This window comes from Streptomyces sp. NPDC029014, assembly GCF_055564695.1.
This window is the reverse complement of sequence record NZ_JBVHVT010000071.1, coordinates 1-47,342: the sequence shown is the minus strand read 5'-3', so window position 1 is coordinate 47,342 and position 47,342 is coordinate 1. Positions and strand designations below refer to the sequence as shown.

At 73.7% G+C, this 47,342-nt stretch carries 32 protein-coding genes and 1 pseudogene; 16 read left to right on the top strand and 17 right to left on the bottom strand.

Translation table 11 applies throughout. The features are described from left to right. Positions 1–5,860: pseudogene (locus ACZ4VL_RS30690) on the bottom strand (type I polyketide synthase); the annotation flags it as partial. 291 nt (positions 5,861–6,151) lie between these two features. Between ACZ4VL_RS30690 and ACZ4VL_RS30685 the strand changes: the two are divergent. Beyond that, complete coding sequence (locus tag ACZ4VL_RS30685; RefSeq protein ID WP_468206368.1) at positions 6,152–7,276, top strand: nucleotide disphospho-sugar-binding domain-containing protein; 1,125 nt, start codon at positions 6,152–6,154, stop codon at positions 7,274–7,276. Positions 7,277–7,368: 92 nt separating this feature from the next. Here the strand turns inward: ACZ4VL_RS30685 and asnB are convergent, their stop codons facing one another. The 5 genes from asnB to ACZ4VL_RS30660 form a co-directional block, all read right to left on the bottom strand. Beyond that, entirely contained in the window at positions 7,369–9,213 is a 1,845-nt protein-coding gene (gene asnB, locus ACZ4VL_RS30680) for an asparagine synthase (glutamine-hydrolyzing) (protein ID WP_468206365.1), read from the bottom strand. Between the two features lie 247 nt (positions 9,214–9,460). Further along, complete coding sequence (locus ACZ4VL_RS30675; protein WP_468206363.1) at positions 9,461–12,349, bottom strand: helix-turn-helix transcriptional regulator; 2,889 nt, start codon at positions 12,347–12,349, stop codon at positions 9,461–9,463. Between the two features lie 221 nt (positions 12,350–12,570). Then, positions 12,571–13,326 (bottom strand): thioesterase II family protein, encoded by a 756-nt coding sequence (locus ACZ4VL_RS30670; RefSeq protein WP_468206373.1) that lies wholly within the window; start codon positions 13,324–13,326, stop codon positions 12,571–12,573. A gap of 273 nt (positions 13,327–13,599) precedes the next feature. Next, positions 13,600–14,958: a M1 family metallopeptidase gene (locus tag ACZ4VL_RS30665; protein WP_468206361.1), complete on the bottom strand. Its 1,359-nt coding sequence runs from the start codon at positions 14,956–14,958 to the stop codon at positions 13,600–13,602. A 42-nt stretch (positions 14,959–15,000) separates the two neighbouring features. Continuing rightward, entirely contained in the window at positions 15,001–19,023 is a 4,023-nt protein-coding gene (locus ACZ4VL_RS30660; RefSeq protein WP_468206358.1) for a Pls/PosA family non-ribosomal peptide synthetase, read from the bottom strand. Positions 19,024–19,344: 321 nt separating this feature from the next. On the opposite strand from ACZ4VL_RS30660, the gene ACZ4VL_RS30655 reads away from it, so the two are divergent. Then, entirely contained in the window at positions 19,345–19,617 is a 273-nt protein-coding gene (locus tag ACZ4VL_RS30655; protein WP_468206356.1) for a hypothetical protein, read from the top strand. A gap of 419 nt (positions 19,618–20,036) precedes the next feature. Here the strand turns inward: ACZ4VL_RS30655 and ACZ4VL_RS30650 are convergent, their stop codons facing one another. Beyond that, positions 20,037–21,272, bottom strand: a complete 1,236-nt coding sequence (locus ACZ4VL_RS30650; RefSeq protein ID WP_468206354.1) for a molybdopterin molybdotransferase MoeA — start codon at positions 21,270–21,272, stop codon at positions 20,037–20,039. Positions 21,273–21,492: 220 nt separating this feature from the next. Here ACZ4VL_RS30650 and ACZ4VL_RS30645 point away from each other — a divergent pair, with 220 nt between their 5' ends. The 3 genes from ACZ4VL_RS30645 (at position 21,493) to katG (ACZ4VL_RS30635) (ending at position 26,256) form a co-directional block, all read left to right on the top strand. Beyond that, positions 21,493–22,656, top strand: coding sequence for a methyltransferase domain-containing protein (locus tag ACZ4VL_RS30645; protein WP_468206351.1), 1,164 nt, complete (start codon positions 21,493–21,495; stop codon positions 22,654–22,656). 72 nt (positions 22,657–22,728) lie between these two features. Next, the gene (locus ACZ4VL_RS30640; RefSeq protein WP_468206348.1) at positions 22,729–23,976 is read left to right on the top strand and encodes a serine hydrolase domain-containing protein; all 1,248 of its coding nucleotides are present in this window, start codon (positions 22,729–22,731) and stop codon (positions 23,974–23,976) included. A gap of 90 nt (positions 23,977–24,066) precedes the next feature. Further along, positions 24,067–26,256, top strand: a complete 2,190-nt coding sequence (gene katG, locus ACZ4VL_RS30635) for a catalase/peroxidase HPI (RefSeq protein ID WP_468206347.1) — start codon at positions 24,067–24,069, stop codon at positions 26,254–26,256. Between the two features lie 92 nt (positions 26,257–26,348). On the opposite strand, the gene ACZ4VL_RS30630 is transcribed toward katG (ACZ4VL_RS30635), so the two are convergent. Together ACZ4VL_RS30630 and ACZ4VL_RS30625 are read right to left on the bottom strand one after the other, a co-directional pair. Further along, positions 26,349–27,434 (bottom strand): DUF5954 family protein, encoded by a 1,086-nt coding sequence (locus tag ACZ4VL_RS30630; protein ID WP_468206343.1) that lies wholly within the window; start codon positions 27,432–27,434, stop codon positions 26,349–26,351. Between the two features lie 85 nt (positions 27,435–27,519). Continuing rightward, positions 27,520–27,966, bottom strand: a complete 447-nt coding sequence (locus tag ACZ4VL_RS30625) for a Fur family transcriptional regulator (protein WP_468206341.1) — start codon at positions 27,964–27,966, stop codon at positions 27,520–27,522. A gap of 249 nt (positions 27,967–28,215) precedes the next feature. On the opposite strand from ACZ4VL_RS30625, the gene katG (ACZ4VL_RS30620) reads away from it, so the two are divergent. The 3 genes from katG (ACZ4VL_RS30620) (at position 28,216) to ACZ4VL_RS30610 (ending at position 33,132) form a co-directional block, all read left to right on the top strand. Continuing rightward, on the top strand, positions 28,216–30,447 hold the full coding sequence (gene katG / locus ACZ4VL_RS30620; protein WP_468206338.1) for a catalase/peroxidase HPI: 2,232 nt from the start codon (positions 28,216–28,218) through the stop codon (positions 30,445–30,447). Between the two features lie 126 nt (positions 30,448–30,573). Further along, positions 30,574–32,280, top strand: a complete 1,707-nt coding sequence (locus tag ACZ4VL_RS30615) for a phospholipase D family protein (RefSeq protein WP_468206335.1) — start codon at positions 30,574–30,576, stop codon at positions 32,278–32,280. Positions 32,281–32,409: 129 nt separating this feature from the next. Further along, positions 32,410–33,132, top strand: coding sequence for a sortase domain-containing protein (locus tag ACZ4VL_RS30610; protein ID WP_468206332.1), 723 nt, complete (start codon positions 32,410–32,412; stop codon positions 33,130–33,132). A gap of 131 nt (positions 33,133–33,263) precedes the next feature. On the opposite strand, the gene ACZ4VL_RS30605 is transcribed toward ACZ4VL_RS30610, so the two are convergent. Both ACZ4VL_RS30605 and ACZ4VL_RS30600 read right to left on the bottom strand, forming a co-directional pair. After that, positions 33,264–34,070: a M4 family metallopeptidase gene (locus ACZ4VL_RS30605; protein WP_468206329.1), complete on the bottom strand. Its 807-nt coding sequence runs from the start codon at positions 34,068–34,070 to the stop codon at positions 33,264–33,266. Positions 34,071–34,201: 131 nt separating this feature from the next. Further along, the gene (locus ACZ4VL_RS30600; protein WP_468206326.1) at positions 34,202–34,633 is read right to left on the bottom strand and encodes a hypothetical protein; all 432 of its coding nucleotides are present in this window, start codon (positions 34,631–34,633) and stop codon (positions 34,202–34,204) included. A gap of 197 nt (positions 34,634–34,830) precedes the next feature. Here ACZ4VL_RS30600 and ACZ4VL_RS30595 point away from each other — a divergent pair, with 197 nt between their 5' ends. Both ACZ4VL_RS30595 and ACZ4VL_RS30590 read left to right on the top strand, forming a co-directional pair. Beyond that, entirely contained in the window at positions 34,831–35,499 is a 669-nt protein-coding gene (locus tag ACZ4VL_RS30595) for a hypothetical protein (protein WP_468206323.1), read from the top strand. 39 nt (positions 35,500–35,538) lie between these two features. Beyond that, positions 35,539–36,495 carry an aldo/keto reductase gene (locus tag ACZ4VL_RS30590; protein ID WP_468206321.1) on the top strand — a complete coding sequence of 319 codons (957 nt, stop codon included), beginning with the start codon at positions 35,539–35,541 and terminating at the stop codon, positions 36,493–36,495. Between the two features lie 57 nt (positions 36,496–36,552). Here ACZ4VL_RS30590 and ACZ4VL_RS30585 read toward each other — a convergent pair whose 3' ends face one another. The 3 genes from ACZ4VL_RS30585 to ACZ4VL_RS30575 form a co-directional block, all read right to left on the bottom strand. Next, a complete protein-coding gene (locus ACZ4VL_RS30585; protein ID WP_468206318.1) occupies positions 36,553–37,071 on the bottom strand; it encodes a hypothetical protein in 519 nt (172 codons plus the stop codon). A 126-nt stretch (positions 37,072–37,197) separates the two neighbouring features. Continuing rightward, positions 37,198–37,605: a TipAS antibiotic-recognition domain-containing protein gene (locus tag ACZ4VL_RS30580; protein WP_468206315.1), complete on the bottom strand. Its 408-nt coding sequence runs from the start codon at positions 37,603–37,605 to the stop codon at positions 37,198–37,200. Positions 37,606–37,773: 168 nt separating this feature from the next. Continuing rightward, positions 37,774–37,935, bottom strand: a complete 162-nt coding sequence (locus ACZ4VL_RS30575) for a hypothetical protein (protein WP_468206312.1) — start codon at positions 37,933–37,935, stop codon at positions 37,774–37,776. A 135-nt stretch (positions 37,936–38,070) separates the two neighbouring features. Here ACZ4VL_RS30575 and ACZ4VL_RS30570 point away from each other — a divergent pair, with 135 nt between their 5' ends. From ACZ4VL_RS30570 to ACZ4VL_RS30555, 4 genes are all read left to right on the top strand, one after another. Further along, positions 38,071–39,141 (top strand): DNA polymerase III subunit beta family protein, encoded by a 1,071-nt coding sequence (locus tag ACZ4VL_RS30570; protein ID WP_468206371.1) that lies wholly within the window; start codon positions 38,071–38,073, stop codon positions 39,139–39,141. Between the two features lie 22 nt (positions 39,142–39,163). Beyond that, positions 39,164–39,673, top strand: a complete 510-nt coding sequence (locus tag ACZ4VL_RS30565; RefSeq protein ID WP_468206309.1) for a hypothetical protein — start codon at positions 39,164–39,166, stop codon at positions 39,671–39,673. Positions 39,674–39,924: 251 nt separating this feature from the next. Next, positions 39,925–41,004, top strand: coding sequence for a PI-PLC domain-containing protein (locus ACZ4VL_RS30560; RefSeq protein WP_468206306.1), 1,080 nt, complete (start codon positions 39,925–39,927; stop codon positions 41,002–41,004). Between the two features lie 221 nt (positions 41,005–41,225). Then, the gene (locus ACZ4VL_RS30555; RefSeq protein ID WP_468206303.1) at positions 41,226–41,810 is read left to right on the top strand and encodes a 2'-5' RNA ligase family protein; all 585 of its coding nucleotides are present in this window, start codon (positions 41,226–41,228) and stop codon (positions 41,808–41,810) included. Positions 41,811–41,875: 65 nt separating this feature from the next. On the opposite strand, the gene ACZ4VL_RS30550 is transcribed toward ACZ4VL_RS30555, so the two are convergent. Together ACZ4VL_RS30550 and ACZ4VL_RS30545 are read right to left on the bottom strand one after the other, a co-directional pair. Next, a complete protein-coding gene (locus ACZ4VL_RS30550; RefSeq protein WP_468206300.1) occupies positions 41,876–42,646 on the bottom strand; it encodes a lytic polysaccharide monooxygenase auxiliary activity family 9 protein in 771 nt (256 codons plus the stop codon). A 60-nt stretch (positions 42,647–42,706) separates the two neighbouring features. After that, on the bottom strand, positions 42,707–44,056 hold the full coding sequence (locus ACZ4VL_RS30545) for a fibronectin type III domain-containing protein (RefSeq protein ID WP_468206297.1): 1,350 nt from the start codon (positions 44,054–44,056) through the stop codon (positions 42,707–42,709). Positions 44,057–44,758: 702 nt separating this feature from the next. On the opposite strand from ACZ4VL_RS30545, the gene ACZ4VL_RS30540 reads away from it, so the two are divergent. Beyond that, entirely contained in the window at positions 44,759–45,628 is an 870-nt protein-coding gene (locus ACZ4VL_RS30540) for a papain-like cysteine protease family protein (RefSeq protein WP_468206294.1), read from the top strand. Positions 45,629–45,643: 15 nt separating this feature from the next. Next, positions 45,644–46,609 carry a hypothetical protein gene (locus ACZ4VL_RS30535; RefSeq protein ID WP_468206291.1) on the top strand — a complete coding sequence of 322 codons (966 nt, stop codon included), beginning with the start codon at positions 45,644–45,646 and terminating at the stop codon, positions 46,607–46,609. Positions 46,610–46,685: 76 nt separating this feature from the next. Here the strand turns inward: ACZ4VL_RS30535 and ACZ4VL_RS30530 are convergent, their stop codons facing one another. Continuing rightward, complete coding sequence (locus tag ACZ4VL_RS30530; protein ID WP_468206289.1) at positions 46,686–47,189, bottom strand: RICIN domain-containing protein; 504 nt, start codon at positions 47,187–47,189, stop codon at positions 46,686–46,688. Positions 47,190–47,342: the final 153 nt, after the last annotated feature.

Below are 47,342 nucleotides of genomic sequence, written 5' to 3'. Positions count from 1 at the left end.
CACCCTCACCCCACCCGGTACCGTCCGCGGCAGCCGCGAACGCCTTGATCCGACCGTCCTCCGCCAACCCCCGCTGACGGCTGAAGTCGATGAAGGCGTCCGGGGTGGACATCACGGTGACACCGCCGGCGAGGGCCATGGTGCACTCGCCCTGGCGCAGTGCCTGGACGGCCAGGTGCAGGGCGACCAGGGACGACGAGCAGGCCGTGTCGACGGTGATCGCGGGGCCTTCGAGGCCGAACACGTAGGAGAGGCGGCCGGAGACGACGCTCGCCGCGTTGCCCGTGCCGACGTGGCCCTCCAGGCCGTCCTGCTCGCGGGTGATGAGGGAGAGGTAGTCCTGGCCGTTGGTGCCGACGAACACGCCGGCCCGGCTGCCCTTCAGCACGGCCGGGTCGATGCCGGCGCGTTCGAAGGCCTCCCAGGAGGTCTCCAGCAGGAGCCGCTGCTGCGGGTCCATGGCGAGGGCCTCGCGCGGCGAGATGCCGAAGAAGTCGGCGTCGAAGTCGGCGACGTCGTAGAGGAAGCCGCCCTCGCGGGTGTACGAGGTTCCGGGCCGGTCCGGGTCGGCGCTGTAGAGGCGGTCGAGGTCCCAGCCGCGGTCGGCCGGGAACCCGGCGACCGCGTCCGCGCCCTGCGCGAGCAGACGCCAGAGGTCCTCGGGGGTGCGGACGCCGCCGGGGAAGCGGCAGCTCATCCCGACGATGGCGATCGGGTCCTCGTCGGCGGCGACGGGCGCGGCCGGGCGGGCGGCGTCCGCGGACTGCTCGCTGCCGACCAGTTCCCCGCGCAGGTACTCGGCGAGGGCGGCCGAGGTCGGGTGGTCGTAGACGAGGGTGGTGGGCAGCTTCAGCGCGGTGGCCGCGCCGAGGCGGTTGCGCAGGTCGACGGCGGCCAGGGAGTCGAAACCGAGGTCCTTGAAGGCGCGCTCCGCGCCGACCGCGTCGGCTCCGTCGTGCCCGAGGACGGCGGCGACGTGCGTGCGGACGAGAGCGAGCAGCTCCCGCTCCTGCTCGGCCCGGGGCAGCCCGGCGAGCCTCGCGAAGGCGGCGCCGGCGACGTCGGCGCCCGTCACGACGGTCCCGTGGCCGGTGGCCGTGGCGTCGCCCGCCGGCGTACGGGTGACGAAGTCGGCGACCGACGGGTTGGGGCGGACGGCTGACACGACGGACGCGTAACGGTCCCAGGCGATGTCCGCGACGGTCAGGGCGGCCTCGCCGGCGCCGACGGCCTGCGCCAGCGCCGCGATGGCCGCGTCGGGGGCCATGGGGGGGACGCCTTCGCGGCGCATGCGGGCGTCCATCGCCTCGTCGGCGGCCATGCCGCCCTCGGCCCACGGACCCCAGGCGATCGAGGTCGCGGCCAGGCCGGCGGCCCGGCGCTGCTCGGCCAGCGCGTCCAGGTAGGCGTTGGCGGCGGCGTAGTTGCCCTGGCCGGCCGCACCGATGGTGCCGCTCATGGAGGAGAACAGCACGAAGGCGGACAGCTCGATGCCGAGCTCGCCGGTCAGCTCGTGCAGGTTGCGGGCCGAGTCGACCTTGGCCCGCAGCACGCTCTCGAAGCGGTCCGGCGTCAGCGCGTCCAGGACACCGTCGTCCAGCACGCCGGCGGTGTGGACGACCGCGGTGAGGGTCTCGGCCTCGGCGGCCAGCAGCGTACGGAGTGCGTCGCGGTCGGCGGCGTCGCACGCCACGACCGACACCTCCACCCCGAGTTCGGAGAGCTCCGCCGCCAGCTCGGCGGCGCCCGGAGCGTCAGCGCCCCGGCGGCTGGTCAGCACCAGCCGCTCCGCACCCGCACCGGCCAGCCAGCGGGCCACGCGCCCACCGAGGGCACCCGTACCACCGGTCACCAGCACCGTCCCGGACGGCGACCACGGCTGGTCGCCCTTCCCGGCGGCTGCGCGGACGAGGCGGCGTCCGAAGACCCCGGAGGAACGAACCGCGACCTGGTCCTCACCGGCCGCACCGCCGGCGAGCACGCCGACCAGCCGGCCCATCGCCCGCTCGTCCCAGACCTCGGGCAGGTCGACCAGACCGCCCCAGCGTCCGGGCAGTTCCAGCGCGGCCACGCGGCCCAGGCCCCACGTCTGAGCCTGCACCGCCGACACCAGCCGGTCCGAGCGACCCACGCTCACCGCACCACGGGTCAGGCACCACAGGGGCACCTCCACCCCGGCATCACCCAACGCCTGCACCAACACGGCCGTCGCGACGACACCGGCGGCCTCGTCCAGCGCCAGCAGCGACACCACACCGGCCACCGAACCGGCCCCGGCCAGCAGACCGGCCAGCGCAGCCCGGTCCGTGCCCGCCTCGACCACGACCCGGCGCACCTCGGCGCCACGCCCGGCCAGCGCACCCACCAGGGCCGTGTCGTCCACGTCCGCGGCGGGGGTCACGACGAGCCACGGGCCCGACAGTCGGGCACCGCCGGCCGCGGCCTCCGCCAGCGGCTTCCACGACGCCCGGTAGCGCCAGCCGTCCACCTCGGACTGCGTCCGTACGCGGCGGCGCCACGCCGACAGGGCGGGCACGACCTCGCTCAGCGGCTGTTCGCCGTCGGCGTCGAGTTCGAGGGCGGCGGCGAGGGCGGCCACGTCCTGGTGTTCGACCGCGTCCCAGAAGTCGCTGTCGGCAGGGTCGGTCCGGTGGTCCGCGGCCGTGGCCGGATCGGCGGAGGCCGGGGTGCGCGCGTCCATCCAGAAGCGCTGCCGCTGGAAGGCGTACGTCGGCAGTTCCACGCGCTCGGCGCCCGTGCCGGCGTAGCAGGCGGCCCAGTCCACGTCCGTGCCGCGGACGAACATGCGGGCGACGGCATCGAGGAGGGTGGCGGTCTCGGGGCGGCCGGCGCGCAGTGCGGCGAAGACGGGGGGCGGGGTGGCGGTGTCCTGCTGGTCGGCGGCGAGGCAGTCCTGGGCCATGGCCGTGAGGACGGGGTCGGGGCCGAGTTCCAGGAAGGAGTCGGCACCGCGGGCGTGGAGGGTGCGGATGCCGTCGAGGAACCGGACGGCGTCGCGGACGTGCCGGACCCAGTGTTCGGGGGAGGCGAGCTCGGCGGCGGTGGCGGTGGTGCCGGTGAGGAGGGAGACGACGGGGAGGGTGGGGGTGCGGTAGGTGAGGACCTGGGCCAGGCGGCGGAAGTCGTCCAGCATGCCGTCCATGTGCGGCGAGTGGAACGCGTGGCTGACCGTGAGCCGCTTGGTCTTGCGGCCCTGCGCCTCGAAGTGCGCGGCGACGGCTGCGGCCGCGTCCTCGTCGCCGGCGACGACGACCGACTGCGGGCCGTTGATCGCGGCGATGGACACTCGGTCGGCGTCGGTCAGCAGCGGGAGGACCTCGTCCTCCGACGCCTGTACGGCGATCATGGCGCCGCCGGTGGGGAGTGCCTGCATCAGGCGGCCGCGGGCGGCGACGAGCGCGCACGCGTCCTCGAGGGAGAGGACGCCCGCCACGTGGGCGGCGGTGATCTCGCCCACGGAGTGGCCGGCGACGAAGGCGGGCCGCAGTCCCCAGGACTCGACGAGCCGGTACAGGGCCACCTCGACCGCGAACAGTGCGGGCTGGGTGTAGGCCGTCTGGTGCAGGAGGGCGGCCGCGGGGGTGTCCGCGTCGGCGAACAGGACGTCGAGCAGGGGGTGTTCGAGCTGCTCGTCGAGGTACCAGCAGGCGTCGTCGAGGGCGTCGGCGAACACCGGGTGGGTTTCGTACAGTTCGCGGCCCATGGCCAGGCGCTGGCTGCCCTGGCCGGTGAACAGGACGGCGGTGCGTCCTGCGGCGGGGGCACCGTGGACGACGGCGGGGGTGTCGGTGCCGTCGGCGAGGGCGTGCAGGGCCTGGTGGAGGGCGGTGCGGTCGTCGCCGAGGACGACGGCTCGGTGGTCGAAGCGGCTGCGGGTGGTGGCGAGGGAGTGGCCGATGTCGTGCGCGGTGGCGTCCGGGCGGGCGTCGAGCCAGTCGGCGAGGCGTCGGGCGGTGGCGCGCAGGGCTTCGGGGGTCTTCGCGGACAGGGTCCAGGGCAGCGGTGCGCCGGCGGGGGTCTGCGCGGTCGGCTGGTCCGTGGCCCCGTCATCGACGCCGTCCTCGGCGCGGTCGGCGGCGCGGTCCTCGGCCGGCGGCTCCTCGATGATGGCGTGGGCGTTGGTGCCGCTCATGCCGAAGGAGGAGACGCCCGCCCGGCGCGGGGCGTCGGACGCCGGCCAGTCGACGGACTCGGTGAGCAGGGAGACGGCGCCGGCCTCCCAGTCGACGTGCGGGGTCGGCGCGTCGACGTGGAGGGTCTGCGGCAGGACGCCGTGCCGCATGGCCATGACCATCTTGATGACGCCGGCGACACCGGCGGCGGCCTGGGTGTGGCCGATGTTGGACTTCAGGGAGCCCAGCCACAACGGCTGGCCCTCGGGCCGGTCCTGGCCGTAGGTGGCGAGCAGTGCCTGGGCCTCGATGGGGTCGCCGAGCCGGGTGCCGGTGCCGTGCGCCTCCACGGCGTCCACGTCGGCGGCCGACAGGCCGGCGTTGGCCAGGGCCTGGCGGATGACGCGCTGCTGCGCGGGGCCGCTGGGGGCGGTGAGGCCGTTGCTGGCGCCGTCCTGGTTGATGGCGGTGCCGCGGACGACGGCCAGGACGCGGTGGCCGTTGGCGCGGGCGTCGGAGAGGCGCTCGACGAGGAGCATGCCGGCGCCCTCGCCCCACGCGGTGCCGTCGGCGGCGGCCGCGAAGGGCTTGCAGCGGCCGTCGGCGGCGAGGCCGCGCTGGCGGCTGAAGGAGAGGAACGAGCCGGGGCTCGCCATGACGGCGGCGCCGCCGGCGAGTGCCAGGGAGCATTCGCCGTTGCGCAGGGCCTGGACGGCGAGGTGGAGGGCGGCGAGCGAGGAGGAGCAGGCCGTGTCGACGGTGACGGTGGGGCCTTCGAAGCCGAAGGTGTAGGCGATGCGGCCGGAGGCGACGCTCGCGGCGTTGCCGGTGACGAGGTAGCCCTCGAACCCGTCGGCGGCGTCTTCGAGGCGGGGGCCGTACTCCTGGGTCTCGGCGCCCACGAACACGCCGATCTGGCCGCCGCGGAGTCCGGCGGGGTCGAGGCCGGCGCGGTCGAACGCCTCCCAGGAGGTTTCCAGCAGGACGCGCTGCTGGGGGTCCATCGCGAGGGCCTCGCGCGGGGAAATCCCGAAGAATGCGGCGTCGAATTGGTCGGCGTCGTGGAGGAATCCGCCTTCGCGGGTGTACGTGGTGCCGGCCCGGTCGGGGTCGGGGTCGTACAGCGCGTCCAGGTTCCAGCCCCGCCCGGTGGGGAATTCCGAAATGGCGTCGGTGCCGGTGGCGACGAGGTTCCAGAGTTCGTCGGGGGAATGCACGTCGCCGGGGAATCGGCAGCCGATTCCGACGATGGCGATCGGTTCGTCGCTGTTGACGGCGCGGGTGACGGGCGCCTCGGCGGGGGCGGTCCGGCCCAGCAGGAGGGCGTGGACGCGGTCGGCGAGGTGGGCGGGGGTGGGGTGGTCGAAGGCGAGGGTGACCGGGAGGCGCAGACCGGTTCCGGCGACGAGTCGGGCGTGCAGGTCGACGGCGGCGAGCGAGTCGAAGCCGAGGTCGAGGAACGAACGGTCGGCGTCGAGGACGGCGGGGGCCGCGTCCCGCAAGGTGGCTTTGACCAGGGAGGACACCCAGTCGAGGAGGGTCGCGCGCTGTTCGCCCTCGGTCAGGCCGGCCAGGCGCTCGCGCCACTGGGGCTGGCCCGCCGCCGGGTTGTCTCCGCTGCCGGTTCCGCCCTGGGCGCCCCGGGGGCCCTGGGGTTCGGGCGGAGTCCCGTCGGCCTCGGAGGAGCCGCCGATCTCGGGTGCGAAATCCTGGGACTCGTTAGACATCGCGCGCTCCACCACTCCGTACAGAGAACTCCAATACTGGTGAGACCCTGACACGGGAGAGGGGCGGCAGAAACCCCTAACAATCCCCCTAGGGGCCCCTAGGTGAAGGCCGCGGTAAGAAGCCTTGACTCTACGGGCGAGACTGACTCATGATGCCCCCGCAGTAAGGGCAATTGCAAGAATTCAGAAGGTTCTTGTCAAGGGTCCACGGCCCGGTCTTCCACCGCATCCTGATCTCGGGTGGGATACCGGGCTTCACTCTGTCCACACCACCCGAGAGGAAGTCTTGCCATGCGCGTTCTGTTAGTGACTTATCCGGCCATCGGGCACCTGTTCCCGACGGTTCCGCTGGCCTGGGCGCTGCGCTCGGCCGGTCACGACGTCCTGGTCGCCAGCTCGGGCGACGCACTGGAGGCGGCGAACGCCGGTCTGCACGTGGCCGACGTTTCCCCCGGTTTCCGTCTGGAGGAGTTCCTCCAGACGGAGTGCGGGGAGCTGATAGCGCGGCTGCGGCAGCCGGGCGAGATCGATCCGATGGACGGACTCAGACTGTTCGCCCAGCTCAACGACGCCCTCGCCGACGGCATCATGAAGACCGCCGACGCGTTCCGCCCCGACCTGATCGTGTACGAGCAGATCTTCGTGGCCGGCCTGATCGCGGCGGAGCGTCTCGGCATCCCGGCGGTCCAGCACGACTTCGGTTGTGTGCGGGCGACTCCGCTGCGCCAGCTGACGGTGGCGATGATGTCGGAGACGATGGCCCGGCACGGTGTGGCGGGCGTGCCGGACCGGGTACCGACGATCGACATCGCTCCGCAGAGCATGGTGGAGCCGGAGGTCGACGGCTGGGTGATGCGGCCGGTCCCGTACAACAGCGGTGCCGTACTGCCCGGTTGGGTACTGGAGCAGCGGTCGGGCCGCCCGCGGATCGGTGTCACCCTGGGTACGGCGACGGTCCACGTGAACGGTCTGGGTCCGGTCCAGCGGCTCGTGGCCGCCGCCCCGCAGGTGGACGCCGAGTTCGTGCTCGCGCTGGGCGAGGTCGAGACGGCCGAGCTCGGCGAACTGCCCGAGAACGTGCGGGTCGTGGGCTGGGTGCCGCTGGCGAAGCTGCTGGAGAACTGCGATGCGGCCGTTCACCACGGCGGTGCCGGGACGACGCTGGCCGCGCTCAACGCGGGAGTGCCGCAGCTGGTGCTGCCGGACGGCGCGGACCGCGGGATCAACGCCCAGTGCGTGCAGGACCGGGGCCTGGGCCTCAGCCGTTCGGCGGAGGACCTGGACGCGGAGCTGCTCACGCGGCTGATCACGGACGAGAAGATGGCCGTGGTGGCGCAGGAGGTCAGGGCCGAGATCGAGTCGATGCCGACGCCGGCGTCGCTGGTACCGCGGCTGGAGGAGCTGGCCCGCCGCTGAGCGGCACGGGGCCGGAGCTGATGCGGCAGGGGGCGGCGGGGGTTTCCCCGCCGGCCCTCGCCGTCGTCCGGAGCCGCGCGGCGGCTCGCCCGCTACATGCGGATCTCGGGCCGGTAGGCGTCGAGCCAGATCGCGGTGTCCAGGGCCCGCTCGAGGCCGTTGCGGGCGGCACCGCTCAGGGTCTCAGGGGCCGCCTTCACGGACTCGGCGAGCCAGTCCCGGCTGACGATCTGGAAGACCGGGCCGTCCTCACCGACGAGCTGCTTGGCGTGCTGCTGGAGCGCTTCGGCGTAGCGCCAGTCCTGGACGACCGGGTAGGGGCTCTTGACCCGTTCGACGACGGACTGCGGCAGCAGGTTCTTGGTCGCGCCGCGCAGCAGGCTCTTCTCCCGGCCGTCGTACGTCTTCATCGACCACGGCGTGTTGTAGACGTACTCCACGAGGCGGTGGTCGCAGAACGGCACGCGGACCTCCAGGCCGACGGCCATGCTCATGCGGTCCTTGCGGTCCAGCATCATCCGCAGGAAGCGGGTGAGGTGCAGGTACGACAGCACGCGCATGCGGTGCTCGTGGGGGGTCTCGGAGTCCACGCGGCCGACCTCGGCGACGGCGGTCGCGTAGTGGTCGGCGAGGGCCTCCAGCGGGTTGAGGGCGATCAGCGTGTCGAGGTTGTACATCTCGGCGGGCTGGGTGTTGGGGGTGGCGCCGATCATGCCGGCGGTGATCCAGGGGAAGGTGTCGCCCTCCTGGACCGCCGGGTTGTGCAGCCATCCGTAGCCGCCGAAGACCTCGTCGGCGGCCTCGCCGGACAGGGCGACGGTGGACCGCTCGCGGATGGCCCGGAAGAGCAGGTAGAGGGAGACGTCCATGTCGCCGAGGCCGGCCGGGCTGTCCCGGGCGATGACGACCTGGCGGCGCACCTCGGGGTCGGCGAGGGAGGTCGGGTCGAGCACGATGTCGGTGTGCTCGGAGCCAGCGTGGCGGGCCATCGCGGAGGCGAAGTCGGCGTCACGGCTGCCGTGCACGCCGGTCGGCACGAAGTGGGTGGACTCGCCGGTGAAGTCGACGGCGAAGGTGTGCAGCGGCCGGCCCTCGGTGGCCCGGTGGGCGGCGGCCAGGCCGGTGATGGCGCTGGAGTCGAGGCCGCCGGAGAGCAGGACGCAGGTGGGCACGTCGGCGACGAGCTGCCGGGCGACGGTGTCCTCCAGGAGCTCCCGTACCCGCTCGACCGTGGTGTCGAGGTCGTCGGTGTGCTCGCGGCTCTCCAACCGCCAGTAGGTGTGGCTGCGGATGCCGGCGCGGTCGACGGTGACGACGGTGCCGGGCACCACCTCGACGACGTCGTCCCAGATGGTCTCGCCGGGCGGCCGGTTGAAGGCGATGAACTCGCGCAGGCCTCGGGCGCCGACCACGGGCTTGGCCAGCGGGTTGGCGAAGATCGCCTTGGGTTCGGAGGCGAACAGCACCCCGTCGGCGGTGCGGTGGTAGAAGAGCGGCTTGACGCCCATCCGGTCTCGGACCATGACCAGCTTCTGGGCGCGGCCGTCCCAGACGGCGAAGGCGTACATGCCGTTGAGGCGGGAGGCCATAGCCTCGCCCCACTCCAGGTAGGCGTGGAGGACGACCTCGGTGTCGCTGGAGGTCCGGAAGCGGTGGCCGCGGCCGCGCAGTTCCTCGCGGAGCTCGCGGAAGTTGTAGACCTCGCCGCTGTAGGTCAGCGCGACGCGGCCGTCGGGGGTGGCGGCCTCCATCGGCTGGACGCCGCCCTCCAGGTCGATGATGGCGAGCCGGCGGTGACCGAGGGCGGCGGGGCCGTCGATCCAGCTGCCTCCGGCGTCGGGACCCCGTCCCGTCAGCGTCCGGACCATGTCGTCCAGGGTGGTGGTCTCCTGGGCCAGATCCCGTTCGTAGGCGATCCAGCCGGCGATGCCGCACATGCGATGCTCCTCGGTCTTCGCGGCGCTTCCCGGCGGCTCGGTGCAAACGGCTCCTCGCCCCGGTCCGGGGCCTGGGTGTTCGGACACCTGCGGGGCCTCGACGCCCGACGGGCGCGCCTGTCCTCCCCGACCGTATTTTCCGGCGGTGTCGGGCCACATCCCCTACCGGCCCCTCAAGGTCCTGGTGGGGGCGGGGCCTGCGGAGGGCGCGGGCCCCGGCGGGGCGGGGCGGGTGTCCGGCCGCGGCTCAGGCGATCCCGGGCAGGCTGAGGTCCCACAGCCGGGCGGGCAGGTCCCGCCGCCGTTTGACCTGCAACTTGCGGTAGATCCGGGTCAGGTGCTGCTCGACCGTGGAGACGGTGACGTACAGCTTGCCGGCGATCTCCCGGTTGGTGTGGCCGCGGGCCGCGAGGAGCGCCACCCGGGCCTCCGCCTCGGAGAGCACCTCCGCCTCCCGGGGCGGGTCCGCGGCCTCCCGCCCCGCTGTGACGGGTTCGCCGTCGCCCTGGCCGGGCGTGAACTCCTGGCACAGCGGCTGCGCCCCGCAGGACTTCGCGACGTGCCAGGCCTTGCGGACGAGCATCCGGGCCCGGTTGAAGTCCCCGGCCGCGCGGTAGCCGCTGCCCAGCTCGCCCAGTGCCCTGGCCAGCTGGATGCGGTCCTCGCCCTGCTCCAGGGTCTCCACGGCCTCGGTGAGGCGCTTCAGCCGGTACGTGAGGTCACCGCTGGTGCGGGCGAGGGCGAACAGCAGGGCTCCGCGGGTGCGGCTGCCGGCGGCGCCCGCCTCCCGCTGCTTCTGCTGCTCGACGTACTCCCGGGCGCGCGGCACGTTGCCGAGGGCCAGCCAGGCCTCGGCGGCGTCCAGCCGCCACGGTACGAGTTCGACGGAGTCCATGCCCCAGCCCTGCATGCGCTCGCCGCAGGTGAGGAAGTCGCGCAGGGCGGCGTGGTAGCGGCCGGTCGCGAGGTGGCAGCGGCCCCGGGCGCGCAGGTAGTGCAGCCCGATCTGGGTCTCCAGCATCGTTTCGGGCACGGGCTGTTCGAGGAGGGATATGGCCTCTTCCAGGTTGCCCATCTGGGTCTCGGCCTCGATGAGGACGGCGAGCGGCAGGGCGATGCCCACGCCCCAGCACTGCACGGATATCAGCGACATGGCCTGGCGGGCCTGGGCGGCCGCGCCCGGCAGGTCGCCCTGCCTGAGGACGGCCTCGGCACGGACCACGCCGAGGGCCGCCTGCCAGGTCGGCGCGTTGCGGGCGGAACACTCGCCGAGGAGCCGGTCGGTCCAGGTGAGCGCGAGGTCGAGGCGGCCGGCGTAGACGAGGGCCAGCACGGCGAGGACGAGGGGGATGAGGGTGCGGTCGCTGAGGTGGTAGCGCTGGAGCACCCGGGTGGCCTCGGCGACGGCCGCTTCGCCCTGTCCGCCGCGCAGGGCGGTCCGCATGGCCTCGACGGCCGGGAGATGGGCGTCGTCGGGCATGGTGTACGGGGCGGGGGTGCGGGCGGCGGCGGTCCCGGCCGGGGTGCGCGGCGCTCCGGGCCGGTGGGTGCCCGGGAGGCCGGCGGCGGTGAACGCCTCCCGGACCGGGGGGCTGACCACGGAGAGCCAGCTCTGGGCTGCGGCGAGGGTGCCGGGGTCGTACGTGAAGGGCAGGCCGGCGTCCCGGGCTTCCTCCTCGGCGGCCTGGAGGCGGCGCACTTCCTCGCCCGCCTGCCGGGCCTCGCCCATCCAGGCCAGGCAGCTGACGGCGTGGAGGAGGTCGCGGTCGGTGAGCCGGCCCGCGCAGAACTCGCGGGACAGCTGCCGCAGGTGGCCCTCGGCGGCGACCGGGCTGCTGCGCCAGACGATGCTCACCAGGCGGGACTTCAGGGCGGTGCGCCGGGGGCCCTCGGGGCAGGAGTCGACGGCGAGTTCCCCGCAGCGCAGGGCCAGTTCGGGGTCGTCCTCGACGAGGGCGTACTCGGCGGCCTCCTGCAGGACGGGGATGGCCCACTCGTCCGCCGGCCTGCGGGTGGCGAGGAGGTGGCGGGCGACGTCGAGGGCGGGTGCGCCGTCCTGGTGCAGCAGGCGCGCGGCGCGTCCGTGGAGGGCGGCGAGCTCCCCGGGCTGGGTGGCCACCAGGACGGCGGCGCGGGTCGCGGGCGTACGGAAGGCGCCGTCGCCGAGGATCCCGCACCGGTTCAGGTCCTGTACGGCCAGTTCGACGGCCTTGATGTGGACGCCGGTGATACGGCTGAGCAGGGCGGGCGGGGCTGCGTCGCCGAGGACGGCGATGCCGCGGGCGACGGCGGGGATCTCGGGGTCGCCGCGGTGGAGGCAGTCCAGTACGGCGCGTTCGAAGTGCTCGGCGGGGGCGAGCGGCTGGAAGGGCTCGCTGCCGCCGAGGGCGGCCAGGCCGTCCTCCAGCAGGGCGTTGACCAGGACCGGGTTGCCGCCGGTGGCCTCCTGGCAGTCGGCGGACAGGCGCTGGGCGGCGGCGGTGGCGAAGTGGTCGGCGAGGATGCGGGCGGTGCCGTCCGCCGTGAGCAGGGGCAGCCGGACGCTGGTGCAGTTGGGCTGGCGCCGCAGTTCGGCGTGGAAGGCGAGCTGGGCGGGCAGCAGCCGCACGGCCTCGGAGAGGACGATCAGTACGCCGGCCTGCCGGACCCGGCGGGCCAGGCAGAGCAGGAAGGCGCGGGAGAGTTCGTCGCCGTGGTGGACGTCGTCCACGGCGATGACGAGGGTGCGGTCCCGGGCGATCCGCAGGAGCAGGGCGCACACGTGCGGCAGGACGCGCATGCCGGCCTCGGTGCCGCCGGTGGTGTCGGCGGCGCCGGATGTGCCGGTGGCGGGTGCGGCCACCGCGTCGAGCAGGGCGGTGGCCTCGGCGTGGACGGCGGGGTCCAGGGGTGCGGCGCTGTCGAGGATGCGGCGCAGGATGCCGAAGGGGAGGTGGCGCTCGGGCCGGGAGCCGGCGGCTTCCAGGACGAGCGTCCCTTCGGCGATGGCCTGTTCGGTGAAGTGTTCCAGCAGGGCCGTCTTCCCGGCGGCGGTGGGCCCGCTGATCACCGCGACGCGTCCGCGGCCCCGCCGCGCGCTGCCGAGCAGGTCGGTCAGCGTCTCCCACTGCTTCTCGCGCTCGGCCAGCCTTGCCACCTGTGCGTCCCTTTCCCCCGGGCTCTGTGAACCTGTCCTGCACTGCACTGCGTCACGCCTCCTCGTGGCCCGCCGGTCCGGCGGGGCGGGTACGGGGCGGGTGCGGTCGGGGCTCGGATGCCTCCCGGTGCGGAGGACTGTCCGGCACGGCCGTGGAACCCGCCTCGTCCGTTCGCCTTCCGGGCCGGCCGTTGGTCATGCGGCCCGGCCCGGATCGCGGCTCACCCCTTGCGGGTGGCCTCCGCGAGCTCCTCTGAAATGATCTTCAGGATCTGCGCCTGTTGTGGGGCGAGGAAGAAGTGGCCACCGGGGAAACGATGGATGTCGAATCCGCCCAGGGTGTGGCCTTCCCAGGCGTCCGCTTCCTCACTGCTGGTCCGGGGGTCGGACTCGCCGGTGAGTACGGTCACGGGTGCCTTCACCGTGTCCTCGGCGGCGGCGCGGTAGTTCTCGATGGCGGTGTAGTCGCTCCGAATGGCGGGCAGCACCATGCGGAGGATCTCCTCGTTGCCGAGAATCGCGGCGTCGGTTCCGCTGAGTTCCCGCATTTCGGCCACGATGCCGTCGTCATCGCGCAGGTGCACGGTTTCGTGGCGGAAACTCGACGGCGAGCGCCGCCCCGAGGCGAAGATGCGCACCGGGTCGATGCCGTGGTCGCGCTCCAGCCTGCGCGTGACCTCGAAGGCGAGGACGGCGCCCATGCTGTGGCCGAACAGGGCCAGCGGCCTGTCCACCCAGGGCAGGAGTGCGCTGGTCAGGGCGTCGGCGTAGGCACCGATGTCGGTGAACCCGGGCTCATGGCGGCGGTCCTGCCGTCCGGGGTACTGCACGGACAGGACGTCCACCGCCGGGGAGAGGGCCTGAGAGACGGGGAAGTAGAAGGAGGCCGATCCGCCGGCGTGCGGCAGGCAGACCAATCGGATCGGACTGTTGTCCGCGGCGTGATAGCGGCGGATCCAGCCGTCGGCATTCTGCATGTCGATCAAGGGGATGAAAACTCCGTTTTCCGGTCCGGACGCAGCACGCACGATCGATCTTCAGATCCGGCGCATTTCCTGCTTCCGCACACGCGTTCCGTTGATCTCATGTCTAGCAGAGCAACAATCCCTCGAGTACCCCTAGATCCGACCCCTACCAGGACTCGAGAATCCCCCTTCCCCGCCGACCGGACGGCCGGTTTTCCGCACGGATCCCGCAGGCCAGGAAGGGAACTCGGGGCCATGCAGACGAATTTCGGCCATCGGTCGGAATCAGCGCTTCCCCTTCCGCGGGGCCACGGGTTCCGGCGGCGCGGGGAACGGCGGGAGGGCCGGTTCGAACAGCCAGGCGGCGAGCAGTTCGTCCACCGGGCGGGGCGCGTGCCGCGCCACGTGGCCGGTGAACGCGGCGGTGGTGACCACTCCGTGGCGGTGCACGGCCGCCCAGTCGCGCAGCATGGGGAAGAACGCCGCGTCGCCCAGGGCGCAGCGGACCGCGTGGACGGCGAGCCCCCCGCGCTGGTACAGCCGGTCGTCGAACATCAGTTTCCGGCCCGGGTCGGCCAGCCGCAGGTCCTGCGGCTGCGCGGCCAGCAGCCGGTGTGCCGCGGCCGCCAGCTGGTGGGCCGTGCGGCCGCCGGAGTGCTCGGACCAGAGCCATTCGGCGTACTTCGCGAGGCCCTCGTTCAGCCAGATGTGCCGCCAGTCGGCGATGGTCACGCTGTTGCCGAACCACTGGTGGGCGAGCTCGTGGGCGACGAGGCGCTCCGAACCGCGCACGCCGTCCACGTGGTTGGCGCCGAACAGGGACATGCCCTGGGCCTCCACGGGGACGTCCAGTTCCTCGTCGGCGATGGCGACCGTGTACTCACCGAAGGGATAGGGGCCGAACAGGTCCTCGAACAGCCGCATCATGGCCGGCTGGCGGGCGAAGTCCCGGGAGAACCTCGGCAGCAGGTGCGGCGGCACGTGCGCGCTCTGCGCCACGCCGCCGAGGCCGGGGTCGCCGAGCAGCACCATCTGGTAGGTGCCGATGGCCAGCCCGACCAGATAGCTGGAGGTGGGCGCGGGCTGCTCGTACACCCAGGTGGTCGTGCTGGCGCGCGTGGTGCGGGTGAGGAGCCGGCCGCCGGCCACCACCGTGTACGCGGACGGCGTGTTGACCGAGAGCTGGTACGCGGCCTTGTCGGCGGGCCGGTCGTTGCACGGGTACCAGGACGGCGCCCCGACGGGCTGGCTGGCCACCAGCGCCCCGTCGGTCAGCTCCTCCCAGCCGAGGCCGCCCCAGGGGCTGCGCACCGGCTTGGGGTTGCCCGACCAGTTGACCTCCACGGTGAACGCGGCCCCGGCGTGCAGCGGCTTCGCCGGCCGGATCCGCAGCCTGCCGGCCCGGTGGCTGTAGTGCGGGACCCGGCCGTCCACGAGCACCCGCCCGAGCCGGAAGTCGGCCAGGTTGAGGTGGAACTCGGTGAGGGGCGCCCGCCCGGCGATCGCGCTGAGCCGGGCCGTGCCGGCCAGCCGGTTGGGGCCGGGACGGTACTCCACGGCGAGTTCGTACCGGTGCACGCGGTAACGGGGGTCACCGTTGTCCGGGAAATAGGGGTCGGATCCCGCTGTCTGCTGGCCGTTCACTGACGCTTCCGCTCCCTGCCGCCCGGTGCCCGCGGCGGCCCGTCACGACCGCCACGCCTCGATCGGATTGCCCAGCCAGCGGGAGTCGGCGGGGACGGACTCCCCGGCCATCACGAGGGAGGCCGGGCCGAGAGTGCTGCGCGCCCCCAGCGTGCTCCCCGGCAGGACGATTCCGCCCGGGCCCAAGGTGGCGCCCTCACGGAGGATCACAGTATCCGTCCGCAGGATCCGGTCGTGGAAGAGGTGTGTCTGCAGGACGCAGCCGCGGTTCACGCTGACGGCGTCACCGAGCACGACCAGGTCCGTCTCCGGCAGCCAGTAGCTCTCGCACCACACGCCCCGGCCGATGCGGGCCCCGAGGCCGCGCAGCCACAGCACCAGCAGCGGCGTGCCGGACAGTGATCCGGCCAGCCACGGCACGGCCAGGACCTCGACGAACGTGTCCGCCAGCTCGCCCCGCCACACGAAGCCGCTCCACAGCGGGTGCTCCCCGGGCCGGTGGCGGCCCACCAGCAGCCACTTCGCGGCCACTGCGACCGCGCAGGCGGCCGTGCCCGCGGCGAGCAGGACCACCCCGGAGAGCAGCGCCGCGCCCCAGGGGCCCGGGCCGCCCGCCGTGGCCGCGGCGCTCAGGACGGCCACGGCCAGGACGGCCAGCGCGGCCGAGCAGAACACCGGGACGAGCCGGCACAGCTCCACCGCGCCGCGCGCCCACAGCAGCCGCGCGGGCGGGTCGTACGTCCGGCTCAGGTCGGCGTCGGCCGCGGAGCGGGGCAGCCGGACGGGCGGCAGGCCCAGGTACGAGCTGCCCTTCTTGGCCTTCTTCGGGGTGGCGGACAGTACGCCGACCAGCCCGTCGTCCGGCACTGCGCGGCCCGGGGCGGTCATCCCCGAGTTGCCGAGGAAGGCCCGGCGGCCGATCTCGGAGTGGCCGATCCGCACCCAGCCGCCGCCCAGCTCGCAGGGCGCGGTCAGGGTGTCGTCGGCGAGGAATGCGCCGTCGCCCACGGTGGTGAGGCTCGGCAGGGCGAGCACGGTGGACACCTCCGCGCCCCGGCCGATCTTCATGCCGAGCAGCCGCAGCCACACCGGGGTGATCAGCCCGGCGTACAGCGGGAAGAGCGTGCCCCGGGAGAGGTCCATCAGCTGGGTGACCGTCCAGGCCTGCCAGGCGACCCTGCTGTGCGTCGGATGGCTCCCGGTGCGCAGCCCGATGCTGAGCGCGCGTACGGAGACCAGCACCAGCAGGGCGTACGCGCACCCGAACGCGAGAGCACCCGGCACCGCTGCGAGCAGTGCTCCGCCCAGCGCTCGGGCGGGCCCGGCGTCGGCGGGCACGAACCGGCCGGCCACGAGCAGCGCGGGCACGACGGCGGCCACCGGCAGGAGCGTCAGCCCGAAGCCGGTGACCCCGTACATGGCGCGCCAGTGGACCGACCGGGGCGGGCGCTCCCGGGGCCAGTTGTGCTTGGCGCGGCCGAGCTTGACCGCGGGCGCCCCGGCCCAGCGCTGGCCGGTCGGGATCTGCCCGGTCACCGCGGAGCCGGGGGCCACCTCGGCCCGCTTGCCGACCCGGGCCCCGGGCAAGAGCACGCTGCGGGTGCCGACGACCGCCCCGGCACCGACCTTGACCGGGCCGATCACCAGCCGGTCCCCGTCCAGCCAGTGCCCGGCGAGGTCGACCTCGGACTCGACGGCGCAGCCGCGGCCCAGTTTGAGCAGGCCCGTGACCGGGGGCAGGGAGTGCAGGTCAACGTCGGGGCCGACCCTGGCGCCGAGGGCCCGGGCGTAGCGCTCCAGCCAGGACCCGGTGAGCGCGGTGGCGCCGGCGCACTCGGCGAGCCGCTCGGCCGTCCACAGTCTCAGGTGCACGCTCCCGCCGCGCGGGTAGCGGCCGGGCTGGACGCCGCGCAGCAGCAGCCGGGCGCCGCCGGCGGCGATCGCGAGCCGGCCCGGTGGGCTGAAGAGCACGGCCGCTCCGGCGCCGACCAGCCACCAGGAGGCGGTCGGCGCCCACGGGTAGGGCCCGAGCCGGTGCAGGACGTTGCCCAGGGCCAGCAGGGCCACGGTCCAGCGCAGGCCGACCAGGGTGGCGAGCGGGAGCAGCAGGAGGCACTGCGCCAGCTGGGTGCGGGTGGGGACGGGGGCGACGGGACGGGCAGCGGCGTCTTCCTGCGCGGACTTCTCCAGCCGGCGGGCGAGCTTGCGCAGGGTGGGCTGCTGGTAGACGTCGAGGACGGCCACGCCGGGGTAGCGGGTGCGCAGCCGGGTGGTGAGCCGGGCGGCGGCGAGGCTGCCCCCGCCGATCGCGAAGAAGTCGTCGTCGGCGCCGGTGACGGGCACGCCGAGGGTCTCGTGCCACTGTTCGGCGAGCCAGGCCTCGGTGCCGTGCAGCTGCGCGGCGGGGCCGGTCGCGGTCTCCTGGTCGGGCAGTGGCCAGGGCAGTGCGTCCCGGTCGACCTTGCCGGAGGTGCGGGTGGGCAGTGCGTCGACGGGCGCCAGCAGCGGTACGAGGGCCGCGGGCAGGGCGGCCCGCAGCCGTTCGAGGGCCGCCGCCCGGTCCCAGCCGTCCTGGGTGACGAGGTAGCCGACCAGCAGCTGGGTGCCGCCGCGCGCGGTGCGGACGGCGGCGGCCGCGGCGCTCACCCCGGGCAGGGCCTGGAGTGCGGTGTCCACCTCGCCCAGCTCGATGCGGCGGCCGCCGAGCTTGACCTGGTCGTCGGCGCGGCCGAGGAAGACCAGGCCGTCGGGTTCCGCGCGGACGAGGTCGCCGCTGCGGTAGGCGCGCTGCCAGCCGAGGGCGTCCAGGGGGGCGTACTTCTCCCGGTCCTTGTCCGGGTCGAGGTAGCGGGCCAGGCCCACGCCGCCGATGACGAGCTCGCCGCTGCCGCCCATCGGTACCGGTTCGCCGGACTCGTCGACCACGGCCAGTTCCCAGCCGTTCAACGGCAGGCCGATCCGGACCGGGTCCTGGCCGGTCAGGAGCGAGGCGCAGGCGACGACGGTCGCCTCGGTGGGGCCGTACGTGTTCCAGACCTCGCGGCCCTCGGTGACCAGGCGCCGGCCCAGCTCGGGCGGGCAGGCCTCGCCGCCGAAGACCAGCAGCCGGACCTCGTCGAGGGTGTCGGGCTCCCAGAGCCCGGCCAGTGTGGGCACGGTGGAGACGACGGTGATCTCCTGTTCCACCAGCCACGGGCCGAGGTCGGCGCCGCTGCGCACCCGGGAGCGGGGTACCGGCACGAGGCAGGCGCCGTGCCGCCAGGCCAGCCACATCTCCTCGCAGGAGGCGTCGAAGGCGACGGAGAGGCCCGCCATGACCCGGTCGCCGGGTCCGATCGGCTCGTCGGCGAGGAACAGCGCCGCTTCGGCGTCCACGAACGCGGCGGCGCTGCGGTGGGTGACGGCGACGCCCTTGGGCTTGCCGGTGGAGCCCGAGGTGAAGATGATCCACGCGTCGTGCTCCGGCCCGGGGCGCGCGGCGCGGGCCGCCCTGCCCTGGGCCGGACCGGTGGCGACGGCCGCTTCCGTGGCGCCGGAGGTCTCTGCGGCTCCCGCGGCTCCCGTGGTCTCTGCGGCACCCTCGGCTGCCGAGGCCGGGGGCTCGAACGCCTCGATGCACTGCCCGGCTCCGAGCACGGCCCGCACCCCGGCTTCGGCGAAGACCAGCGCGGCGCGCTCGTCGGGGTCCTCGGCGTCGACCGGCACGTAGGCGGCGCCGGCGGCGAGCACCGCGAGGACCGTCGCGTACAGCTCGTTGGTGCCGGAGGGCACGCGGACGCCGACCCGGTCGCCCAGGCCGATCCCGGCGGCCGCGAGGGCGCGCCGACGGCGCTCGACCTCGGCGGCGAGGGCCCGGTAGGTCAGCCGGGCGGTGCCGTCGTCCAGGGCGAGCTCGTCCGGGTACGCCCGCACGGAGGCGTCGAACACGTCGACGAGGGTGCGCGGCGGGGCCGCGGGCCCGGCGCGGAACCGGGCGGACTTACCGCACTCCGTGCGCCCGTCCTCCTCGGCCGTCGTGCGGTCGTCGATCAGGGTGAGTTCACCGTGTTCGGGTGTGGCAGCCATCGGCCCTCACGTCTCGCACCCGGGCACGGCCGGGTTGTCGGAATATCCCGGTTCCGCCCGGGTTGCTCGGGTACAGCGCCAAACAGCCCGCCAGTTTAGTGCACCTGCGGGAAGGATCGACTGGTTCGACGCATTTCGGCCACTTGTAGGCGCATTGCGGCACCCTCTCCCGCGGCGTCGGCTCACATGCGAAGCGTTTCCGCTGTTCGACCCATCAGTTGCCAGGCAATTGTCGAATTCACAGCGCAGATGCAGGATGGGGCGCGAGGTTTCCCGCGGCGGGAACCGCCGGGCGGCCGGGCGACGGAGAGGGCGGGCTCCATGACCACGAGGACGACGCACACCCAGGCGAGCCGCGCCGGCGACGTCCACCACGGCCCCGTCGGGCCCGGCGACTCCGCTCGACGCCGCCGTCCGGACGAGCGGATCGCCCGGGCCGTCACCGAGGCCCTGGGCGGTGCCCGGAGGGTGCTCGACGTCGTGACGGGCGAGGCGCTGCCCTTCGCCGACGGGAGTTCGACGCGGCGACGGCGCTGTGCGGCCTGCCCCGGTGGTCCGACGTCCGGGCCGGCCTGCGGGAACTGCGGCGGGTGACCCGCGGGCCCGTGGTGATCCTCACCTGCGACCCCGCGCTGGTCCGGGACTTCTGGCTGTACCGGTACGCGCCGGAGGTCCTCGACGCCGAGGCCCGCCGCCACCCCACCGTCGGGAACCTCGCAGACGCGCTCGGGGGCACGGGCGCAGTGCGGACGGTGCCCATCCCGCCGGACTGCACCGACGCGTTCAACGAGGCGTATTACGGCCGTCCGGAGCTCTTCCTCGACCCGGCGGTACGGCAGGCGTGCCCGGCCTGGGACCTCGTCGACGACCGGGTCGGGGCGCGCTTCGAGGCGGCCCTGCGCCGCGACCTGGAATCGGGTGCCTGGGACGAGGCGTACGGCCACCTGCGCCCAGGGCGCGTACGAGGGCTCGCTGGTGGTCGTCCGCGCGATCCCGTAGCCCGGCGGCGGCCGTCAGCCGGGTATCAGGAGCAGCGGGACGGGGTCGCCCGGCGTCCAGTCCGGCGGGATCGCGGCCAGCGCGTCGGCCACGGCCGCGCCCTGCAGGAACGCCGCCCGGTGCCCGTCGGCGACCTCGGCCCCGCCGCCGTCCCACGCGACGGGCACCAGGCGGGTCAGCCCGGGCGCGGGCCGGACCGGGCCCCGTACCGGGACGCGCGGCAGGGACGCGAGGGTGCGGCCGCTCAGGGCGGCGAGCAGCGGGCCGAGCAGGGTGTGGGCGGCGGCCAGGGCCGCGTACGGGTTTCCGGGCAGCCCCACCAGCCAGCGGCCGCCGTCCAGCCCGGCCAGCAGCATCGGGTGCCCGGGGCGGCAGGCGACGGTGTCGACGACCGTCCGGGCCCGGGCCCCGGCCAGCAGCCGGCGCAGCTGGTCCGTGGCACCGACGGAGGTGGATCCCGTGACCACGACGACATCGGCGTCCCGCATCCCGTGGACGGCCCCGGCCAGCAGCCCGGCCGGCCGGTCGGGGACGTGCCGCACCTCGACGGTCTCGCCGCCGAGGGAGGCGACCAGCGGCGGGAGCAGCGGCCCGAGGGCGTCGCGCACCCGGCCCGGCCCCGGCCTGCCGGCATGCTCCAGCTCGTCGCCCGTGACCAGCACGCCGACCCGGGGCCGCGGCCGTACGGCCAGGGTGTCGTGGCCGCAGGACGCGGCGAGGCCGAGGAGCGCCGGCCCGATCCGGCTGCCCGCCGGGGCGAGGCGGGCGCCGGCCGCGGCGTCCTCGCCGGTCCGCCGGACGTGCCGGCCCGACGGCGGTACGGGACCGGACACCCGGCCGTCCCCGTCGACCCGGGCCACCTCCAGCGGCAGCACGGCGCACGCCCCGACCGGCACCGGGGCCCCGGTGGACACCCCCACGCACTCCCCCGCGCCCAGGACGCCCGTCCAGGCGGCACCCGCCCGGACGGTCCCGCGGACGCGCCACGGGCCGGCGCCCGCCACGGCGTAGCCGTCCATGGCGGCCGTGTCGAACGACGGCAGCGGGTGCAGGGCGCACAGGTCCTCGGCGAGGGTGAGCCCGGCTGCGCCGCGCAGCGGCACCGCACGGGCGGGCACCGGCCGGGCCGGGGCGCCGTGGGCCAGCACCCGCGCCTGCGCCCAGGGCACCGCCCGGGCCGGGTCGCAGGAGCGGGCGACGGCGGCCGGGGCGGGGTCGGTCACGGTCTCGGTCTCGGTCACGGCAGGCATGGACACGACTGTCGGGCCGCCGCGTTTCCTGCCGCTGCCGGGCGGATTGCGGTTGCGCTCCGGCTCCCTCACAGCTGCCGCCCCCCGCCGGTGAACCCGCGACCTCCGCGCCGGTGACGTCCCGAGGACGGGACGGTCTGGCATATGCGGCCCCTCTCGGCGCACCTTGCTTGAACGCCACCCCGAGCGGCCTCGGCGGCTCGCACACGAGGAGTGAGAGATGGCGGTCGTCGTCGTGCGGCATGCTGCATCCGGGACTCCGCCGACCGTGCGCAAGGTGCTCGCCGACGCCGGCCTCTCCGTCCGGACGGTCATCGTGGCCGACGGCGAGGACGGGCCCGCGGGCGACCTCAGCGGCATCGCCGGCCTGATCGTCCTGGGCGGCCCCCGGTCCGCGCCACCGCACGGCCCGCCCGCCCTCGTACGGGACGCCCTCTGTGCGGAGGTGCCCCTGCTGGCGCTGGGCGCCGGTGCGCGGCTGCTGGCGGAGCCGGCGGGCGCGGTGCGGGTGCGGCCCCCGCTCGCGGTGCTCGGGCCGCGGGCCGGTCCGTGGAGCTCACCCCGGCTGCCGCGACCGACCCGCTGTTCGCCGGAGCCGCCCGCCCCGCCCCCGGAACGCGGCCGGCTTCCGAGCCCCTCGCGCTGCCTGCCGACGCGGTCGTCCTGGCCTCCTGCGACGGCTACCCCGAGCAGGCGTTTTCCGGATCGGGCCCAGCGCCTGGGGCGTACGGTTCCTCCCGCAGGACGGACCCGCAGCAGACCGCACCGGGGGCCCGGACCCCGCCCGCGCCCACGCCCCCGACCCATGGGGCGAGGCGCTCCTCGGTCGGTTCGCGGCCCTCGTGGCGGCCGGGCCGAACACACCGCCACCCGGGCCTTCTTCACCCTCCGCGCCGCGGCCTGGGAGGAGCAATTCGCGTGCCAGACCCCGGCGTACGAGGCCGCCGTCGCCCGGATGCGGCTGGCGGCCGGCGGGCCGGCCGTGGACCTGGGCTGCGGCACCGGGCGGGCCATGCCCGCACTGCGCGCCCAGGTCGGCCCCGGCGGCCGGGTACTGGGGGTCGACGTCACCCCGGCCATGCTGACGGCCGCCGCCCGGCACGGCCGCACCCACCACGGCCGGCTCCTCGCCGCCGACTGCACCCGGCTCCCGCTGCCCGGCGGGTCCGTGCACGGCATCTTCTCGGCCGGCCTCCTCGACCACCTCCCGGACCCGGGCGCCGCGCTCCGCGAAGGGGCCCGCGTCACCGCCCCGGACGGCGTCCTGCTCCTGCTCCACCCCTCCGGCCGGGCCGAACGGGCCGCCCGGCACGGCCGCACCCCCGATCCGGACGACCTCCTCGCGGAACACCGGTTCCTGGCCCGCGCCGCTCCCCGCTCCTGACCGCCTCCGTCGAGCCTGACCGCCTCCTCGAGCAGAAGTGCGCCGGGCTGCGGCCACGCCCACACTGGCAGGATGAGGCGCACGCCCGCGGTGTCGCTCTGCACGGCCTGCCTGATCGGCGCAGCCCTGCCGGCCGGGTCCGGCGCGGCTGCGACCTCCGCCGCCCCCGCTGCGACCTCCGCCGCTCCTGCGGCCACCGCCCCGCGGGCCTGCGTCGGTTCACCCGCGCCCGTCCCCGCCCACGGCGACGCCCGCCGGGTCCTCGACATCGCGGAGCGGGCCAAGCGGGAGTTCGGGCTGAACGCGGTGGTCCTGAAGGTGACCTCACGCGGCCAGGAGGTGCTCACCTCGGCCCTCGGCGAGTCGATGACGGGCGTTCCGGCCGATCCGTCGATGCACTTCCGCACCGGCTCCGTCGGCATCGTCTACATGGCGACCGTCCTGCTGCAGCTCGTCGAGGAGGGCCGGGCCTCGCTCGACGACCCGGTGTCCCGCTGGGTGCCGGACGCACCGCACGGCTCGGAGATCACCCTCAGGATGCTCGGCAGCTCCACGTCCGGCCTCCACGACTACGTCACGAACCCGAAGTTCATCGCGGAGTACGAGGCGGCGCCGTTCCGCGCCTGGACCCCGGCGGAGGTCCTCAAGATCGCAGCGACTCCCCCGCTCCTCTACGAGCCGGGGACCAACTGGAACTACTCGCACGCCAACTTCGTCCTCCTCGGGGCCGCGTTGGAGAAGATCAGCGGCCAGCGCCTGGACCGGCTGCTCGCCGCACGCGTCTTCGGCCCGCTGGGGCTCGGCCAGACCACCAACCGGTTCACGCCGCAGATCCCGGAGCCCGTCCTGCACGCCTTCACCGCCGAACGCGGCCGCTACGAGGAGTCGACCTTCTGGAACCCCTCCTGGACCACGGCCCCGGGAGCGGTCCTGGTCCAGGACGTCTGCGATCTGGAACGGTCGGCCCGCGGCATCGGCACCGGTGAGCTGCTGTCCCAGAAGTCCTTCCGGACCCAGCTGGACCCGGGCACGGTCGGCCTGGGGCACGCGACGGCCTCCTGCCCGGCCAGCGTCTGCCTCCTGACCAACACGCCGTCCCGGCACTTCGGCTTCGGGGTGATCGTGGTCAACGGCTGGATCACGACGAACCCGTCCTTCTCCGGGTACGCGGCCGTCCAGGCCTACCTGCCGGCGCAGCAGCTGTCCATCGCGGTCAGCGTGACGCAGGGTCCCGAGAGCCCCGAGGGCAACTCGGCCCAGACCATCGCCGAACGCATCGCCGCCGCCCTCGCCCCCGGTCACCCGCTCAAGGTGCCCTGACGCGGATTCTTCCAGGCGTGTTCTCACCGCTCCGCGGTCCGCCGTGCGCGACCATACGGACAAAATATCCAAACAGGAAGAAGGATGGACGTGTCCGGCAGCGAGAGCGAGAACCCGGCAATCCCCTCCCCCACCCCTACGGCGACCCGGCCCAGGACCAACCAGGACTGGTGGCCGAACCAGCTGGACCTCCAGGTCCTGCACCAGAACTCGCCCCTCGCCGATCCCATGGGCGAGGACTTCGACTACACGGAGGAGTTCAAGACCCTCGACGTCGACGCGCTGAAGCGGGACGTCTTCGAGGTGATGACGACGTCACAGGACTGGTGGCCGGCGGACTACGGCCACTACGGGCCGCTCTTCATCCGGATGAGCTGGCACGCCGCGGGCACGTACCGCATCGCCGACGGCCGGGGCGGGGGCGGCGCCGGCGCCCAGCGCTTCGCCCCCCTCAACAGCTGGCCGGACAATGCGAGCCTCGACAAGGCACGCCGCCTGCTCTGGCCGGTCAAGCAGAAGTACGGGCGGAAGATCTCCTGGGCCGACCTGCTGGTCTTCGCCGGCAACTGCGCACTGGAGTCCATGGGGTTCAAGACGTTCGGATTCGGATTCGGCAGGCAGGACATCTGGGAGCCCGACGAGGTCTTCTGGGGGCCCGAGGACACCTGGCTCGGGGACGAGCGCTACAGCGGCGACCGGGAACTCGCCCGGCCCTTCGGCGCCGTGCAGATGGGGCTGATCTACGTGAACCCGGAGGGCCCCAACGGCAACCCGGACCCGGTGGCCGCCGCGCGGGACGTCCGCGAGACCTTCGCGCGCATGGCGATGAACGACGAGGAGACGGCGGCGCTCATCATCGGCGGCCACACCTTCGGCAAGTGCCACGGCGCGGTCGACTCCCAGTACATCGGCCCGGAGCCCGAGGCCGCCCCCGTGGAGCAGCAGGGCCTCGGCTGGCGGAACACGTACGGCAGCGGTAGCGGCTCCGACACCCTCACCAGCGGGCTGGAAGGCGCGTGGACCACCGCGCCGACCCGATGGGACAACGGCTACCTGGACAACCTGTTCCGGTACGAGTGGGAGCTGACCCAGAGTCCCGCCGGCGCCAACCAGTGGAAGCCCAAGGACCCCGAGGCGCAGGACATCGTGCCCGATGCGCACGACCCGGCGAAGCGGCACGCCCCGATGATGCTGACGACGGACCTCGCACTGAAGGTGGATCCGGTGTACCGGCCGATCGTGCAGCGCTTCCACGAGCACCCGGACGAGCTCGCGACCGCTTTCGCCAAGGCCTGGTACAAGCTGCTGCACCGCGACATGGGGCCCGCCTCGCGCTACCTCGGCCCGTGGGTCCCGGAGCCGCAGCTGTGGCAGGACCCCGTCCCCGAGGTCGACCACGACCTGGTCACGGACAAGGACGTCGCCGCCCTCAAGGACAGCATCCTCGGCTCCGGGCTGCCGGTGTCCCACCTGGTGGCCGCCGCCTGGGCGTCGGCGGCGAGCTTCCGCGGCACCGACAAGCGCGGCGGCGCGAACGGGGCGCGCATCCGGCTCGCCCCCCAGAAGGACTGGGAGCCCAACAAGACGCCCGAACTGGCCGCGGTGCTCCAGACCCTGGACGGGATCCGGCGGGACTTCGACGCCGCGCAGTCCGGCGGGAAGCGGGTGTCGCTGGCCGACCTGATCGTGCTGGGCGGGTGCGCTGCCGTCGAGCGGGCGGCGCGGGACGCCGGGCACGACATCACGGTCCCGTTCGCCCCGGGGCGCACGGACGCCACGCAGGAGCAGACCGACGTCGACTCGTTCGCCGTGCTGGAACCGGCCGCGGACGGGTTCCGCAACTACGTGCGGGCGGGCGAGAAGCTGCCGCCGGAGACCCTGCTGCTGGACCGGGCCAACCTGCTGACGCTGACCGCTCCCGAGATGACCGTGCTGGTGGGCGGCATGCGGGCGCTGAACGCCAACGTCAGGCAGTCCCCGCACGGCGTGTTCACCGACCGGCCGGGGACACTGACGAACGACTTCTTCGTCAACCTGCTGGACATGGGCACGCAGTGGACGCCGTCCGCCACGGTCGAGAACGGGTTCGAGGGCCGGGACCGGGCCACGGGCGGGGCCAAGTGGACGGCGACCGCCGTCGACCTCGTCTTCGGCGCCAACTCCCAGCTCCGGGCCATCGCGGAGGTCTACGCCTCGCAGGACGGGGAGGAGAAGTTCGTGCGCGACTTCGTCGCCGCCTGGGACAAGGTCATGACCCTCGACCGGTTCGACCTGGTCTGATCCCCCGGGGCCCCGGGTTCCGGTGTCCGGGGCGGCCGGTCCCGACCCGGCCGGCCCGGACACCCTGGGTGCGCCCCGGCGGACGCCCCCGCTCAGTCCTCGGGCAGGACGTTGCCGTCCTCGTCGAGCGGCGGGTGGATCCGTGCCGGGTCCTGGGTGTTGAGGTCGGTCGGGCGGGGGCCCTCGGGCCCGTCGGGCCCCCAGCGCAGCAGACGGCGGGTGCGGGCGATCCGGTACACGGTGCCCCGGAACTCCAGCCGGTTCACCCGGCCGGCCCGGAGCCGGTCGGCGGCCTCGGCGTACGCCGCGAGCTCCGCGGCGTGCCGGTCCGCCCGTCCGCCGGCGGCCGCCGTCCGGGTACGGGCGTCAGTGTGCGTGTCGGTGCTCACGGGGATGAGGCCGCGCATCCGCGGCCACGCCCAGGTCAGCCCGAACTCCAGCGACCTGCGGGCCGCGTGCGCCGTCGGGTGCGGGCCGCTGACCGGCTTCCAGCCGCCCCTCGACTGCTCCACGACCGTGAACGTGGGCGGCAGGAGCAGCACGTCCGGGTGGGTGTCCAGCGCCTGCCGGGAGTCGGCGCGCACGTCTGCCGGGAACCGGTCGCCGACGTAGTGCAGGCCGCGCAGGGCCAGCTGCTCGACGGCCTGGGTCGGGGTGACCGGGGCGTCCGGGTCCAGGACCAGGTCCGCGTCGACCTTCGGCTCCGCGGCGTTGCGGGCCCAGTCCGGGACCGGGGGCTCCGGGTCGGTGGGGCGCGGCTCCTCGATGCCGCCCGGGCCGGCGCCCGCGTACTCCTCGGCGCGCACGATGCGGTAGCGGTCGCCGGCCGCGACGAGTTCGTCGACCCGCCCGGTCTCCAGCCGGGCGACCGCGGCCAGCAGGTCGCGCCGCTCCGCCCGGTCCTTCGCCTCGTCCTTCGCACGGAACCACAGCTTCGAGTTCAGGCTGTCGCGTGCCAGCTGCGGGCAGCCGGCCGCGACGGCGACCACCACCCGCCACCGCGGCCCGTCCCCGGGGCGCTGTGCCGCCACCCCGAACAGCGGGCCGCGCACGGCCACGTCGCCCGCACGCACCACGGCGTCGACGGCGTCGGCTTCCGCTGCGGCCTCCACCGGCTCCACCGGCACGCGCACCACCATCGGCCGCGGCCGGTCCGGCCCTGTATCCCCACGGTCCATGCGCCCATCCTGCCGAGCGGAGCACGGCTCCGTGGCGGTTTCGGCGTTCCCGCCCCTCGGCCGGGTGGCGCGGGCGGGAGCGCCGCTACGGTGGCCCGGCGGCGTCGGCGGCCCCGGCGGCCCTGGCGCAGGCGGGGCACAGGCCCCGGTAGACCACGTCGGCCCGCGTGACGGTGAAGCCGAACCGTTCGGAGGCGGGCAGGTCGGCCAGCGGGTCGCCGGCCGGGTGGACGTCGCGGATCTCGCCGCAGCCGGAGCACACCAGGTGTTGGTGTGGACGGCGCGCGTTGGGGTCGTAGCGTTTCGCGCGGCCGTCCGTCGTCACCTCGGCCACCTCACCGAGCGCGACGAGCTCGCCGAGGGTGTTGTAGACGGTCGCGCGGGAGACCTCCGGCAGCCGGGCGGTGGCCCGTAGCAGCACCTCGTCCGCCGTGAGGTGGATGTGCTCGCCGTCCAGTACCTCCGCGACCACCCGGCGCTGGGCCGTCATCCGCCAGCCGCGTCCGCGAAGCCGCTTCACCAGGTCGCTCATGCCCCACCAGCCTAAACGCGCCTCGTTCGACCAATGAATCCGTACAGATTTGGTTGCCGCATTGACTTGGACTAGGTCCATCGTAGGATCAGTTCCGGCGACAACCAAGGGACAGGACGGCGGCGGCGAGAGCGCGTGACGGTGGCGAGACCCGGTCCCGGCGAAGGAGCCCGCCGCTGCCCCTGCCCCACCCCTCGCAGTTCCCGAGCACCGTGGTCCACCCAGTCCGGAAGGATTCCGAGGATTCCCATGCCTGAGAACGATGAAGCAATCGTCGTGGACGCGAAGACTGAAGGCGCCGGAGGCTGCCCGGTCGCGCACGAGCGGGCCCCGCACCCGACTCAGGGCGGCGGAAACCGCCAGTGGTGGCCGGAGCGGCTCAACCTGAAGATCCTCGCCAAGAACCCGGCCGTGGCCAACCCTCTCGGCGAGGGGTTCGACTACGCCGCGGCGTTCGGGACGCTCGACCTGCCGGCGGTGAAGCGGGACATCGCCGAGGTGCTGACGACCTCGCAGGACTGGTGGCCGGCCGACTTCGGCCACTACGGCCCGTTCATCATCCGGATGGCCTGGCACAGCGCGGGCACGTACCGGATCAGCGACGGCCGCGGCGGCGCCGGTGCCGGTCAGCAGCGCTTCGCCCCGCTGAACAGCTGGCCGGACAACGCCAACCTCGACAAGGCGCGCCGCCTGCTGTGGCCGGTCAAGAAGAAGTACGGCCAGAGCCTGTCCTGGGCCGACCTGATGATCCTCGCCGGTAACGTCGCCCTGGAGACGATGGGCTTCGAGACCTTCGGCTTCGGCGGCGGCCGCGCGGACGTCTGGGAGCCCGACGAGGACGTGTACTGGGGTCCCGAGACCACCTGGCTCGACGACCGGCGCTACACCGGCGACCGGGAGCTGGAGAGCCCCCTCGGCGCGGTCCAGATGGGCCTGATCTACGTCAACCCGGAGGGCCCGAACGGCAACCCGGACCCGATCGCCGCGGCCCGCGACATCCGCGAGACGTTCCGCCGGATGGCGATGAACGACGAGGAGACCGTCGCCCTCATAGCCGGCGGCCACACCTTCGGCAAGACCCACGGCGCCGGCCCGGCGGACCACGTCGGCGCCGACCCCGAGGGCGCCCCGCTGGAGCAGCAGGGCCTCGGCTGGAGCAACTCCTTCGGCACCGGCAAGGGCGGCGACACCATCACCAGCGGCCTCGAGGGCGTCTGGACCAACACCCCCACCGCCTGGGACAACAGCTTCTTCGAGATCCTCTTCGGCTACGAGTGGGAGCTGTTCGACAGCCCCGCCGGCGCGCAGCAGTGGCGGCCGAAGGAGGGTGCCGGCGCCGGCACCGTCCCCGACGCGCACGACGCGTCGAAGAGCCACGCGCCGACGATGCTGACGACCGACCTCTCGCTGCGCTTCGACCCGGTGTACGAGTCGATCTCTCGGCGCTTCCTGGCGGACCCCGCGGCGTTCGCCGACGCCTTCGCCCGGGCCTGGTTCAAGCTGACCCACCGCGACATGGGCCCCGTCGTGCGCTACCTCGGCCCCGAGGTCCCCTCCGAGACGCTGCTGTGGCAGGACCCGCTGCCGGGGCGGACGTACGCGCTCGTCGACGCCGGGGACGTCGCGGACCTCAGGTCCCGGATCCTCGACTCGGGCCTGTCCGTCTCCGAGCTGGTGTCCACCGCGTGGGCGGCGGCCTCGTCCTTCCGCGGCAGCGACAAGCGCGGCGGCGCCAACGGCGCCCGCATCCGGCTCCAGCCGCAGAGCGGGTGGGAGGTCAACGAGCCCGACCGGCTGTCGGCGGTGCTGCGGACCCTGACCGGCATCCAGGAGGCCTTCAACGACGGCCGGGCCGACGGCAAGCAGGTCTCGCTCGCCGACCTGATCGTCCTCGCCGGCAACGCGGGCGTCGAGACGGCGGCCGCGGACGCGGGCTTCGAGGTGGACGTCCCGTTCACGCCGGGCCGCGTGGACGCCGCGCAGGAGCAGACGGACGTCGAGTCGTTCGCCGCGCTCGAACCGACCGCGGACGGGTTCCGCAACTACCTCGGCAAGGGCAACCGGCTGCCCGCCGAGTACCTGCTGCTCGACAAGGCGAACCTGCTGACCCTGAGCGCTCCCGAGCTGACCGTCCTCGTCGGCGGCCTGCGCGTCCTGGGCGCGAACCACCAGCAGACGTCCGTCGGCGTCCTCACGACGACGCCCGGCGTCCTCACCAACGACTTCTTCGTCAACCTGCTCGACCTGGGCACGACGTGGAAGGCGACCTCCGAGGACGCGCACACCTTCGAGGGCCGCGACGCCGCGACCGGCGCGCTCAAGTGGACCGGCAGCCGTGCCGACCTCGTCTTCGGGTCGAACTCCGAGCTGCGCGCCCTCGCGGAGGTCTACGCGAGCGACGACGCCGGGCGGAAGTTCGTGGACGACTTCGTCGCGGCCTGGCACAAGGTGATGGAGCTGGACCGCTTCGACCGCGCCTGACGGCGTCCGCGCCGGACACCCCCGAGGGACTCCGCGTGGCGGGGCCGCCACCAGGGGTGTCCGGCGCCCCGCCCGGGGGAGGGAACGCCCCGGCGCGGGTAGAAAGGGGTACGGAGGACCCGTGCCATGAACCGGACCGACTGGCTGCTCACCCCGCCCGAGCGCGGCAACCCCGCGACGCGCCTCGACCGCCGCCGGCCCGGGGGCACCGCCTGGTCGGACGGGAACGACGTCCGACCGGTGGTGCACGGCGCCGCGTACTTCGCGGAGCTGCTGGAGCGGATCGACGCCCAGCGGGCCGGCGACCTGCTCCTGTTCACCGACTGGCGCGGCGACCCCGACGAACGTCTCGGCCGGCACCACCCCGGCCGGGACGGGGGCGCCCACCGGCGGGGCACCGAGGTCGGCGCCGTCCTCGCCCGGGCCGCCGAGCGCGGCGTCATCGTCAAGGGCCTGGTCTGGCGTTCCCACCTCGACCGCCTGCAGTTCAGCGAGACGGAGAACCTGCACCTCGGCGTGGAGATCGAGGAGGCCGGCGGCGAGTGCCTCCTCGACATGCGGGTGCGCCCCGGCGGCTCGCACCACCAGAAGATGGTCGTCCTGCGCCACCCCGGCCGCCCCGGGCTCGACATCGCCTATGTCGGCGGGATCGACCTGTGCCACAACCGCAACGACGACCGCAGCCACCTCGGTGATCCCCAGGCCGTGCCGATGGCCGGGGCGTACGGGCCGCACCCGCCCTGGCACGACGTGCAGCTCGCCCTGCGCGGGCCGGTGGTCGGCGACGTCGAGGCCGTCTTCCGCGAGCGCTGGCAGGATCCCTCACCGCTCTCCCGCAGCCCCGTCACCCGCCTGAGGGAGCTCCTGCACCACGAGGACACCGACGCGGACCGCCTGCCGCCGCAGGGCCCCGACCCCGAGCCGTGCGGCACCCACACCGTCCAGGTGCTGCGCACCTACCCGAACCGGCTGCTGCGCGGCTACCCCTTCGCCCCCGACGGCGAGCGCAGCATCGCCCGCGGCTACCTCAAGGCCCTGCGCCGGGCCCGCTCCCTGATCTACCTGGAGGACCAGTACCTGTGGTCGCCGCGCGTCGTGGCCTGCTTCGCCCACGCGCTGCGCGTCAACCCCGGGCTGCGGCTGATCGCGGTCATCCCCTCGCTCCCCGAGCAGGACGGCCGGCTGACCCTTCCCATGAACCTGATCGGGCGGATCAGCGCCCTGGACCGGCTGCGCCGGGCGGGCGGCCCCCGGGTCGCCGTCTACGGGCTGGAGAACCACGCCGGCACTCCCGTCTACGTGCACGCGAAGGTGTGCGTCATCGACGACGTGTGGGCGTCGGTCGGCTCCGACAACATCAACCTCCGCTCGTGGACCCACGACTCCGAGCTCAGCTGCGTCGTCCTGGACGACACCCCGGACCCGCGTCAGCCCCGCGACCCGGGCGGCCTCGGCGACGGCGCCCGCGGATTCGCCCGCCGGCTCCGTCTGGAGCTGTCCCGCGAGCACCTCGACCTCGGTCCCGATCCGGTGCCGGACGCGGCGCCCGATCCGGTGCCGGACGCGGTGCCGGACGCGGGCGGCGGGGCGCCCACCGCCGACGACGCCCTGTGCGACCCGGTCGCCGCCTTCCACTCCTTCGCCTCGGCCGCGGCCGACCTGGACGCCTGGTACGCCGACGGCTGCCGCGGACCGCGCCCGCCCGGCCGGCTCCGCAGCTACCGCCCGCCGGAGCTGGCTCCCACGGCCCGGGCCCTGGCCACTCCCCTGCACCATCTGCTCGTGGACCCGGACGGCCGCCCGCTGCGGCTGCGTCGCCGCAACGCCTTCTGACCCGGGTCGGCGGGGACGTCACAGTCCGCAGCACTTCTGGACCGCGCGCCGCGTGTGTCACTCTGGCACGGCGAACCGGGTCACCCACATGCCGTACGGCCCGGCCCACCGACAGGAAACGCACCCGCCATGCCCCTGCCCTTCCTGCCCTCCCTCCCCCGCGCCGTACCCGTTGCCGTGGCCGGCGCCGCAACCGTCCTGCTGGCGGCCTGCGCCCCCGAAGCCTCCGCGCGCGCCGCGGCCCCCACCACGGCGCTCCCCGCCAGGACGACCGCAGCCGCGGCCGCGAGCGCTGCGGGCCCGGCGTCGCAGCCGCCCGCGCCGTCCCTGCTGTCGATCCCGTCGATCGGCGTCTCCGGGCTGCGCGTGGAGCCGTACGAGGGCACGACGGACGACGCCTCCGGGACCCGCATCCAGGACCGCGGCCACGCGGCCAGCCCGTACGGGGAGCGGGGCGGCGTGGGCCCCGGCCGGGTCGGGAACTTCCTGGTCACGGCCCACCGCATGTCGGCCGGCGGGCCGCTGCACGGGCTGGCGGCGGTGAAGGAGGGCGACACGGTCCTGGTGACCGCGGGTGGCGTCGTCCACACGTACGAGATCGTCGCGACCCGCTCCACGTCCTTCCGGTCGGAGCGCTCGCTGGCCGAGCAGCGTGCGGCGGTCCCCGGGGCTCCCGGGCAGGCACCCGCCCAGGCCATGATCACGATCTCGACGTGCGCCACGCCGGAGGACCACGCCGCGGGCAACTACTGGAGCGACGCACAGGGCAACCCCGAGCACCGCATCGACAAGATAGGCGTGCTGCGCAGGACGACACCCGCGGCCCCCGCGCCTGCGGGCACGTCGGGCTGACGCACCCGCCGGGCTGACGCGCCCATCGGGCCGACGGACCCGTCGGGCTCACGCGGCCGGCCGGTGCCGAAAGGGCCCCGACCGCCACACCCGGCGGTCGGAGCCCTGCCCCGCGGGAGATGGGGAACCGGTCAGCGGTCCACGCCGACCTCGGTCCACGCCCGGGCCACGACCTCCGCCGGCATGTCCAGCTCACGGGCGGCGCCGAGGGTCGCGAAGCGGAACGCGGAGAAGTTCGTGGTCCTGGAGGCGTAACCCATCAGGCCCTTGTACCAGATGCGCCCGGCCCGCTCCCAGGCGTTGCCGCCCAGCTCGTTCGCGACCAGGTGGAACGCGCGGTTCGCGATGCCGGCATTGACGTGGACACCGCCGTCCTCGTCGACGGTCTCGTCGTACTCCGTCATGTGGGCCACCTGCTTGAACCGCGCGGGGTCCGCGAGGGAGCCGACCGCCTCGCCGGAGGCCGGCAGGCCCTGCCCGAACAGCCAGTCCGACTCCTCGACGCCCTGCTTCAGGGTGTACTGCTTGGCCAGGAGGCCGAAGACGTTCCCGAGCGAGACGGCGAGCGCGCCGGGCTGACCGTAGGACTCCAGCTCGGCGGTGTGCTGGATGACGCCGATCATGTACTGCGCGGCGACCGCGTCCAGCGGCGCGGGGGCGTCACCCCCGCCGAGCAGGATGCGCGACCCCTGCCAGGTGGCGCCCGGCTCCCCGCCGCGGAGCACCGCCTCCACCGGGCCGCCCCGGCCGTCGATGGCCTTGCGCCCGTACACCGTGCGGAAGAAGTCCCAGGTCACACCGAGGGTGTCGTAGGTGCCGTCGACCAGCGCGTCGCCGGTCGGGGCCCCTCCCTCCTCGCGCGCCAGCGCCGGGTTGTCGAAATCGTTCCGGCCGTCGAAGATCCTGCGAACCGGATGTACAGATGCACTCTCAGTCATGATCGCCATGCTGGCAGGCGACCCCGCCGCCGCCCCACAAGCGGGGGACCGATCAGTCAGGTCGGTCGGCGGCGGGGCGGCCCCGTACGGCTGCGGCGCCGTTCACGGGGGAACGGCGCCGCAGTGGGGCCTCAGGTACCGGTGGGGACGACGGTGCCCTCGGAGTCATGGTGCAGGACCTCCGTGTGGACGCTGTCGGGCGGACCACAGGGGGCGGTGATGCACTGCCAGTCCGTCCCCTTGGGGGTCTTCACGCCGGTGTCCTCGGAAGAGCCGCCCTTGCCCGGGTGCTTCTTGCCCCACTTGCCGTCGCTCTTCTTGCCCGCTCCGCCCTTACCCGGCGCGTCCTTGTAGGGGACGACCCGGATGGCGTGGTCGGGCTCGCCGAGGAACAGCAGCGTGGACTTGTTGCCGTCGCCCACGTCGTCGCCGGGCAGGGCGACCGTGTGCGACGTCGCAGGGGTGGCGGCGAATGCGGTCGTCGGCACCAGCGCACCTCCCGCGACCATGGTGGCCGAGGCGGCGAACAGGACGAGACGCTTGGTTCGAAAGCGGTGGGTCATGGTGTGCTCCTTTGCTGGGAGAAGCCGGAAGGGGTACTTCCAGTACGCCCCGGGGCGCGCCCCCCGTCACGCCCCTGGAAGTCGTGGCTTGACGAACGGCCGGAGGTGTGCGGACCGGCCGGGGTTCGGGTGAAAGGGCACCGCCGGTTCCGGTGCGCCGCGGCCGCGGCCCGCACGGTCGGCGGCAGACTCGCCCCATGACGACCACTGCCGAGCCGGCGGCCGACGGGCCGCGGCGCGGGCGTCTGGAAGCGGCGCAGGTGTGGACGGCGACGCTGACGGGCCTCGTGGCGTTGGGGATCTCGTTGTTCAACCTGGCCGAGTTGCAGCAGGCGCCGAAGGTGTCCGTGGCCCTGCCGCACCTGGTGCGGATCGAGCCCCGGGCACCGCATCGCACGGTGCACCTGTTCGTGCAGCCCACGATCACCACGCGGTTCCGGGCGGAGGACGTCGAGGTGATCACCGCGGTCCGGCTGCGGCTGAAGGCAGCGGCCCCGAAGGAGGGCCGGCCACGGTTCCGCTGGAACGAATCCGGAGCGTGGAACTACGATTTCGCGTCCAACCAGCTGAAGTACGACCGCACCGCCGACCCGTCCCCCCTGGTGGTCACCCAGGACAAGCCGCAGCAGCCGACGCTCCTGTTCGACAGCTCCGACTGGACCCTGAGGGCGGGCCGGTACGACGGCGCCCTCGTCCTGGACCGCGCCAGTAGCCGCACCCCGATCACCAAGCCGTTCTGCCTGCTGATCACCCCGGAGGCCCTGCGCACCTTCAAGGCCGCCCCGGAACGCGAGTTCTACGAACTCCGCAACGACAACGACATCCCGTCCCCCACGTCTCCCCGTCCGCCCTGCTACACCTTCTGACCCGCCCCACGCCCCGTCCGGAGGCCGTAGGGTCGGGGGGTGACGAGGAAGACGAACGCGAGTGCGGGCCGGCCGGTGTACGGGTGCATGGGACTGGGCGGTACCTGGGGGCCCGAGCCGTACGGGCCCGCGGAGATCGCGGCCGCGGAGGCGGCGGTCGATGCCGCCCTGGAGATCGGCATCACCACCTTCGACCACGCCGACATCTACCGCCACGGCAAGTCCGAGGCGGTCTTCGGTGAACTCCTGGCCCGGGACGCCGGACTGCGCGCCCGGGTCACGATCCAGACCAAGTGCGGGATCCGGCTGGCGGACGGCGAACGGCCCGGTACCTACGACCTGCGGGGCAAGACGGTGCTGCGCCGGGTCGAGGAGAGCCTGACCCGGCTCCGCACCGACGTGATCGACGTCCTGCTGCTGCACCGGCCGGACCCGCTCGCGGATCCGGACGAGGTCGCCGAGGCCCTGGCCTCGCTGCACGCCCAGGGCCTGGTGCGCCGGTTCGGAGTGTCCAACATGGGGGCGGCGCAGATCGCGGCGCTCCAGGCGCGGCTGGACCTGCCGCTCGTCGTCAACCAGCTGGAGATGAGCCTGCACCGGCGCGACTGGGTCGAGGCCGGGGTCCTGCTGAACACCCCCGCCGCCGCGTCCAACGGCTTCCCCCTCGGCACCCTCGAACACTGCCGCGACCACGACATCCGGCTACAGGCCTGGGGAGCACTGGCGCAGGGCCGGTTCACCGGGCGGGCGCAGACCCCGCAGGAGCAGGCGACCGCGGAGCTGCTCGCCACGCTGGCCGCACACAAACAGGTCACCCCGGAGACGGTGCTGCTGTGGTGGCTCCAGCGCCACCCTGCGCGGATCGCACCGGTGATCGGCACCTCCGATCCGGCACGGATCCGGGCCTGCCGCCAGGCGGTCGACCGGCTGCCGGAACTGGACCACGAGGAGTGGTACGCACTCTGGCTCACCGCCCGCGGCGAACCCCTGCCCTAGGTGCATTGCCTGGCCGACGCGGAAGGTGCGCTCAACGACCGGCAGGAAATCGCAGTCTCACGCAGCGGGATCCACGTTCCACGCCGCGGGCAGATCGCTCCCGCAGAAGACGCAGACGAAGTCGTCCTCACGCACGATGGTGAGCTCCTCGCAGTCGGGGCACCGCCGGAACACCACCTCGTGGGTGAAGCCGGAAGGCCGTTCGAGCCCTACTTCGTCCAGAGCGCGAGCGACTTCCGGCCAGGAGCCGATGTCAGGGCAGTACCCGGTGGACTGGTTGCTGACCTCGCGCACGGCCCACCGGTCCGCCTCGCGCGCAAAGCCGATCTCGCCGGCACTCAGAACCATGGCTCCCTCGGCACAGGCGACGTGCTCGCTCCGTCGCGGTGCCAGCCGGAGCACACCGTCCGTGCCGACCACGAAGGTGAACGGCTCGGCCAGCTCCGCCACCGATCGCCCAGAGATCCAGTCGTTGAATGCGGCTGTCGAGCTGATCCGGCACCCGCCGCTGCCAGGCCGGACCACAGCCGTCAGCTCGACCGGACCGACATATCGGTAACTCCGCCCCTGCTGCACGGTCTGCTTCCTCCTCCCAGGGGCTGCGACAGCCCCTGGGCCTGAACCCCGCCCCGCCTTGACGGGTGCGCCCGGACCCCGGTCCGGGCGCACCCGCCCATGCATGGCCTGGCCCGTGTCGCCCGACTACGCCGAAGCCTCGGCCCCTGCGCTGGGGGCGAACCCGCTCCCCTGCTCGGCGAACACCTTGATCGCGGCGCCCAGGAACTCCACCATCCCGGGGTGGTAGGAATCGTGGAACGCCCTCATGGCCTCGTTCTCGGCGTAGAAGAGCGACATGCCGACGTATGCCTCCCTGGAGGGGGTGTAGAACCGGCAGACGATGTCGAAGTGCCTGCGGACGAGCTCCTGGATCTGCTGGTCCCCTGGCAGGGAGCCGCCGTCCAGGAGAGCCGTGATCTCCCGGTACAGGACGTCCCAGTCCTGGTGGACCCGCTCCCTGTCCACATGTTCCCAGTCGTTGGTCCCGGCAAGGCTCTTCGCCTCCTCCGCGGCCAGCGACCGGCGACACTCGTCCTCGTAACTGTTTCCCACGGCACCGGTTCCCATCGTTTCGTCACCTCTCCGGTGGATCCCCGGGAGGCCGCCGACATGTCGACGTCGACCGGCCGCCGATGATCAACTTCCGGTCCAGGCCGAACGGTGACACACAGCCACCGGCTCGGCAAACCATTTCCTGGACCCTCCGGCGCTCCGTCCCGGTCAGCCGGCGGCGGAGAGGCGCAGCTCGAACGGCGAGCCGTCGGAGCGGGGCGTCCAGCCGCTCGACCGCGCGGCCCGGATTCCCGCGGCGACCTCGCGCGGCAGGACGAGCTCGGCCGGCACCGGGTCCGGTTCCATGACGGCCGGCCGACCGGTCGCCACACTGTCCGGCACCCCGACGCCGCCCGCTGGTCCGACGTGATCCGCAAGAGAGGGCCCAGGTGTTGCCGGTCATGCGGGGGTGATGCCGCTCGTCGGTGTTGACCTTCGAGTTGGTTGAAGCTCGATGATGGCGCGGTGCCGAATGATGATCTGATGCCGATCGGAGTCTTCGCCCAGCGCAGTGGTCTGACGTCCAGCGCGTTGCGGTTCTACGCCGACTCCGGGCTCCTGCCCCCTGCCGAGGTCGACCCGGTCTCGGGTTACCGCTACTACAGCGCTGACCAGGTGGCTCGGGCGACCGTGCTGCGCCAGCTGCGCGAGATCGCGATGCCCCTCGCCGGTGTCGGGGCGGTACTGGATTCCGGGGCTGACACGGCATCCCGGCTGCTCGACGAGCATGTCGCGAGGGTCGTCGGGGACGCGGTGGCAGCACAGCAGAAGGCTGCTGTCATCAAGTCCGTCCTCGGCGAGGTGCCAGGTCTTCCGATTGCGGCGCTGAAGGGTCCCGTGCTGGCGGATGCGGTCGAGCAGGTCCTGACCGCGACCGCACATGAGCCCGGGTTGCCGGTACTCGCCGGCCTACGCATCGAGGCGAGCCATGAGTCGGTGACCCTGACCGCGACTGACCGCTACCGGCTCTCCACCCGAACCCTGGTGCCGACTGAACCACCGGCGCAGACGTGGGCGGGCACGGTCGATGGTGACGAGCTGCGGGCAGCAGCCGCCCAGATCCGCCGCAGCTCGTCGGTTCGGATCGAAGCGGTGCCGCACGGGATCTGGTTCCGCGTGGCCGACCGGGAGGACCGGCATTGCCGGTTGCTGTCCGGGGTCTTCCCCGACTTTCGGCTGGTGCTCGCGTCACTGGGGGAGGTCACCACCCGTGTGACGGTCTCGAAGGATCTGCTTCTGAGGGCCCTGGAAGGGCATCCCGGTGAGCGCTTCGGGCTGGACGTCGCCGACCACGGAGTGAACGTCGTGTCAGCGGACGAGGGACACCCCGGCATCCCGCTCTCGGCCACGTCGACGGGGCAGGCCCTCCGGGTCTGGTTCGAGCTGACCACGTTCTACCCCGCCGTGAGCACCGCGATCGGCCCCGAGGTGATGCTCGATCTGAGGGGACACGACCAGCCCGTCACGATCCGCTCCGCCGACCGCGGTGATCTCACCACCCTGGCCATGCCCGTCAAGGCCGACCACCCCGCCTGAACGAGACGACGAGGAACACCCCGTGACGACCGCACCCGCCAGCCCCGACCCCACCATGGAAGCCATCGGCCGAGCCGTCGCCGTAGGCCGAGCCGGTGACGTCCCTTCCGCCCGCGAAGGACTCCTGAACCTGTGGGCCGCGATCGGTGTCACCGGCGATCCGCTGCACCGCTGCTCCCTGGCTCACTACCTGGCAGACCTCCACGAGGATCCCGCGCAGGCCCTGGCCTGGGACGTCCGGGCCCTGGACGCTGCCGACGCCGTGACCGAGCAGCGCGTCCAGGAGCACCACGCCGGCCTCCACATCGCCGGCTTCTACCCCTCCCTGCACCTCAACCTCGCCGACGACTACCGCCGACTCGGCTCCTTCGAAGCCGCCGCCGAGCACATCGACGCGGCCGAAGAGCACGCCCCCCAGCTTCCTCTGGATCCCTACGGCGACCTTCTTCGTGGCGCCATCCGAGAAGTCTCTGAGGCCATCGCCGGGCGGGACCGCACACCGCGAGCCTCCGCGCCCGGTTCTGCTGCGTGACACACAAGAATGCACATCGTGCCCGCGCCCGGCCCGCAGCGCACGGGATCACACGCCTCGAACGGGCCGAGAGGTCCTCCCGCCCCCCACTCGGTGCCACGCACCAGCGCACCGCCCCCTACACCCCGGCCTCCGCGCCCCCGCGCCCTCACGCCCTCGCGCCAAGATCGGTGTCTTCGGCGGGCGGCGGGTTTCGGCCGGTCGGGTCCGCGGGGGCGCGGATCACGGGTCGGCGCGCTACCCTCCGCCCCATGATTGGCATGAACATGCTGCGGTCGCGAAGAAGTGGCCGGTATCCCCTGGTGTGCCTCCTCCTACTGGCCCTCCTCGGCACGGCGACCGCCGCCACCGCGTCGGCCACCCCGACCTCGGCGCCGGCCCGCACCCCCGCCGCCGCCTCCCCCGGCACCGCCCCGGCGGGCACCCGCGCGGCCGAGGCCGCCGCCGCCCGCTGGGGCGAGCGCCGCCTCGACGAGGTCGCCTTCCTCACCACCCACAACGCCTTCACCAACTACGAGGACTCCCGCTGGAGTTCGGTCAACCAGGCCGAGTCCGTGCGCCACCAGCTCGACAACGGGGTCCGCGGCCTCAGCCTGGACACCCACTGGTACGAGCGCAGCACGTGGCTGTGCGTCATCAGCTTCGGCAGCGACTGCTACCCCTCCGACGTCTACCTGTGCCACGGCGACTGCAAGACCTTCGCCGGGGCCACGTACGCCCTGCCGCGCCAGTCCTTCCACGGCACGATGCAGACCGTGGTGGACTTCCTCGCCGCCCACCCCCAGGAGGTCGTGACCGTCTTCCTGGAGGACTACGTCAGCTCCGAGCAGCTCCAGCAGTCCCTCGGCCGGGTGAGGGGCCTGCCGGAGCTGCTGTTCCGGCCCGACGACTGGCGCGTACGCCAGCAGGGCTGGCCGAAGGTCGCCGACCTGGTCACCGCCGGCAAGCGGCTGCTGATCTTCTCCGACCGGTCCGACCGCGAGCACCTCGGTGTCATGTACGACAGGTCCTGGACGGTCAGCAACTACTGGAGCCTCGGCGACATGGGCAACGACCTCGCGTGCGTGAGCCGCTGGGCCGACGTCCCCCTGGACCGCCAGGAGCCGGGATTCCGACGGCTGTTCACCATGAGCCACCACCGCAACGTGCCCACCGTCCTCACCGCCGCCCTCGACAACGGCAGCAAGCTGCGCAACCGCATCGCCGAGCAGTGCCGGCAGGCGACGGGGGGCCGCACCCCGAACTACGTGTCCGTCGACTTCCACAGGCTCTCGGACAGCAGCGGCCACACACCCGCCTCGATCGTCGCGGAGCTCAACGCGGGCCCCTGAGACCCGTCCGGACTCCCGCCCGCCGGGGGGGTGCGACGGGCCCGCCCCGCCGCACTCGCCCGCGGTGCGTCCGCTCCCTGAGCGGGTGATCCCCGGGCGTGTCCCGCAGCCAAGGACGGGGCGAACCGGCGGGCTGTCTAGCGTGGGTACGTGAACACAGGTACCGTGCCGCCTCCCGCCGGACACGGGATCCGGGCGCGGGCGCGGGCGCGGGCGGGGGTGTGAGCGCCGGCGTGCCCGGCTTCCTCGACGTCGCGCCCACGCCGCGCAGCGCCGTGGCATGGCTTCCGCCGGACGCGCTGTGGCCGGCCGTCCAGGAGATCCGGACCGTGCACGACCCCCAGATCCGGCGGTGGCCCCCGCACGTGAACCTCGTGTTCGGGTTCGTCCCGGAGGCCGACTTCCCGGCGGCCGCGCCCCTGCTGGCCGCCGCGGCCGCCGCGTCGGAGCCGTTCGACGTCCGCCTCGGCGGGGTGCGGTTCTTCCGCCACCGCGGGTACGCGACCGTGTGGCTCGACCCGGCCGCCGCCGGTACGGCTCCCTGGACCGCCCTCCAGCGGGACCTGGTCGAGCCGTTCCCCCGCTGCCGCGACCGCTTCCCCCGCTTCACGCCCCACCTCTCGCTCGGCCGTACGCACGACCCGCGGCTCCTGGCCGAGGAGTGCGCGGCCCGCCTGGGCAGCACGGCGGCGCGGGTGGAGGAGGTCGTCCTGCTCTCCCGCCGCGGCGAAGGGCCGATGCGGCCCCGGGCCGCGATCTCCCTCGGCACCGGCGCCGTGCGCTGGTCCGCGGAGGGCGGCGGGTGAAGTGTGCCCCGAGCCCGGGTGAGGGGGTGGGGTGCCCGGGCTCGGGGGTGGCCTGCCGGCGTCGCCTACTTGAAGGTGACGTCCGAGCAGGAGTAGAAGGCCTCCTCGCTCTGGAAGGAGCCGTCGGGCCGCTTCAGACCGTGCCAGACCGTGTAGATGAGGTGCTTGCCCGTCTTCTCCGGGAGCACCGCCTTGAAGGTGAACGCCTTGGCGCCGAGGAAGCCCGCGGGCGCCGCCGTGGCCGCCGTGTTGTCGGCGCTGAGGAACGGGGTGTCCTCCAGGTCCGACCACTTCAGCGGCTTCTTCGGGTCGTAGCCGTCCTTGGTGACGTACATCTCCATGCGGTACGGGTTGTGCAGCGCGCTGATGTCGTAGCGCAGGTCGTACTCGGCGCCGCCGGGCAGGGTCGTGGAGGGGAAGTCGTCCCGCGCCAGGTCCAGGCCGGAGAACTGCGCGTTGCCGGCGCTGCACAGCTTGCCGTCGGGGATGCGGGCGCGGTGCTGCGGGGAGGAGGTGGGGGTGCTGTGGTCGATGGCCCGGCCCTGGACGATCGACTTCCAGTCGCCCGGGATGCCGGGGCTCTGGGCGAGCGCCAGCCGGCAGGCCTCGCTCGCCTTCGGGTTCTTGGTGCAGGCCACGCTGCGGCTCACCGGGTCGGCGGTGGAGCCGTGGGCCGAGGCGGGCGCGGAGCCGAGGGTGGTCACGGCGAGGGGGAGGGCGATGAGCGAGGTGAGGCGCAGGGCGCCTGTGCGGCGGGCCGCGGGCCGCGCGGGGGCGGGGGCGGGGGCCGGTGCGGCGGCGGGAACGGGCCCGGGGGTGGGGCGGGTCGTGCTCATGAGGGGGACGCTCCTGGTCATGGGTCGGGCGTGCGCGGTGGATGGGGGCGGCGCCGGGGGTCAGCCGCCGGTCTTCACGGTCAGCTCGCGGGAGAACGCACCCCACTTGCCGTCGCCGAGCCGGGCCCGGATCTTCACGGTGTACGTCGTGCCGGGGTGGGCGCCGACGAGCACTTCGCGCGAGCCCTTCGTGGTGGGCACGGGCAGCACGGGATCGCCGGTGCCCCACATGAAGGTCTGGGCGGGCTTGCCGTTCAGGTAGACCTGGTAGGTGGTGATCTGGCCGACGCCCTGCGGGACGGACCACGTGAGGTTCAGGTAGTGCTGGGTGACGTTGCCGTCCTGCTTGGTGGCGGTGGTGGCGGCGAAGTCGCCGGGGGCGGCGGTGCCGCCGTTCCCGTCGGGCGCCGCGGCCGTCGTCACCTGCGTCTCGCGGGTCGGCTCGGACTCCTTGCCGGAGGCGTCGACGGCGGTGACCTTGAACCGGTAGGCGGTGCTCGCGGTGAGGCCGGAGACCGTGGCCGAGGTGGCCTTGGCGTCCGCCTCCTGGACCCGCGTGCCGTTGCGGTAGATCCGGTAGCCGGTGACGGCGACGTCGTCGGTCGCCGCGTGCCAGCGCAGCGAGGCCTGGTACGGACCCGAAGCCGTCGCCTCCAGTTCCGCGGGGATGACCGGCTTCGCCTTGTCCTGGCCGGGCGCCGCGTGCGTGGTGAGCACGATGTCCTTGCTGAACCCGGTGGTGCGGCCGTCGGTGCGGACGGCGCGGACCTTGAACGTGTAGCGGGTGGCGGCGGCGAGCTTCTCGACGTCCGCCATCGTGCCCTTGACGGTTGTGACCTGCTTGCCGTCCTGGAAGACCTCGTAGCGGTCGACCTCGGCTCCGCCGGCGGGCGGCTTCCACATCAGGTGGACGGCGGTGTGGTCCTTGACGAAGGAGCCGCTGTCGGCGGGAACGGCGGGGTTCGTGCCGGTGTCGGTCCCGTTGCCGTTGCCGTCGTTGCCCGACGGGCTGCTCACCCGGCATCCGGTGATCTTGGGGATGGCCTTGCCGGCCGGGTTGATCCCGACCTTGACGGCCCGGTTGCCCTTGGCGGCCACGTCGGCGCGGTCGGCGATCGGCTTCACGGTGACGTGCTTGCCGTCCTGGCGGAGTTCGTACGCCCAGGGGTTGTCGAGGGTGACCTGCCCCTGCGACACGTCGAACTCGGCGGTCCAGTCCCGTACGGGCCGGTCCCCCTTGTTGGTCAGGGAGACCTCGCCGGACGCCCACCACACGGTGGCCTGGTCCGCGACGCGGCAGGCGGCGCCGAGGCCGTCCTCCTCTCCGGCATTGGCGGCGACGGGGATGACGACGGAGCCGACCCCGACGACCACGGCCGCGCAGGCCAGGGCAATTCGCTTTCGGGACATCAGAAACCTCTTGGTAAAGCCGATCCGCCGGTGCGGCGGCGGCATCGGAAGTGCCTCGGTCAACACCCGTGACCCTAAGGGCGATATGAGGCCCGAACGGGCCGCAGAAGGGCCACGGGCCTTCTGTTATCCGTCCCTTAAGGTCCGGATAGGACGCCCTTGATCCCCGCACTCGCCCTTCAACGCTGCGGGCACGCCGGGTCACGCTCCGCCCCCGCCGCGTGACGGCCGGACGACAAAGAGCGGACCGCCCTCGCTTCGGGAAATGCATGGAGAGTCACGCGTCATGCACGCTGGGCGATTCGGCTATTTGACGGACCATCCAACAAGGGGTTGCCCACCGTCAAGATCGCGTAAAGTCCGCGCGCGATTGAACCGCGCGAATGGACTGGACCAGCGCCCCGACCACGCACAACTCAGCGCATTCGCAGCAGAATTGACGGGTCGTCATTCAGCATCGCGCGATGGTTGAAGCGGCGACATCTTTGCGCGTAGAGCAACCTCGTTCAAATCGCCCTTTCTCTCTGGCAGGATTCCCGGCACCCCATCCAATCGAGGAAAGCAGCGCCGATATGCCCGGGCACGGAAGCCCGTCCGGGTAACGGGCGCAACAGCCGTGCAGCGCCGGCCGCAGCGGCCTGCACAGACGGGTGACCCCAGGGCAGTCCCGCGGGTCATCCCCCTCTCGGTTCAAGGAGCACGATGCACAAACGTCGCATGTCCCGCCGCAAGAAGGCGCTGATAGCCGCGGTCACCGCGGCGCTCTCCGGAGGCCTGTTGTTCGGCTTCGGCGCCCTCGCGCAGGCCGGCACGGTCAGCGGCACCGTCTACGGCGGGCAGGGCAACTACCGGACGGTCAACCAGCGGGCGCAGCCGTCCCTCTCGGCCCAGGTCAAGGGCTCCTCGAAGGTCGGCGACCGGATCCAGATGTCCTGCCGCACCACCGGGGACACCGTGGAGAACAACAACCGGTGGATCTCCACCGGCTCCTACTACATCGCCGACGCGTTCATCCGCGAGAACACCACCGGCCTGCCGGTCTGCGGCTCGACCCCGAACCCGAAGCCGACCAAGCCCAACCCCGGCCCGACGACCGCGAAGTCGCTGAACATCGACATGCAGAAGCAGGTCAGGACGCAGTGGTGCTGGGACGCCTCGGGCGTGACCATCGCCAAGTTCTGGGGCCGCAACGTCACCCAGGAGCGGTTCTGCCAACTCGCCGCCCAGGGAACGTGGGTGGACTGCAACAACCAGCCGGCGACCCTGGAGGACATGGCCAACGGCCTGGCCAAGCTGGGCCTCGGCACCAGCGGCCGCAGCCTGTACCGCAACGCCTCGTTCAGCGAGTCGGCGGGCGAGATAGCCGCGGGCCGGCCGTTCGCCGTCCGGTTCGGCTGGCGCAGCGGCGGCGGCCACATGAACGTCATCTACGGCTACGACAGCGCCACCAACATGATCGCGGTCGGCGACCCGTGGCAGACCACCCAGACGTACACCTGGTGGAACTACTCCACCTACGTCAACAACAACTCGTTCCAGTGGACCCACTCCCGGGTCGGCATCCAGGGCTGACGAGAGGACCCGACCATGCACACCATGCAGACCATGCGGCGCATCCGGCGCACGGCGGTCCGGGCTGCCGTCCTGGCCACCACCGCACTCGCCGCCACCTTGTGCGGAAACGTTTCCGCGCAGGGGGCTGACGGCGACGGCATCGCCGGCTACCCGTCCGCGCAGCAGACCCTCCGCAGCGACCAGGTCCGGGACACCGTCTCCCGCTTCCTGGTGCAGGCCCGGCAGGCCGGCGGACCCGCCCACGCGGACGGCGGCAGCCAGGGCGGCCCCGCCCACGCGCCCGCCGCTGCCGCCTCGCCGCCCCGGTTCGACCTCAAGGACCCGGTGCCGATGTTCGAGATCAGCCCCGAGTTCGTGGCCGGCAAGGCGCAGGGCAGCCCGCAGACCGCGCTGCGGCTTTCCTACCTGGCCTCGCGGGTGAACGCCTCCGACGGCCGCCCCGCCTCCGTCCTGCTCACACCCCAGGGAAGCCCTTCCGCGCCGGGCAGCAGCCCGCAGAGCCCGGGAGCCGAGGGCTGGCAGCTGGCCGGCATCCAGGACGGGGACAAGGACCTCAGCCTCGCCGAGCGCGGCACCCCGCAGGCCCGCGTCTTCACCGAACCGCAGATCCACGCCTGGTACCGGCTCACCGCCGACGGCATGGTCGAGCCGCTCAACGACGAGGCGAACACCGGTCTCGGCGGCAAGCGCTCGCTCACCCTCGCCGCCTACCAGAAGCTGGTGTCCGCCCGGTACGGCGACAAGCTGCCCGGCTCCGAGTACGACCGCAAGGGCCTGGCCGGCGGCTACGCCGATCTGACGCAGGACCAGCCTGCCCGCACCTCGAACACCGCGACCGCCTCGGCGACCGCTGCCGAGCGGCCGGAGGACGGGGCGTCCTGGCAGCCGGTGGCCGTCACCGGGGCCGCCGCCCTGGCGGCGGTCGGCGGTGCGGCGGTGTACGCGCAGCGCCGGCGCAGGAGGATCTCCCCGAGCTGACCCTTCCGCGTGCCGAACCGGCGCCCGCCCACCGCGCGTGGGCGGGCGCCGTCGCCGTGCTGCCGGCCGCCGGCCCTCAGCGCCAGGTCTGGTACGGGCTCTTCTGGCTGTGGGTTCCGCACGGGAAGGTGCGCAGGTGGTGGGCCGGGCTGTCGTCCAGGCACAGTCCGCTCTGCTGGTTCTTGAGCTCGACCGCCCCGTCCGGGTAGCGGTGGACGAACCAGCTCTGGTCCTCGGCCTTGTCGCAGGGGTACGGCGCGACCCGGCCCGCCGGGCCGTCGGTCAGGCACCTGCCGGTCTTGGTGTTCCGCAGTTCGCGGGTGCCGTCGGCCCACCGGTGGACGTTCCACTTCTGGTGGTCGTTGGCCAGGCAGGTGTACGTGCGGATGCCGTGCTCGCTGTCGTCGAGGCAGGCGGAGGTCGCGTCGTTGCGCAGGGTCTGGACGCTGTCCGGCCCGGCCGCGGGAGCCGCGCCGGCCTCCGTCGTGAACGTGGCCGTGGCCAGCCCGGCGGCGAGCAGCGCGCACGCGAGGGCGGCGGCGGCCCGGAGCCTCTTCGCGGTCGTCGGAACGGTGTTCATGGTTCTCCTCGGTGAGGGGGGTGGGTGGGTCGGGTGCGGAGCGAGCGGGTGGGGGTGCCGGGGGGGGGGGGGGGGGGGGGGGGGGGGGGGGGGGGGGGGGGGGGGGGGGGGGGGGGGGGGGGGGGGGGGGGGGGGAGGGGGGGGGGGGGGGGG

Bases quoted from the DNA above. Each gene is read 5' to 3' on its own strand.
- ACZ4VL_RS30615 (WP_468206335.1), top strand. From the start codon at position 30,574: ATGAACCGGACCGACTGGCTGCTCACCCCGCCCGAGCGCGGCAACCCC.
- ACZ4VL_RS30630 (WP_468206343.1), bottom strand. From the start codon at position 27,434: ATGGACCGTGGGGATACAGGGCCGGACCGGCCGCGGCCGATGGTGGTG.
- ACZ4VL_RS30595 (WP_468206323.1), top strand. From the start codon at position 34,831: ATGACGACCACTGCCGAGCCGGCGGCCGACGGGCCGCGGCGCGGGCGT.
- ACZ4VL_RS30625 (WP_468206341.1), bottom strand. From the start codon at position 27,966: ATGAGCGACCTGGTGAAGCGGCTTCGCGGACGCGGCTGGCGGATGACG.
- ACZ4VL_RS30610 (WP_468206332.1), top strand. From the start codon at position 32,410: ATGCCCCTGCCCTTCCTGCCCTCCCTCCCCCGCGCCGTACCCGTTGCC.
- ACZ4VL_RS30655 (WP_468206356.1), top strand. From the start codon at position 19,345: ATGACCACGAGGACGACGCACACCCAGGCGAGCCGCGCCGGCGACGTC.
- ACZ4VL_RS30540 (WP_468206294.1), top strand. From the start codon at position 44,759: ATGCACAAACGTCGCATGTCCCGCCGCAAGAAGGCGCTGATAGCCGCG.
- katG (WP_468206338.1), top strand. From the start codon at position 28,216: ATGCCTGAGAACGATGAAGCAATCGTCGTGGACGCGAAGACTGAAGGC.
- ACZ4VL_RS30530 (WP_468206289.1), bottom strand. From the start codon at position 47,189: ATGAACACCGTTCCGACGACCGCGAAGAGGCTCCGGGCCGCCGCCGCC.
- ACZ4VL_RS30545 (WP_468206297.1), bottom strand. From the start codon at position 44,056: ATGTCCCGAAAGCGAATTGCCCTGGCCTGCGCGGCCGTGGTCGTCGGG.
- asnB (WP_468206365.1), bottom strand. From the start codon at position 9,213: ATGTGCGGCATCGCCGGCTGGATCGCCTACGAACGGGATCTGGCCCAG.
- ACZ4VL_RS30660 (WP_468206358.1), bottom strand. From the start codon at position 19,023: ATGGCTGCCACACCCGAACACGGTGAACTCACCCTGATCGACGACCGC.
- ACZ4VL_RS30685 (WP_468206368.1), top strand. From the start codon at position 6,152: ATGCGCGTTCTGTTAGTGACTTATCCGGCCATCGGGCACCTGTTCCCG.
- ACZ4VL_RS30640 (WP_468206348.1), top strand. From the start codon at position 22,729: ATGAGGCGCACGCCCGCGGTGTCGCTCTGCACGGCCTGCCTGATCGGC.
- ACZ4VL_RS30550 (WP_468206300.1), bottom strand. From the start codon at position 42,646: ATGAGCACGACCCGCCCCACCCCCGGGCCCGTTCCCGCCGCCGCACCG.
- ACZ4VL_RS30600 (WP_468206326.1), bottom strand. From the start codon at position 34,633: ATGACCCACCGCTTTCGAACCAAGCGTCTCGTCCTGTTCGCCGCCTCG.
- ACZ4VL_RS30650 (WP_468206354.1), bottom strand. From the start codon at position 21,272: ATGCCTGCCGTGACCGAGACCGAGACCGTGACCGACCCCGCCCCGGCC.
- ACZ4VL_RS30645 (WP_468206351.1), top strand. From the start codon at position 21,493: ATGGCGGTCGTCGTCGTGCGGCATGCTGCATCCGGGACTCCGCCGACC.
- ACZ4VL_RS30535 (WP_468206291.1), top strand. From the start codon at position 45,644: ATGCACACCATGCAGACCATGCGGCGCATCCGGCGCACGGCGGTCCGG.
- ACZ4VL_RS30605 (WP_468206329.1), bottom strand. From the start codon at position 34,070: ATGACTGAGAGTGCATCTGTACATCCGGTTCGCAGGATCTTCGACGGC.
- ACZ4VL_RS30560 (WP_468206306.1), top strand. From the start codon at position 39,925: ATGATTGGCATGAACATGCTGCGGTCGCGAAGAAGTGGCCGGTATCCC.
- ACZ4VL_RS30670 (WP_468206373.1), bottom strand. From the start codon at position 13,326: ATGCAGAATGCCGACGGCTGGATCCGCCGCTATCACGCCGCGGACAAC.